The 57,671-nt window shown below is 67.8% G+C and carries 46 protein-coding genes and 2 pseudogenes (1 of these 48 running past the window's edge); 33 read left to right on the top strand and 15 right to left on the bottom strand.

Annotated features, from left to right (window positions below; genetic code table 11):
* The 5 genes in view from GC106_RS44005 to GC106_RS43985 are tightly spaced (at most 6 nt apart) and all read left to right on the top strand, a layout consistent with a single transcriptional unit that may run on beyond the window.
* Positions 1-980, top strand: partial view of an MFS transporter gene (locus GC106_RS44005; protein ID WP_173142157.1) — the 3' portion only. Its footprint begins 277 nt before the window's first position; the window shows 980 of its 1,257 coding nt (coding positions 278-1,257); the start codon falls outside the window, past its left edge; the stop codon is at positions 978-980.
* Between the two features lies 1 nt (position 981).
* A complete protein-coding gene (locus GC106_RS44000; protein ID WP_173142156.1) occupies positions 982-1,854 on the top strand; it encodes an LLM class flavin-dependent oxidoreductase in 873 nt (290 codons plus the stop codon).
* Positions 1,851-2,072, top strand: a complete 222-nt coding sequence (locus GC106_RS43995; protein ID WP_173142155.1) for an acyl carrier protein — start codon at positions 1,851-1,853, stop codon at positions 2,070-2,072. The genes GC106_RS44000 and GC106_RS43995 overlap by 4 nt, the downstream gene beginning before the upstream one ends.
* 6 nt (positions 2,073-2,078) lie before the next feature.
* Positions 2,079-8,687 carry a condensation domain-containing protein gene (locus GC106_RS43990; protein ID WP_173142154.1) on the top strand — a complete coding sequence of 2,203 codons (6,609 nt, stop codon included), beginning with the start codon at positions 2,079-2,081 and terminating at the stop codon, positions 8,685-8,687.
* Between the two features lie 2 nt (positions 8,688-8,689).
* Positions 8,690-10,219 (top strand): AMP-binding protein, encoded by a 1,530-nt coding sequence (locus tag GC106_RS43985; RefSeq protein ID WP_217281712.1) that lies wholly within the window; start codon positions 8,690-8,692, stop codon positions 10,217-10,219.
* Between the two features lie 41 nt (positions 10,220-10,260).
* On the opposite strand, the gene GC106_RS43980 is transcribed toward GC106_RS43985, so the two are convergent.
* Entirely contained in the window at positions 10,261-11,496 is a 1,236-nt protein-coding gene (locus tag GC106_RS43980) for an MFS transporter (RefSeq protein ID WP_173142152.1), read from the bottom strand.
* A 144-nt stretch (positions 11,497-11,640) separates the two neighbouring features.
* Here GC106_RS43980 and GC106_RS43975 point away from each other — a divergent pair, with 144 nt between their 5' ends.
* The 6 genes from GC106_RS43975 to GC106_RS43950 all read left to right on the top strand — a co-directional run bounded on the left by GC106_RS43975 (position 11,641) and on the right by GC106_RS43950 (position 16,376).
* Positions 11,641-12,561 (top strand): phytanoyl-CoA dioxygenase family protein, encoded by a 921-nt coding sequence (locus tag GC106_RS43975; RefSeq protein WP_173142151.1) that lies wholly within the window; start codon positions 11,641-11,643, stop codon positions 12,559-12,561.
* Between the two features lie 20 nt (positions 12,562-12,581).
* The gene (locus tag GC106_RS43970; protein WP_173142150.1) at positions 12,582-13,385 is read left to right on the top strand and encodes a homoserine O-acetyltransferase/O-succinyltransferase family protein; all 804 of its coding nucleotides are present in this window, start codon (positions 12,582-12,584) and stop codon (positions 13,383-13,385) included.
* Positions 13,378-14,007: a GNAT family protein gene (locus tag GC106_RS43965; RefSeq protein ID WP_173142149.1), complete on the top strand. Its 630-nt coding sequence runs from the start codon at positions 13,378-13,380 to the stop codon at positions 14,005-14,007. The genes GC106_RS43970 and GC106_RS43965 overlap by 8 nt, the downstream gene beginning before the upstream one ends.
* Positions 13,991-14,713, top strand: coding sequence for an iron-containing redox enzyme family protein (locus GC106_RS43960; protein ID WP_173142148.1), 723 nt, complete (start codon positions 13,991-13,993; stop codon positions 14,711-14,713). The genes GC106_RS43965 and GC106_RS43960 overlap by 17 nt, the downstream gene beginning before the upstream one ends.
* Positions 14,714-14,727: 14 nt before the next feature.
* Positions 14,728-15,924: an O-succinylhomoserine sulfhydrylase gene (locus tag GC106_RS43955; RefSeq protein ID WP_173142147.1), complete on the top strand. Its 1,197-nt coding sequence runs from the start codon at positions 14,728-14,730 to the stop codon at positions 15,922-15,924.
* Between the two features lie 101 nt (positions 15,925-16,025).
* Positions 16,026-16,376: a hypothetical protein gene (locus GC106_RS43950; protein ID WP_173142146.1), complete on the top strand. Its 351-nt coding sequence runs from the start codon at positions 16,026-16,028 to the stop codon at positions 16,374-16,376.
* 292 nt (positions 16,377-16,668) lie between these two features.
* Here the strand turns inward: GC106_RS43950 and GC106_RS43945 are convergent, their stop codons facing one another.
* Together GC106_RS43945 and GC106_RS49875 are read right to left on the bottom strand one after the other, a co-directional pair.
* Positions 16,669-18,153, bottom strand: a complete 1,485-nt coding sequence (locus GC106_RS43945) for an RICIN domain-containing protein (protein ID WP_173142145.1) — start codon at positions 18,151-18,153, stop codon at positions 16,669-16,671.
* Positions 18,154-18,396: 243 nt separating this feature from the next.
* Positions 18,397-18,510: pseudogene (locus GC106_RS49875) on the bottom strand (hypothetical protein); the annotation flags it as partial.
* A gap of 602 nt (positions 18,511-19,112) precedes the next feature.
* Here GC106_RS49875 and GC106_RS49870 point away from each other — a divergent pair.
* Positions 19,113-19,472 (top strand): annotated as a pseudogene (locus tag GC106_RS49870) (hypothetical protein); the annotation flags it as partial.
* Positions 19,469-20,602 carry a cytochrome P450 gene (locus GC106_RS43930; protein WP_173142144.1) on the top strand — a complete coding sequence of 378 codons (1,134 nt, stop codon included), beginning with the start codon at positions 19,469-19,471 and terminating at the stop codon, positions 20,600-20,602. The pseudogene GC106_RS49870 and the gene GC106_RS43930, both read left to right, overlap by 4 nt.
* 63 nt (positions 20,603-20,665) lie before the next feature.
* On the opposite strand, the gene GC106_RS43925 is transcribed toward GC106_RS43930, so the two are convergent.
* Both GC106_RS43925 and GC106_RS43920 read right to left on the bottom strand, forming a co-directional pair.
* Positions 20,666-21,373 carry an NAD-dependent epimerase/dehydratase family protein gene (locus tag GC106_RS43925; protein ID WP_173142143.1) on the bottom strand — a complete coding sequence of 236 codons (708 nt, stop codon included), beginning with the start codon at positions 21,371-21,373 and terminating at the stop codon, positions 20,666-20,668.
* Positions 21,374-21,622: 249 nt separating this feature from the next.
* On the bottom strand, positions 21,623-22,051 hold the full coding sequence (locus GC106_RS43920; protein ID WP_173142142.1) for an enediyne antibiotic chromoprotein: 429 nt from the start codon (positions 22,049-22,051) through the stop codon (positions 21,623-21,625).
* Positions 22,052-22,707: 656 nt separating this feature from the next.
* Between GC106_RS43920 and GC106_RS43915 the strand changes: the two genes are divergently transcribed.
* The 4 genes from GC106_RS43915 to GC106_RS49610 all read left to right on the top strand — a co-directional run bounded on the left by GC106_RS43915 (position 22,708) and on the right by GC106_RS49610 (position 28,625).
* Positions 22,708-24,870, top strand: a complete 2,163-nt coding sequence (locus GC106_RS43915; RefSeq protein WP_173142141.1) for a BTAD domain-containing putative transcriptional regulator — start codon at positions 22,708-22,710, stop codon at positions 24,868-24,870.
* A gap of 130 nt (positions 24,871-25,000) precedes the next feature.
* Positions 25,001-26,056 (top strand): ParB N-terminal domain-containing protein, encoded by a 1,056-nt coding sequence (locus GC106_RS43910; protein ID WP_173142140.1) that lies wholly within the window; start codon positions 25,001-25,003, stop codon positions 26,054-26,056.
* Between the two features lie 80 nt (positions 26,057-26,136).
* The gene (locus GC106_RS43905; protein ID WP_173142139.1) at positions 26,137-27,432 is read left to right on the top strand and encodes a hypothetical protein; all 1,296 of its coding nucleotides are present in this window, start codon (positions 26,137-26,139) and stop codon (positions 27,430-27,432) included.
* Entirely contained in the window at positions 27,429-28,625 is a 1,197-nt protein-coding gene (locus tag GC106_RS49610) for a cytochrome P450 (protein ID WP_173142138.1), read from the top strand. The genes GC106_RS43905 and GC106_RS49610 overlap by 4 nt, the downstream gene beginning before the upstream one ends.
* A 78-nt stretch (positions 28,626-28,703) precedes the next feature.
* On the opposite strand, the gene GC106_RS43895 is transcribed toward GC106_RS49610, so the two are convergent.
* Together GC106_RS43895 and GC106_RS43890 are read right to left on the bottom strand one after the other, a co-directional pair.
* Positions 28,704-29,870, bottom strand: a complete 1,167-nt coding sequence (locus GC106_RS43895; protein ID WP_173142137.1) for an FAD-dependent monooxygenase — start codon at positions 29,868-29,870, stop codon at positions 28,704-28,706.
* Entirely contained in the window at positions 29,870-30,871 is a 1,002-nt protein-coding gene (locus tag GC106_RS43890) for a UbiA family prenyltransferase (RefSeq protein WP_173142136.1), read from the bottom strand. Before GC106_RS43890 ends, GC106_RS43895 begins: the two co-directional genes overlap by 1 nt.
* Positions 30,872-31,071: 200 nt before the next feature.
* On the opposite strand from GC106_RS43890, the gene GC106_RS43885 reads away from it, so the two are divergent.
* Positions 31,072-31,932: a phytanoyl-CoA dioxygenase family protein gene (locus tag GC106_RS43885; protein WP_173142135.1), complete on the top strand. Its 861-nt coding sequence runs from the start codon at positions 31,072-31,074 to the stop codon at positions 31,930-31,932.
* A gap of 91 nt (positions 31,933-32,023) precedes the next feature.
* On the opposite strand, the gene GC106_RS43880 is transcribed toward GC106_RS43885, so the two are convergent.
* A complete protein-coding gene (locus GC106_RS43880; RefSeq protein WP_173142134.1) occupies positions 32,024-33,187 on the bottom strand; it encodes a cytochrome P450 in 1,164 nt (387 codons plus the stop codon).
* A 372-nt stretch (positions 33,188-33,559) separates the two neighbouring features.
* Here GC106_RS43880 and GC106_RS43875 point away from each other — a divergent pair, with 372 nt between their 5' ends.
* Genes GC106_RS43875 through GC106_RS43860 form a run of 4 tightly spaced genes read left to right on the top strand, consistent with a single transcriptional unit; the run spans position 33,560 to position 38,469 of the window.
* The gene (locus tag GC106_RS43875) at positions 33,560-34,570 is read left to right on the top strand and encodes an ACP S-malonyltransferase (RefSeq protein WP_173142133.1); all 1,011 of its coding nucleotides are present in this window, start codon (positions 33,560-33,562) and stop codon (positions 34,568-34,570) included.
* The gene (locus GC106_RS43870) at positions 34,536-35,609 is read left to right on the top strand and encodes an acyl-CoA synthetase family protein (protein WP_173142132.1); all 1,074 of its coding nucleotides are present in this window, start codon (positions 34,536-34,538) and stop codon (positions 35,607-35,609) included. Before GC106_RS43875 ends, GC106_RS43870 begins: the two co-directional genes overlap by 35 nt.
* The gene (locus GC106_RS43865; RefSeq protein WP_173142131.1) at positions 35,609-37,621 is read left to right on the top strand and encodes a 1-deoxy-D-xylulose-5-phosphate synthase; all 2,013 of its coding nucleotides are present in this window, start codon (positions 35,609-35,611) and stop codon (positions 37,619-37,621) included. The genes GC106_RS43870 and GC106_RS43865 overlap by 1 nt, the downstream gene beginning before the upstream one ends.
* The gene (locus tag GC106_RS43860; RefSeq protein WP_173142130.1) at positions 37,618-38,469 is read left to right on the top strand and encodes an ABC transporter permease; all 852 of its coding nucleotides are present in this window, start codon (positions 37,618-37,620) and stop codon (positions 38,467-38,469) included. Before GC106_RS43865 ends, GC106_RS43860 begins: the two co-directional genes overlap by 4 nt.
* 17 nt (positions 38,470-38,486) lie before the next feature.
* On the opposite strand, the gene GC106_RS43855 is transcribed toward GC106_RS43860, so the two are convergent.
* Positions 38,487-39,557: a beta-ketoacyl synthase N-terminal-like domain-containing protein gene (locus GC106_RS43855; protein WP_173142129.1), complete on the bottom strand. Its 1,071-nt coding sequence runs from the start codon at positions 39,555-39,557 to the stop codon at positions 38,487-38,489.
* A 10-nt stretch (positions 39,558-39,567) separates the two neighbouring features.
* Positions 39,568-40,776, bottom strand: coding sequence for a beta-ketoacyl-[acyl-carrier-protein] synthase family protein (locus GC106_RS43850; protein ID WP_173142128.1), 1,209 nt, complete (start codon positions 40,774-40,776; stop codon positions 39,568-39,570).
* A 184-nt stretch (positions 40,777-40,960) separates the two neighbouring features.
* Here GC106_RS43850 and GC106_RS43845 point away from each other — a divergent pair, with 184 nt between their 5' ends.
* Genes GC106_RS43845 through GC106_RS43805 form a run of 8 tightly spaced genes read left to right on the top strand, consistent with a single transcriptional unit; the run spans position 40,961 to position 48,075 of the window.
* The gene (locus tag GC106_RS43845; protein ID WP_173142127.1) at positions 40,961-41,230 is read left to right on the top strand and encodes an acyl carrier protein; all 270 of its coding nucleotides are present in this window, start codon (positions 40,961-40,963) and stop codon (positions 41,228-41,230) included.
* Positions 41,227-42,375, top strand: coding sequence for a beta-ketoacyl synthase N-terminal-like domain-containing protein (locus tag GC106_RS43840; protein WP_246368186.1), 1,149 nt, complete (start codon positions 41,227-41,229; stop codon positions 42,373-42,375). Before GC106_RS43845 ends, GC106_RS43840 begins: the two co-directional genes overlap by 4 nt.
* A gap of 1 nt (position 42,376) precedes the next feature.
* Positions 42,377-43,348 carry a beta-ketoacyl synthase N-terminal-like domain-containing protein gene (locus GC106_RS43835; protein ID WP_173142126.1) on the top strand — a complete coding sequence of 324 codons (972 nt, stop codon included), beginning with the start codon at positions 42,377-42,379 and terminating at the stop codon, positions 43,346-43,348.
* Positions 43,345-44,547: a phosphopantetheine-binding protein gene (locus GC106_RS43830; protein WP_217281708.1), complete on the top strand. Its 1,203-nt coding sequence runs from the start codon at positions 43,345-43,347 to the stop codon at positions 44,545-44,547. The genes GC106_RS43835 and GC106_RS43830 overlap by 4 nt, the downstream gene beginning before the upstream one ends.
* On the top strand, positions 44,544-45,395 hold the full coding sequence (locus GC106_RS43820) for a 3-hydroxyacyl-ACP dehydratase FabZ family protein (RefSeq protein WP_173142125.1): 852 nt from the start codon (positions 44,544-44,546) through the stop codon (positions 45,393-45,395). Before GC106_RS43830 ends, GC106_RS43820 begins: the two co-directional genes overlap by 4 nt.
* Before the next feature lie 9 nt (positions 45,396-45,404).
* A complete protein-coding gene (gene fabG / locus GC106_RS43815) occupies positions 45,405-46,151 on the top strand; it encodes a 3-oxoacyl-[acyl-carrier-protein] reductase (protein WP_173142124.1) in 747 nt (248 codons plus the stop codon).
* Positions 46,148-46,867, top strand: a complete 720-nt coding sequence (locus GC106_RS43810) for a 2-hydroxychromene-2-carboxylate isomerase (protein ID WP_173142123.1) — start codon at positions 46,148-46,150, stop codon at positions 46,865-46,867. Before fabG ends, GC106_RS43810 begins: the two co-directional genes overlap by 4 nt.
* A 53-nt stretch (positions 46,868-46,920) precedes the next feature.
* Positions 46,921-48,075, top strand: coding sequence for a macrolide family glycosyltransferase (locus GC106_RS43805; protein ID WP_173142122.1), 1,155 nt, complete (start codon positions 46,921-46,923; stop codon positions 48,073-48,075).
* Here the strand turns inward: GC106_RS43805 and GC106_RS43800 are convergent.
* Genes GC106_RS43800 through GC106_RS49605 form a run of 4 tightly spaced genes read right to left on the bottom strand, consistent with a single transcriptional unit; the run spans position 48,072 to position 53,399 of the window.
* On the bottom strand, positions 48,072-49,340 hold the full coding sequence (locus GC106_RS43800; RefSeq protein ID WP_173142121.1) for a cytochrome P450: 1,269 nt from the start codon (positions 49,338-49,340) through the stop codon (positions 48,072-48,074). The genes GC106_RS43805 and GC106_RS43800 overlap by 4 nt on opposite strands.
* A 29-nt stretch (positions 49,341-49,369) precedes the next feature.
* Entirely contained in the window at positions 49,370-50,386 is a 1,017-nt protein-coding gene (locus GC106_RS43795) for a polyprenyl synthetase family protein (RefSeq protein WP_173142120.1), read from the bottom strand.
* A 23-nt stretch (positions 50,387-50,409) separates the two neighbouring features.
* The gene (locus GC106_RS43790; RefSeq protein ID WP_173142119.1) at positions 50,410-51,759 is read right to left on the bottom strand and encodes a cytochrome P450; all 1,350 of its coding nucleotides are present in this window, start codon (positions 51,757-51,759) and stop codon (positions 50,410-50,412) included.
* Positions 51,720-53,399: a prenyltransferase/squalene oxidase repeat-containing protein gene (locus tag GC106_RS49605; RefSeq protein ID WP_173142118.1), complete on the bottom strand. Its 1,680-nt coding sequence runs from the start codon at positions 53,397-53,399 to the stop codon at positions 51,720-51,722. The genes GC106_RS43790 and GC106_RS49605 overlap by 40 nt, the downstream gene beginning before the upstream one ends.
* A 173-nt stretch (positions 53,400-53,572) precedes the next feature.
* Between GC106_RS49605 and GC106_RS43780 the strand changes: the two genes are divergently transcribed.
* Positions 53,573-53,734, top strand: coding sequence for a hypothetical protein (locus GC106_RS43780; RefSeq protein WP_173142117.1), 162 nt, complete (start codon positions 53,573-53,575; stop codon positions 53,732-53,734).
* A gap of 49 nt (positions 53,735-53,783) precedes the next feature.
* Here GC106_RS43780 and GC106_RS43775 read toward each other — a convergent pair whose 3' ends face one another.
* Positions 53,784-55,391, bottom strand: coding sequence for a helix-turn-helix domain-containing protein (locus tag GC106_RS43775; RefSeq protein WP_173142116.1), 1,608 nt, complete (start codon positions 55,389-55,391; stop codon positions 53,784-53,786).
* 960 nt (positions 55,392-56,351) lie between these two features.
* Here GC106_RS43775 and GC106_RS43770 point away from each other — a divergent pair.
* Both GC106_RS43770 and GC106_RS43765 read left to right on the top strand, forming a co-directional pair.
* Positions 56,352-57,278: a class I SAM-dependent methyltransferase gene (locus GC106_RS43770; RefSeq protein ID WP_173142115.1), complete on the top strand. Its 927-nt coding sequence runs from the start codon at positions 56,352-56,354 to the stop codon at positions 57,276-57,278.
* An 85-nt stretch (positions 57,279-57,363) separates the two neighbouring features.
* Positions 57,364-57,671: flavodoxin-dependent (E)-4-hydroxy-3-methylbut-2-enyl-diphosphate synthase (locus GC106_RS43765; RefSeq protein ID WP_173142114.1), on the top strand; the 308-nt coding region annotated here is incomplete at its 3' end.

Below are 57,671 nucleotides of genomic sequence, written 5' to 3'. Positions count from 1 at the left end.
TCGGCCTGGTGCAGGGCATCGCCGTGCTGTCCTTCCTCTTCGTGCGTGACTTCTGGCCGATCGTGATCGTGACCTGCGTGATGCTGGCCGCCGAGCGGGCCATTCCCGGCATTCGCACCGCGGTGATCACGGGCATGGTCAGCCGCGCGGAACGACTGGCCAGCGTGTCCACCACGCGGGTGATGACGCAGGCAGGGATCGTGGCCGGCGCGGGTTTCGGTGCGATCGTGCTCGCGGTGGACAGCAGGATCGGCTACCTCTCGATGATCCTTTTCTACGGCATCTCGAACATTGTTTTCGTCGTGCTGCTCCGGCGGGTACCGCACGTCGAGTCGTTGCGGGACCGCAAGGTCAAGCGCCGCGTGCTGGTCCTGCGCGATCGTCCGTTCCTGGTGCTCACGGCGTTCAACGGCATGCTGGCGTTGTGCTTCGGCATGCTCAGCTCCGGCACTCCACTGTGGATCGCCAGCCACACGCAGGCGCCGACGTGGGTGATGGGCGTGCTGGTGGGCTTCAACTCGGTGATGATCGTGCTGTTCCAGAACCGGGTCACCAGGCGCGGCGAGACCGTGCACGGCGCCGGGCGGCTTGGCTTGTGGTCAGGAATCCTGCTCGCTGTGGCGTGCCTGGCGTTCGCCGCGACCTACAACGGCAGTGGCACGACGGTTCTGGTGGTCCTGCTGATCGCGGCGACCATTCACGTGGCGGGGGAGTTGCTGTTCATGGGCAGCGGGCTCGGGCTGTCGGTCGGCCTGACTCCGGACGGCGCCCACGGCGAGTACCAGGGCGTGTTCAACACCGGCCAGGCGGCCGCGTTGATGCTCGCGCCCGGCGTGATGGCGGGTCTGCTCGTCGAACTGGGGGCGACCGGCTGGTTCGTGCTCGGGGCGGTGTTCCTCGTCGCCGGAGTCGGGACCGTGCTCACCGGGAACTGGGCGTTGCGCCGGCAGGCCAGCCGGGCCGCGGCGGTCGAGGAGTGACATGACCACGCGATTGGGGGTGTTGGTCCTGCCGGAACACCCGGGACGAACCGGTCTCGAAGTCTGGCAGCGGGTGGAGGCCATGGGCTTCGCGCACGCGTGGACTTTGGACCATCTGTCGTGGCGGACGTTACGAGACCGCCCGTGGTTCGACGCGATGACAACGCTGGCGGCGGCGGCCGTCGTGACGAGCCGAATCGGTATCGGAACGCTTGTCACCTCACCGAACTTCCGTTCCGCGGTGGTCACGGCCAAGCAGGCGATGACCCTGGACCACTTGAGCGAAGGGCGGTTCACGCTGGGCGCCGGGGCGGGCGGGCCACCGCCGGACAGCACCGCGCTCGGTGGGCCCGAACTGTCCCTCCCGGAACGAACCAACCGGTTCGAGGAGTTCGTGACGCTGCTGGACCGGCTGCTGCGGCACCCGGTGACGACCTTCCAGGGCCGGTACAACTCGGCGGACGACGTCCGGATGATCCCGGGATGTGTGCAGCAGCCGAGGATTCCGCTGGCCATCGCCGGTGCCGGGCGGCGGGCGATGAGCCTGGCGGCTCAGTTCGGCCAGATGTGGGTGACCACGGGCCGGCCGGACGCTTTCGAGGCGGAGACCGTGGCGTTCGACCGCCTTCGCGGGCAGATGGAGCGCCTGCGCGGCGGCGGCTTGCGAAAACTGGTCAACCTCAGCCGGATCGTCGCGGATCCGTACAGCTCGCCGCAGCGGCTGACCGACCTCGTCGGACGCTGTGCCGCGCTCGGGTTCACCGACGTCGTCCTGGCTCATCCCCGCGCCGAAGGCGTTTACGCGGGCGACCCGCGGGCTTTCGAGCGTGCCGTGCTTCCCTTGCTCCCTTCTCACAAGGTGCCTCAGCCATGACCACACACATGTCCGATCTGGACACGCGGATCGCGAACCACGCCCACGGACCGATCGACGACACGACCACGTTGCGGGAGGCCGGCCTGGACTCGCTGGCCTTGGTGCGGCTGGCCGTCGAGGTCGCCGCCGACGAGGACACCGAGATCGACGCCGCCCGGATGGCCGGCTTGCGCACGGTCGGCGACCTGAAGTCCTGGCTGAGCGAGATGAGGTGACCCGCGATGCTCCCGATCACCGAGTCCCAGCAGGGGCTGCTGCTCGTCGACCGGCTCGTGCCAGAGCACCGGATCTACAACGAGGTCGTCCGGTTCGACGTGCCCCCTGACCTGCCTGTGGACGACGTCCGCCGGGCGCTGGCCGTCCTGGTGACGATCCAGCCGGCGATGCGCCAGGTGTTCGCCCGCCTGCCCGAGACCCACGCGGTGCTGGCGCCGCCACCCGCCGAGGTCCCGGTCCGGATCGGCGCCGGCGTCGAGGAACTGTGCCGGGACGCCTTCGACCTGCACACCGGTCCGGCCTACCGGTTCGGCTACACCAACGACGGCGACAGCGCCGGAATCCTGCTCTGCTGCCACCACATCGTCAGCGACGGCGTCTCGCTCAGCCCGATGGCCAAGGACCTGCGCGCCATCCTGGCCGGTGACCTGACGGACATCGACGCGGTCCGCATCGCCCGCGAGACGGCGCTGGCTCGTGAACTCAAGGCGCAGAACCGGGTCAAGGACACCGCGGCTGAGCGGACGACAGCATGGGCGGCGCACCTGCGTGACGTACCGCCTCTGGAACTGGCGCCGCGACCGAACCGGCCGGTCGAGACGGACTTCGTCGCCGTCCGCCAGTCCTGGACGCTGACCGCGGCGGAGACCACGCTGTTGCAGGAGACGTGCCGGCGATTCGAGGTCACGCCCTTCGTGCTGCTGACGGCTGTCTACGGCGCGGTTCTGGCCAGGCACAGCGGAGCGTCCCGTGTGCTGATCGGCAGCCCGTTCGTGTCCCGGCGGACGGTCGGCGCGTACGACCTGGTCGGCTTCTTCGTCAACACCCTGCCCGTCACGGTTGACGTCGAGTGGGACCGGACGGTCGGCGAGCATGTCGGCAAGACCGTGCGCGAGGCCGTCGAGCACTGCCGGGCCAACGTCGACCTGAGCTTCAACCGGCTGGTCGCCGAGGCCGGGCGGGACCGGGTGGGCAACCGCAATCCGCTGTTCTCCGCGATGCTGGCGATGCAGGACACGGTCGACGACCCCGGGGTGCGGGAGTTGGGCAACGGCACGGTGAAGTTCGACGTGCGGCTCGGCGTGACGCTCGTCGGCGGCAGGTGGCGGCTCGACCTCGACCATGATCAGCAGCTGATCACCCCGGCCGCCGCAAACGCCCTGATGACGTCGTTGCGCACCGCGGTCCAGCAAGCCACGGCCGAGGGCGAGCGGACGCTGGCGGACCTCTTCGAGGACGCCGCACCGATCGCCGGTCCGCAACGCCTCCCGGCGAAGGCGACCCTCACCGACTGGGTCGACGAAGCGCCGCTTGACGCTGTCGCTGTCGAGGAACCCGGATGTGAGCTGACCTATCGGCAACTGAGCGATGCTGCCTGGCAGGCGGCCGCCGGCCTGGCCCGGTATGGCGTCGCCACGGGTGACGTCGTCGGACTGGCCACGGACACGTTGTCCGACACCGCGGTCGCCATGCTGGCGATCCTGCGCTGTGGTGCGACGTTCCTGCCACTCGACCGGACACTCCCGGCCGCGCGCCTGACCACCCTCGTGGGCCTGGCGCGCTGCCGGATCGCCGCCGGGCAGGGAATCGACTTGCCAGGCGTGCGCGTGATCGGTCTGCACGGCCTGCTGGCCGCGGGCCGCGGCGCGACCGCACCCGGCGGCGATCCCCGCTCGGCGCCGTACCTGATGTTCACGTCGGGCTCGACCGGGGTCCCCAAAGGGGTGCTGATGGGACACGGCCCGTTGCTGAACCGGACCGCGTGGCAGATCGACGCGTTCGACCTGCGCCCCGGCACCCGGTTCCTGCAGTACGCGCCGCTCGGCTTCGACGTGTCCTTCAACGAGATCATGCCGACCCTGGCCGCGGGCGGCACGTTGGTGGCACGGGAGCCGGCCGACCGGCGGGACTTCCCGGCCATTGTGGACCGTGTCGCCAGTGCCCGGCTGACCAACGTCTACCTGCCTGTGGCCGCGCTGCGCCCGTTCGTCCACGCCGCCGGGGCCACACAGTTCCCGGCACTGCGGAAGGTGTGCGTGTCGGGCGAGCAGTTGCTGATCGACGACGAGATCCGCGCCTTCTTCGCCCGGCACCCGCAATGCACCCTGATCAACTCGTACGGCCCGACCGAGACCAACGGAGCGATCGCCCACCAGCTGAGCGGAAACCCGTTCGACTGGCCGGACCACGTGCCCATCGGCAGGCCGTTGCCCGGCGTGCTGGCCTACGTGGTCGACCAGACCGGCCATCTCGCGCCACCCGGCGTGCCTGGCGAGTTGTTCCTCGGCGGATGCTGCCCGGCGGACGGGTACACGGGTGACGCCGAGCGCACCGCGGCGAGCTTCCTGCCCGACCGGTTCGCGGGCAGCGGCCGGATGTACCGGACCGGCGACCAGGTCGTCCAGGCCGGCGACGGGACGTTGACGTACTTGGGCAGGCTGGACACCCAGATCAAGATCCGGGGCCACCGGGTCGAGCTCGGTGAGATCGAGTCGATCGTGCCGGGCGTCGCGGTGGCCCACAACGGCGGGCTGGTGCTGTTCGTCGGCACCGGCACCGAAGTCGATCTCACGCTGCTGCGCGAACGGCTGCCCGGCTACATGGTGCCCAGCCGGGTCCACCAGATCGACGAGATCCCGATGTCCCGCACCGGCAAGGTCGACCGTGCCGCGCTGGGGGCACTGGCGGGTGAGCTCGAACCCGCGGGCATCACGGGCCGTGCCGCGCGTACCGCGCAGGAACAGGTGTTGTGTGACATGTTCGCCGAGGTGCTCGGCCGTGCCGAGGTCGGCGTCGAGGAGAGCTTCTTCGCCCTGGGCGGGCATTCGTTGCTGGCCACCCGGCTGATCAGCCGGATCCGTGCGGTCATGGGCGTGGAGCTGCCGATCCGGACGCTCTTCGACAACCCGACCGTCGCCGGGCTGGCACCCCACCTGGATCCACAGCGTCGGCGCCCCATGCTGCGCCGGACCGCCCGGCCGGACGCCATTCCCGTGTCCTACGCCCAGCGACGGCTCTGGTTCCTCGACAAGCTCGACGGCCGGTCGGCCACATACAACCTGCACGTCGCGCTCCGGCTGTCAGGCCGGCTCGACGTGCCCGCACTGCGTGCGGCGCTCAACGACGTGGTCGCCCGCCACGAGGCATTGCGGACGGTGTTCACCGAGGTCGACGGCCAGCCACGGCAAACGGTCCTCAGTTCGTTCGGCGTCCCCCTGGTCACCGAAGCCCCGGGCTTGGCGCAAGCAGGTGACTACGAGTTCGACCTGTCCGCCGAACTGCCGATCCGCGCGTGGCTGCACAGCGTCGCCGACACGGAGTCAGTGCTGGTGATCGTCATCCACCACATCGCGGGCGACGGCTGGTCGATGGCACCTCTGCGGCAGGACTTGTTCGACGCCTATGCCGCCCGGACCGCCGGAAATCCTCCAGAGTGGACAGAGCTGCCCGTGCAGTACGCGGACTACACCCTATGGCAGCGAGAACTCCTCGGCGCCGAGGACGACCCGGAGAGCCTGATCAGCCGGCAGTTCGACTACTGGCGGGAGGCGCTCGACGGGATACCGGACGAGATCGACCTGCCCAGGGACCGTCCACGGCCAGCGGTGGCGTCGCATCGTGGCGACCGGGTGCGGTTCGAACTGGACGCGGACCTGCGTCACGACGTGGCCCGGCTGGCCGCACAGACCGGGACGACCGTGTTCATGGTGATGCAGGCGGCCTTGGCGGCGCTCATCCACAGAGCAGGCGGCGGTACGGACATCCCGATCGGCACGCCGGTCGCCGGACGCACCGACGAGGCGCTGGACGGGCTGGTCGGGTTTTTCGTCAACACCCTGGTGCTGCGGACGGATGTGTCGGGCGACCCGACTTTCCGTGACCTGCTCACCCGGGTCCGGGACACCGATCTGGCCGCGTACGCCCGGCAGGACGTCCCGTTCGAGCGGCTGGTCGAAGGGATCAACCCGCCGCGCAGGCTCGGGCGGCATCCGCTGTTCCAGGTCATGTTGTCGGTCACCAGCACGGCTGCCTCGTACCCGGAGGTCCCTGGGCTGTCCGTCACCGCGGAGCCGTTCGACCGTCCGGTCGCGAAGTTCGACCTGTCGATGTATCTGACCGAACGCGGGCCGGACGGAATCACCGGCATGATCGACTACGCGACCGACCTGTTCGACCGGTCCACCATCCGCCGGATCGCCGCCGGATTCACCCGTCTGCTCCGGCACGTGACCGGCAGCCCGGACACACCTGTCAGTGACGCCGACCTGCTCGGCGACACACGCCGCCACCAGATCGTGGTGGAGTGGAACGACACCGTCACGACCGTCGCGACGGAGACGTTGCCGGAGTTGATCGCAGCGCAAACGCGCCGCACACCAGACGCGGCTGCGGTGCGTCACGGCACGGACTCGCTGTCCTATGCGGAATTGGACGAGCGGTCCACCCGGCTGGCCAAAGCGTTGGTCCGGCGTGGGGCAGGGCCGGAGCGGTTCGTCGGCGTGATGATGCCGCCCTCGGTGGACCTGGTGGTCGCGTTGATCGCCGTGCTCAAAGCCGGTGGGGCGTACATCCCGATCGACCCCGGTTACCCGGCCGAGCGGATCGAGTACATGCTCGCCGACGCCCGGCCCGTGCTCGTGCTGACCGATACGGACCTGACCGGCGACGCCACGCTTCCCGCGCTGAGCATGAACAACGCGGCGTACGTCATCTACACCTCGGGGTCGACCGGGCGACCGAAAGGCGTGGTAGTCGAACACCGGTCGCTGGCCGACTACCTCGCCTTCGCCGGAACCGCTTACCCCGGGTTGCGCGGCGATGTGCTCGTGCACTCCTCGGTTTCGTTCGACCTCACGGTGACCGGCATGTTCGTGCCGTTGACCGTCGGCGGGACCGTGGTGCTGGCGGCACTGGACGAGTCAAGCCCGCCCTGCACGGCCATGAAGGCCACACCCAGCCACCTGCCGCTGCTCGACGCCCGGTCCTCGCCCTCCGCCGAGCTGATCCTCGGGGGAGAGGCGCTGGTGGGGGAGGCGTTGGCCGGATGGCGGGCCGCGCATCCGGACGTGACCGTGATCAACGCCTACGGCCCGACCGAGACGACCGTGAACTGCACCCAGCATCGGATCGGACCCGGCACGCCTGTCCCGCCAGGTCCCGTGCCGATCGGCAAACCCATGGCCAACACCAGGGTCTACGTGCTGGACGCGCGGCTGCGGCCGGTTGACGTCGGTTGCCCCGGCGAACTGTACGTCGGGGGTGCGGGGCTGGCCCGGGGATATCTCAACCAGCCGGCGCTCACCGCGCAACGGTTCGTGGCCGACCCGTTCCAGCCCGGCGCGCGGATGTACCGGACCGGTGACGTCGTGCGGTGGACCGAAGCCGGTGACCTGGTGTTCCTTGGCCGCGCGGACGACCAGGTGAAGCTGCGGGGCTTCCGGATCGAGCCCCGGGAAGTCGAAGCGGTACTGCGCGCTCATCCCGATGTCCACCAGGCGGTGGTGGTGGTCCGTGACGACCGGTTGGTGGGGTACGTCGTCGCCCGTGACGTGTCCCCGGTGTCGCTGCGTGCGTTCGCCCGCCAACGCCTTCCCGAGCACATGGTGCCCGTATCGGTGATGGTGCTGGAGACGCTGCCGTTGACGCGGAACGGCAAGCTCGATCGCAACGCCCTGCCCGCTCCCGAGTACTCCAGCACAGCAGGCCGCCCGGCACGCACACCGGACGAGGCTGTCCTCTGCGGACTGTACGCCGAGGTCCTCGGCCGCGACACCGTCGGCATCGACGACAACTTCTTCGAACTGGGCGGCCATTCCTTGCTCGCCACCACACTGGTGAGCCGAGTCCGCGCGCTCTTCGGCACCGAACTGCCGCTGCGCGCGGTGTTCGAAACCCCGACCGTCGCGGAACTGGTGGAACGCCTGGACAAGGGAAGCAACCGCAACGCCTACGCGACGTTGCTGCCACTGCGTGCCACCGGCACTCGGCCACCGTTGTTCTGCATGCACGCGGCGAGCGGATTCAGCTGGCCGTACGCGGTGTTGCTGACGCACCTCGACATGCCGGTGTACGGCGTGCAGGCGACGGCCGGACCACGTCCGTCGTCACTGGACGAGATGGCCGAGGACTACGTCCAGCACATCACCAGCGTCCAGCCTGAGGGCCCCTACTACCTGCTGGGCTGGTCGTTCGGCGGGATCGTCGCCCACACGGTCGCCACCGTGCTGGAACGCCGTGGCCACCAGGTCGGCTTGCTGGTGATGCTGGATTCGCACCCGGTGCGGTCGGCAACGCCGGACCTGGCAGGTCTGCTCAAGCACGTCGATCCGGCGAACCTGACGGCTGCCGAGATGGAACTGTTGCTGGACAACGTGATGCACCACCACGACATCGCCGCCGACCTCCGGCTCGGCCGGGTTTCCGCCGACGTGCTCGTGCTCGTGGCGGGTGGAAGCCGGCTGACCGCGGAGCAATGGCGGCCGTACGTCGACGGTGACGTCGACTTCGTACCAACTGGGATCCGGCACCACGACATGCTGCGGCCGGACACCATGCCGCGGATCGGCCCGATCCTGGCCGAGCGGCTGGCGAAAGCCATTTCACGAGAGGGATGACCATGACACACCCCTATGAGTGGTTCCGCGCGTCCGCGGAGAAGTACCCGTCACGGATCGCGCTGGACGTCGCGGGAATCGAGCTCACCTACGCCGAACTGCAAGCCGCGGTCGAATGGATGTCAGCGCGAATGCACAAGGTGCTGGGTGCGCCGCCCCGCCGGGTCGGCCTGCTCACATCGCGCAGTCCCGTCACCTACATCGCCTACCTTGCGGCATTGCGGCTCGGCGGCGCACCCGTGCCCCTCAACCCGGCCGCGCCTGGCCTGCGGAACGCCGATATCGCCGGCGAGGCCGCGTTGGACATCACCATCCTCGACCACAGTTCCGGGGACGACGTGGCCGAGTACCGAGCCAACGCGTGCGGCCGGTTCCTGGACATGACGGGCGACACCTGGCGGGATCCCGTGGCCGGCATCCCGCCGCAGGCTCAGCGGCACGACGATGACATCGCGTACATCAACTTCACCAGCGGCAGCACGGGCAAACCGAAAGGCGTGCCGACGACGGACCTGAACATGTACGCGTTCGTCGAGCACATCGTCGAACGCTACCGGTTCACGTCGGAGTCCCGTGTCTCCCATGCGTTCGAGCTGTTCTTCGACGGCTCGATCATCGAGATGTTCGGTGCGTGGGGCGCAGGCGGACGGCTCTGTGTGTTGCAACGCGCGGACGTCTTCACGCCGGTGAAGTTCGTCAACGCCAAGCGACTCACGCACTGGGCGTCAGCGCCCTCGGTCATTTCGTTCGCCCGGCGGCTGCGGGCGCTTCCGCCCGGCAGCATGCCGACGCTGCGGCGAACGTCCTTCGGTGGCGAAGCGCTGCCCATCGAGGCCGCCGAGGCATGGGCCAAGGCCGCGCCGAACTCGATTGTCACCAACGCGTACGGCCCGACCGAGACGACCGTGGTCGTCACCGGCTACGCGGTCCCGCGCGACTGTGCGGACTGGATCGAAACCAGCAACGGCACAGTGCCCATCGGGGACCTCTACCCCCACGTGGACTGGATCCTGCTCGACAGCGACATGCAGCCGACAGACGACGGCGAGCTGTGCATACGCGGCCCGCAGCGCTTCCCGGGCTATCTGGACCCCGCGCAGAACGCCGGGAGGTTCGTCGTCGACGGCCGCGTCCACGACGGCACCGAGTCGCTCACCCCGGAGCACTACTACCGGACCGGGGACCGATGCCGCAAGGAAGACGGCGAGCTCGTCCACCTCGGCCGGATCGACGACCAGGTCAAGATCCGCGGTTACCGGATCGAACTGAGCGAGATCGAATCCGTGCTGCGCAGACACCCCGCGGTCGCGGAGATGGTGGTGATCGCCGTACCCGCGGCCGACGGCGAAGTCGACCTGCACGGCCTGTACACCGGCGACAAGGTCACCGACGCCGAGTTCATGGACCTGCTGCGGCGGTTGCCCGGGTACATGCACCCACGCGGCTTCCAGCACCGCGACTCGATCCCGTTGAGCTCGGTGGGCAAGGTCGACCGCAAGCGGCTGATCCGGGAGTTCACCCCGGTGGCGTGAGCCGGGCGGTGGCCGGGAAACACCCGGCCACCGCCTCTACGTCACTGGCGAACCGCTTCTTCCTCCACGACCGTCTTCTTGCTGTCCGGGCTCGGTTGCGCGGCGACGATGACGACCGCGCCGAGCGTGATGGCCGCACTGGCCAGAATGGTGAGCAGGTAGCTGTGCTGGACGTCGGCCAGGATGGCACCGACCTGGCTGCCGGTGGCCACGGCCAGCATGTGCACTGTCCACAGCAGACCGACGGCGGTGCCGAGCGTGCCGGGCGGCATGACACGCGTCAGCCAGACCGTGGTGGCGACGACCGTGGCCAGGTAGCTCACGCCGAACACCGCGCCGAACCCGATGACCATGAAGGTGGACGGGAAGAACGGCAGCATGACCATGGCGCCCGCCCGCAGCAGGTACCCGGCCGTCAACGTGCCGCGGATCCTGCCGCGGTCGCACAGCCGGCCGGCGATCAGGCCGCCGATGATCTCCAGGACGCCGAGCACCGCGACCGACAGCGAACTGATTCCCGGTGAGACGCCGTGGTCATGCATGTGCGGGAACAGGTGCACATCGATGAACGCCATCGTGACGCCGCACGCGATGAAGGCCGCGATCAGGGCGCGAGCCCGCGCGTTCGTCAGCGTGGCCCGTACGCCCTCGCGCATGGTGGACCGGGGCCTGGTCACTCGTTCCTGACGCGTGTGGGTCTTCACCAGGATCAGCGACAACGGCACCAGGACGACAAGGAAGACGATCCCCGCGCCGAACAGGATCTGGTCCCATGACAACACCGTGTTCAGACGCGTCCACAGTGGAACGAGAACGATGAAGCCGACCGCGACGCCGTTGGTGAGCACCGCGTAGACCAAGCCGGTGTCGCGGCCCTCGAAGAGCTGGTCGGCGAGCACGCCCAGCGGCACGAACGACACCATGGTGAAGCCGATCGCGCCCAGGATCCCGAACGCGGCGATGAAGACCCAGATGTGCGTCGCTGTCGCGCACAGGATGAGCACGGCGCCGAGAGCGCCCGCGCCGATCGCGATCACCGGCACGGCGCCGATCCGGTCGGCCAGGTGCCCGATCGGCGCCGAGATCAGGCCGTTCACCACGAAGAACACCGTGAACGCGATGGCCAGGGTGCCGCGGTTGACCTCGAAACCGTCGGCGATCGGCAGGAACAGCACCTGGACCGCGGTCTTGAGCGACGAACCGGCCAGTGAGATCACAAAACTGACGACGACCGCGAAGATCATGAACGCGGTGACGCGGCTGGTTGTTCTTGTCATCGTGCCCACTTCCGTCGGGTCGGACAGTCCACGGATACCACCATCCGGCACGCCGGTTAACCGCCAGTTGTACGCCGTTGACGTAACCGGCCGCTAACCACCCGGTCCTAGTGTCCGTGCCCAACAGCGAGGAAAGAGAACGCCATGACCAATACCGAAACCCGAGTGAGCAGTGGACTCACGGACGCACAGATCAGCGAGTTCAACGAGCGCGGCTACCTGGGCCCGTTCGATCTGCTGGACGCCGACCAGATCGCCTCGTTACGGCCGACATTCGACACCATCCTCTCCGGCAGGCTGCGATCGCCCATCTACGACCGCACCACCCACCGCGACTGGCATCTGCATTTCAAGAACCTGCTGACCATCCCGTACCGCAACGAGGTGCTCAGCCGGGTCAAACCGTTGCTGGGAGAGAACCTGCTGGTGTGGCGGACGTCGATCTTCCACAAGGCGGCCAGGGACGGCGCCCTCGACTGGCACCAGTCCAGCCTGTTCGCCGGCGAGGAGTACGGCCTGTTCAAGCCCGCACTCGAGCCGCCGCCCGAGTACCAGCTCTACACGGACTTGTTCAACCTGTCGGTGTGGGTGGCACTCGACGACGTGACAGCCGAGAACGGCGCGATGCAGATCGCGGTGGGCACCCACGTGAAGCAATATCCGGTGAAGCGGATCCCGTTCAGCGAATCGGTGTTCGGCAAGGTCTTCTACGACAACCTCGTGCGCGCCGGCGACACCGAGCGGCTCGCGGAACTGTCCGACCGCTACGCGTGCGAAACGATTTTCGATCCGGTGGCCGAGGGCGTCGACGTCGACACGATCGAAATGAAGGCGGGCCAGTTCATCATCTTCACCGATCGCGTCATGCACGGTTCGTTGCCCAACACCACCGAGGACGCGCGGCGGCTGGCGATGAACTTCCGGATCACCATTCCTGAAGTGACCGTCTACCCGCACCGCAACCACGGCGATTTCATCGACGGCAACGACCACGACATTTCCCGGCACGCCTGCGTGATGCTGAGCGGTTCGGACCGGCACGGCAAGAACATCTACCTCAACTGACTCGGTGCTGGGGGTTCATCATGGCGAGCAGGAACCGGGTCGGCATCGTGGACCTGATGGCGGTCTCCGCGCGCGGACTGGCGGGAAGGCAGTTCAGCACGTGGATCTCGGCCGCTGATCCGGACACCGAGACCCAGGTGGTCGACTCCGACTGGACCGAGATCGAGTCGTTCGACGCACTGGTGGTCACCGGCGCGGAACCCAGCACGGCCGATCTGCGGCAGGATCCGTGTCACGCGGTGGTCGGCAGGATCCTGGAGTCCACATCGGCTCCGGTGGTGTTCTCGTGCCTGTCGGCGCACTCGGCGCTCAACCACCTCTACGCGTTGCCCCGGCGGCGACTACCGGCCAAACGGATCGGCGTGTTCGAGCACGCGGTGGCCCCTGGGCCGCTGACGGCCGGTCTGTCCGATGTGGTCCACGTGCCGCACTCACGTTGGAACACCGTGGACCTGATGGGCGTCACAGCGCAGATGGTCACTGTGGACGGTGATTGGGCGTACGCGGCCGCCGACCGCTACATGTTCGTCCAAGGGCATCCGGAGTACTTCCCGGACACGCTGTTCCGTGAGTACCGGCGAGATGTCCGCCGGTATCTCAGCCGGGAGTCGGACGACTTCCCGACCATTCCGTCAGGGTACTTCACCGTCGAGACGCTGGCCGAGCTGGCGGACTTCTCGGTGCGGGCGCGGCGGCGCCGCAGCCCTGACACCTTCGCCGCCTTCCCTGATGTCCGCAGGGCAACCGGGGACGGCTGGGCCGGCCCCGCCGTCAAGGTCGCGGCCAACTGGCTGGCCGCAGTACGGGGGGCTGTCAATGTCTGACGTGGTCATCGCGAGGTCCAGCACCGGCGTCCGGAAGTGGCGCTGGCACACGGAACTCGGCTCGTACGGCGAAGACGTCACCACGATGGTGACCCGGAGCGCCGAGGACGAGGGCATCCTCGGCTTCCACGAGCCGCTCACCACGGCCGAGAAGGCCACCTTCTGCGGCGACCTGGAGCACAAGCTGCTCAGCGGATCGGACTGCCTGCTGCTCGGTTCCGACGATGACGGTGTTGTGGGAATGTGCATCGTCAGCCTCACGGCCATGCCCAACTGCAGGCACATCGCGGACGTGAGCAAGGCGTACCTGGAACCGCGGGTTCGGCGGACCACGGCGATCAGCGAGATCGCCTGGGCGGTCTGCGGCCTCACCCGTGAACTCGGCGTGGAGACGCTGAAGATCGACGTCCGCGAGGACAGCCCCGCACACCGGGTGTGGCGACGGTTCGGCTTCACCACGTACGGGATTCTCGACGACTACAGCCGGGTCGACGGTGTCAGCCACCGCGGGCACTTCATGAGCCACTCGGTCGAGCGGCTCGCAGAGTTCATCGATGAGCGCCTGCGGCGTGCGGGCGTGGTTATGGAACAACGGAGGTTGGACGATGTTGCTTTCGCGTGACGAGTTTCGCGACGAACTGGAGAAGACGTTACACGCGCAGCTGACCATCTCGCACCCGATCTTTACGGTGCTGCTGGACGAGAAGAACCCGAACCTGCCGTTCCTGCAACAGGTGGCGCTGCAGGGTTACCAACTGACGAAGCACTTCCTCGAGTACATCGAGACGTTGTTCTTCCACTGCCCGCTTCCCCGGCACAAGCGCAGGCTGCTGCACAACATGTACGAGGAGGAGACCGGCCGGATCTCCCAGACGAAGAACCACGTCAAGCTGATGCAGGACTTCCTGCACGCGATCGGGATCGACGACGAGACCCGGGACGCCGCCGTGGCGCTGCCTGCGACCCAGGAGCTCATCGACTACCGGATGGACGCGGTGAAGGACCCGGCGCGCTACCACGTCGGCGCGGCCGCGGTGACCATCGCCAGCGAGGGGCAGAACCTGGAGACGCTGGGATCGGAGTCCCGCGACGAGATCTTCCAGCGCGTCTACGGCCTGCAGCCGAGGGATCTGCTGTTCTTCTCGGTGCACCAGGTCGAGGACGTCCACCACGTACAACAAGGTCTGGACCTGGTGGCGGACATGTGCACGACCGAGCAGATGCAGCAGGAAGCGCTGTACGCGGTGTCGCACACGTGCGAGCTGTTCTACCAGATGTACGAGGGTGTGTACCAGGAATACCTGGCGGGCCGGCTGATCCCGGCCTGACGAGGAGCGACGTGATGCGACCAGAACTCGGTCAGGCGACGCACGCGGTGCGGACCGGCCAGCACCAGTTCGTCGACGACCAGCACAGCGAGGCGCTTGCGCTGACGTCGAGCTACACCTTCGACGACGCCTTCGACGCGGCGGAGAAGTTCGCGCAACGGCGGCCCGGCAACGTCTACGTCCGGTTCACCAACCCGACTGTGCGCGCGTTCGAGGAGCGCATCGCGTCCATGGAAGGCGCCAGGGACGCCGTGGCGACGGGTTCCGGCATGGGCGCGTACATCGCGGTGTCCCTGGCGTTGCTGGAGCAGGGCGACCACGTCCTGCTCGCTGAAGGCGTCTTCGGCACCACGACGACGTTGTACCGCGGCTACATGCGGAAATTCGGAGTGTCCACAACGGTCGTGGACGTGCGGGACAACGAGGCATGGTCGGCGGCTGTCCGGCCCACCACGAAGATGATCCTGGTGGAGTCGCCGACCAATCCGTTGATGCGGGTGGCCGACATCGGGTTCCTCAGCCGGCTGGCCCGGGAACACGACCTGTTCCTGGTCGTGGACAACACGTTGTGCACGCCGGTCTTCCAGCTCCCGCACACGATGGGAGCCGACCTGGTGATCCACTCGGCCGGCAAGTACATCGACGGCCAGGGCAGGTGCGGCGGTGGCGTGGTGACCGGCGACGAGGACCTGATCGCGGAGGTCCGCGGCGTACTGCGGACAGTGGGGCCGAGCCTGAGCCCGTTCAACGCGTGGATCTTCCTGAAAGGACTGGAAACCCTGCCGATCCGGATGCGGGCGCACGACGAGCGCGCGGCGGAGATCTACGCGTGGCTGTCCCAAAGGGACGATCTGGACGCCGTGCACTTCACCGGCAGCCCGGACCACCCGCAGGTGGAACTCGTGGCCAGGCAACAGACCGGGCACGGTGGACTGGTGAGCTTCGAGATCGCCGGCGGGCGACGGGAGGCGTGGACGTTCGTCGACAACCTGCGCCTGGTGTCGAACACGACGAACATCGGCGACACCAAGTCGATGATCACACACCCGGGCACCACGACACACGGCCGCCTGCCGGACGAGGCGAAACTCGCCGCGGGCATCAAACCCAACCTGGTCCGGCTCTCGGTCGGCCTGGAGGACCCCGCGGACCTGCTCGCCGACCTGCACCAGGCGTTGGCGAAGTCGCAGATCCGGAAACTCGCCGGCTGACCACAAGGGCTTTCAGGCACAGCTGAAGAAGTTGACACTGGAATCAGGGCACGGACACGGTGTGTGTCGACATCGATCCGATTCGACACGAGGTGAGTTCCTTGGCAATGGGGGGCAACCGGGTGCGAGCCGTCCTCACCACCATCGCAGTCGCAGCAGGCGTCGCCGTCAGCATGCAGGCCGCGGCACACGCGGACAGCGGGCAGTACGCCTACGTCAACCGGTCCGGCGGCGTCGGTGGGAACCTCTATGCCTGGTACCGGGACCTGCCGCCGGCGTTCCACGACAACCTGACCCGGTTCACCAACCGGACCGACCGCGACATGTGCGTCGCCTACTGGGACCGCGGCACCCTCTACAGCATGCAGACAGTCCCACCGGGACAGGCCCAGAACACCGTCGACTCCTACCTGCCGGACGCGATCGTGGACTGCCGGTACTTCCTGGCGTAACCCCCTCCCGGTGTGCCCGTTCGCCGAACGGGCACACCGGCACCACCGGACGTTCGGCGAACGGCGACCCGAGGACTGTCGCCGGTTCCGGCTCGGCCGGCGAACGCGGTGGGCATACCGGTGATCCCCTACACACTCGTCGACCAGAGGGTGAGGCTGCGATGACCGATCTGCCCGCCGTCGGACCAGTGGAGGTGCTTGTGTACCACGACTTTTCACCACCGGTGAGCCGGTCGGCTACGGCATGACGTTCTTCGTGGACGACCCCTGACCTGGGCGACGCCGTGAAGTGTCACTCCGCAGACGCCGTAACAGCCGTCCGCGACCACTGCTGGTTGGTACCCGAGTTGCAGGGGTACTGCTTGAGGATCACGCCGTCCGCGGTCGATGCGGCCGGTACGTCGACGCATTTGCCGCTGTGGCGGGCCTGGAGCTGGAAGTAGCTGCCGTTGGTGATCACCTGGAATTGCTGGTTGGTGCCGGTGCCGCAGGTGTACTGGACAAGCTCGGCGCCGTCGGCGGTGGAAGCGTTCACCACGTCTAGGCACTTTCCGCTGTGGCGGCTGATGATGCGCCAGTAGCCGCGGCCGGAGTCCTGGAACTGCCACTGCTGCCACGCGTTGCCACCGTAGGTGTACTGGCCGACGCGCGCACCGTTCTCGGTGTTCGGTTGTTGGACGTCCATGGCCTTGCCGCTGTGGCGTACGTCGATGCGGTAGACGGTTTCCGTTCCGGTGTTGTCACCCCAGGCGTATCGGAGCCGGTCGGCGCCGGAGGCGTTGCGGATGGTCAGGTTGAGATCGGTACCGCTGCCGCTCAGGGCGTACATCGAGTAGTGGTCGTAGCCGAGGTTTCCGGTCGGCTTGCCGCCGAGGGCGGGCCAGTACGTGCCGCCCATCCGGTTGTCCCGCATGACCTGGGCCATGGCGCGGATGTGGCGCACGAAGTTGTCAGAGCTGCCAGCGTCGCCGTAGTTGAGGCCCGTGGACATCGGCGCGCCGAACTCGGTCGCGACCGCGCGGGAGGCGCAGTTGCCCAGGCGAGTCTGGATGTGGCTCCGGAAGGCGTCGTACGTCATCGGACTGTAGAAGAAGGCATAGTGGTGGAACGACAGCAGCGTCGAGTTGAAGCGGCTGTCGTTGCAGATGTCCCGCAGGTCCTGGCTGTAGCCGGTGCCGCCGATGAGTACCCGGCCGGGTACCGCGGAGGTGTGGTAGCTCAGCCAGTTCGCTGCGACGTTGCGCCAGTCCGCGGATGTGTAGCCGTGCGGCTCGTTCATCGGTTCGAAGTAGACGTTGGGGTTCGAGCCGTACGTGTTGGTCACGCTGGACCACATCGTGTTCCACGCGGCGAGGTTGGTGATCCGGCCGCCGGAAGCGGCGCCGTCCTCCCAGTAGGCGAGAATGACCTTGAACCCACGGCCGGTGGCGGCGTCGATGGCCCCGCGGTAGGCGTTCCACCAGGTCGTATGGGCGACAGTGTGGGTGTTGATCGGCAGCCGGACGGTGTTGACGCCCATGGTGGCGGCCATGTCGTCGTAGAGGGCGTTGGCTTTGGTCCGTACTGTCGCGTTGCTGTCGGACAGGCTCAGGCCCTGCACGACGAGCGGGCTGGTGCTGAAGTTGTCACCCAGCACCGCCCAGTTCATGCCTCGGAACTGGCTGGTGGCCGCAGTGGCCGGCGAGGCGGAGACGACGAGGACCGCCGTCGCGGTGAGTGCCGTCACCGCAGCGGCTATCAGCGACCGGGTACGACCGATCGCCCTGATGATTGCCATGAGGTGTCCTATCACTAGATCTGCTTCTCTGGCTTGTGGGGCGCCCTTGCCGCGGGCATCCCACAGCGCCACAAGGGGTGTCACGAATCGCCGGAGGGACCCGCGATCGAGACCCCGGTCCTGACCGGCACGCCGAGGTTGGGTGAGCCGTCCGAGTGCCAGTCGATCTTCTGGGCCCGCGTGGTGCGGGTGGGTGCCGCAGCGCTGGCTGGCAGAGGAGTTCGCGTGGTACACGACCCAGGTTTCGGCATTGTCGGGTGACCGGACGAAGGAGGCGTGCCCCGGGCCGTAGACGCCGTTGGCGTCACTGCGCTGGAAGATCGGCGTGGACTTCTTCACCCACGAACTGGCCGGCATCGGGCCGCCGCCGGTCCAGGTCACCGGCGGACAGCAGCGCTGTTCTTGCGGGCTTCATGTCGTTCTCCTCAACGGTATGGGTGAAGAGCCAGGGCTCGACGTGTTGAGGTGAGGTCGTGAACCTCTGTGCCACAGGAGTTCCCACTGGGGACAGGAAGCGGGCAGGGTAAACGGGCATGACTGGGCCTCCTTCACGACGATGTGACAGAGCCGGGTCGCGTGCAGAGCCGATCGCCTACGGCGCAGGGTGTGATGTTCGCGTTAACATCAGTCGGACAACTGTAGCCTCGGCGCATCGGCATGTCCAGCGAAGCGAATGTCCCGGCCGACGTGATCGATCGGTCGGTTTGTCGCCGGGAGTTCTTTGCAGGCAACCATGTTCGCTCTTGAGCGATGAGGCGGCATCCTGTTAGCGTTAACGCCGATTGGTGGCGCCGGTCACGGGAGGTCACCGTGAACAGACCGTTGAGAACCAGACACTGGCCGGCCAGACTCGGCATCGCGGCGCATCGACAAGGTGATGGACGTCGTGTCGGCCTCGACGGCGAACAACGCCGAGATCAAGCAGTGGGACCTGGAACGGCGGCGGCAACCAGAAGTGGGAGTTGCGGGACGCCTGCAGCGGCTACGTCCGCATCCTCAACCAGAACAGCGGCAAGTGCCTGGACGTGCTGGAGAGCTCCACCGCCGACATCCAGCAGTACACGTGCGCGGCAACAATCACCAGTGGAGCCGTGCCCAGATCTGACCGTCGCAAGGACGACCAGGAACCTGTCCGGAGTCCATCGCAAGCACGTGGTTTCGCCCGCACTGGGCGCTGGTTTCTTCCGTCCCGTCAGCGGGGTCGAACGCCTCGGGGAGGAAAGCCGGTGTGGGAGGCGAAAGATCCGGCCGGGCACGGCGACCCGATAGTCGACAATGTACAACTGCGCGTTTTCCGGAGACGTACCATGCAGGCGTGACTGATGCACTTCCGATCGCGCGGGTCAACCCCTTCGATCCTCCGGGTGAGTTGCGGAACAAGCCACCGGTCAGCAGGTTGCGCTACGCGGACGGCTCGTTGGGCTGGATCGTGACCACGCGGGCAGAGGGCCGGAAAGTGCTGACAGATCCACGCTTCAGCGTGCGCGCTGAGCTGGTGCGGTCGCCGATCTACGCCACCACGCCGCAGCTGCCGCCGGGGTCGTTCAACTTCATGGACGCACCGGAGCACACGCGCTACCGCAAGCTTCTGGCCGGCCAGTTCACCCTGCGGCGGATGCGAGCCCTGGAACCGCGGATCGCACAGATCACGGCGGAGCTGCTGGACGCCATGACTCCGCCCACGGATCTGGTGCAGGCCTTCGCCTTGCCGCTGGCGGCGCGCGTCATCTGCGAGCTCATCGGCGTGCCCTACGCCGACCATGAGTTCTTCGAGCAGAAGTCACACGACATGGTCGAACCACATATCGACGACCAAACCCGTGAAGCTGCCGGAGAGGCGTTGTTCGGATACCTGTACCAGCTCGTTCAGGACATGCGAGCCAATCCTGGGGAGACCGTCATCGGTGGTCTGCTCGCCGACAGCGACCTGAACGACATCGAGGTCACCGGTGTGGCGATAACGTTGCTGTTCGGTGGCCACGAGACGATCGCGAACATGGTGGCGCTCGGCACATTCGCCCTTCTGCGGCACCCCGCCCAGTTGGCGAAGCTGAACCAGGACGTCGACAACGCGGTCGAGGAACTGCTGCGATACCTCAGTATCGTCCAGTACGAGGTGAATCGCACCGCGATCGAGGACGTCGAAGTGGGGGGCGAGGTGATCAGGAAGGGTGAGTCAGTGCTGGTGTCGATCCCGGCTGCCAATCGGGACGGGTTCGAACGGCCGGACGACCTTGACCTCGGCAGGTCCGCGTCCGGTCATCTGGCGTTCGGCCACGGCGTCCACCAGTGTCTGGGGCAGCATCTGGCCCGCATCGAGATGCGCATCGGTTTCTCCGCTCTGTTCAGCAGGTTCCCCACGCTCAAACTCGCGGTCGATCCGAGCGAAGTCCCGGTGAACGTGCAGCGCAGCGTGTACAGTGTGGACAGTCTGCTCGTCACGTGGTGATCAGCCGTGGCTCGTGGCGAGCATCGATCCGGTGTGGACCGACGAGGTGACGCTGCCGGAATCTCATGGAGTCCACGTGTCGCAAGCGTGGAGTAGCCGGTCGAGCAAGTGCTCCGGATAACGCGGCTCGTCGGTCCGCGCGACGATGTCCGGAGCGAATCCACGCAGCTTGTCGGTGGACACCAGGGTCCGTACCACCGGGCCTGGTACGAACAGCCGCTCGGCATGGGTCTCGAGCCTGTGTTCGAGAGCCTCCACGATCCACTCGATCGAGTTCGCCCTTCCAGAGGCCACGTGCACGATCTCCTGCCGGACATCTCGGCGTAGCAACGCGTCGACGCAGTCGATCAGGTCGGCGACGTCGATCAGATCCCGGTGTGCGCCGGTGTGCACAACCACTGCGCCGGAACGGATCTGCTCGATCAACGCAGGCAGTAGCTGGTGTGCCGGCTGACCCGGCCCGATCACGTGGCTGATCCGCAAGATCAACCAATCCACATCGGACTCCATGACCAACTGCTCAAGACCGCGTTTGTGTCTCCCGTATGGGCTCACCGGGCGTACAGATGTGTTCTCGGACACCGGATCTGTCGTTGAGCCGTACATCGCGTGCGAAGCTGTGGAGAGGAACACGACAGTCTTCCCGAACATGCTGCACTTCCGCAGCACATCTCGCACCAGCTCCCGCTCCCGGGCGAACTCGGCCAGTGACCGGGCTGACGTGCTCGACACGCCCGCGGCGATGACGACGACGTCCGGGTGCCGGTCCACGATCCCGCAGATGCCCGGCCAGGAAACCGTTTCCGACGATTTCCATCACGCTTCCCTGGCGCCGGCCGACACACCGTCCGGGGAGGTGGCTCTGACAGCCGGCTCGAACATGCGGCCGGACAAGGTGCCCGGGCACAGTGCCGATCTGTTCGCGTCGCGAGTCATCTGGTGGCCATCCCTCCCCACATCAGCAAACGCCATGCGCTCGAGCCGGTGAGGGGACCGGTTCGAGCGCATGGCGCCTACTTGTCAGCTACCGAAACTGATCGGCACAGGCTCGGCGAAAACGGGCTCGCCTTCGACGTTGGCAGCCAAGACCGTGCAGCCGGGTGCGACAGCGCAGTCCACCTTGCCGGTCGGTTCCCCGGTCACCAGGTTCACGCCGTCGAACGACGAGTGAACCGTCAGCTTCGCGATGAAACCGCCGGCGGCGTCAGCGGGCTGTGTCACATGTCCCGCGAGGTCACAAGCGATCTTCTCCGGGTTGTGGCCGGGGTCGTTGCACTGCAGGACGGCGATGACCTGACCGGCTGGAAAGCCGCTGCCGTACACGGCGATCCGGTCTCCGTCGGTCAGTCCGCTCGTCGGGTCGACCGTGATGGCAGGCGCGGGAGCCGCCATCGCCGGTGACCCGCCGAAAACGGCGACGCCGGTGAGAATCGCGACTATCGCGAGCACCTTCCTGGTGATTCCAACCTTGCTAGACGTCAGCACTACCTTCTCGACCTCCCATGGAGAACAATGCGGTATGAGAAATGCTTGACGGGGCAGCGTGAATGCGAGTTCGAACGCACACGTGGACGGTCGATCGATGCCGCCCAGAGATGGACCTCGCCGATGCGGGCCCCGTCAGGGTGTCGGGCGCCCGAAGATCACATTAGCGCCGCGGCGCCGTCACGGCAACGGCTTCCGATCAATGTATTCGGTTGGTTGGAAGCTCACCGCTGTCTTCCTTTCTACTGTGGACGGCGTGTTGTCCGGCGGACCTTCCGGCGCCGCGTCGCATGGGTCCGGCTGAGCAGCGAAGCGTGGGAATCCAGCCGATCCTTCGACACCCGCCGCGTGCTGTCCAGGCAGAACCGGCGGCAGAAATTCTGCGGAAACCGTTCCGGTAGGCAAAAAAGTCCACAACGTTGCCTCCGGTGCGAAACCGGCGTTAGTGTCGTGACCGCAAGATCATCGGTCGTCGCCGGCTCCGATGAAGTTCGAGAACAACGAGTGGTGGGCCGGAATCCGCCAGCGCTGCGGCCAGGCACGGGAGGGTGCCGGAGTCCTGCAGCTCACATTGTGCGGTGTCAAAGGCGGCAACAAAGTACAATACTGGGGGGCTACTCATGGGCTACAAGCGGCTTTCGGTAGGCCAGGGCACAGGCGTGAGCCCGGCGATGTTCGGCGAGGCCTTACGCGCGCAACGCATCAGTATCGGGATGACGCAGCAGAAGCTGGCCCGCCTCGCCGGGGTGAGCGTCCGAACGTTGCGCTACATCGAACAGTGCCAGATCGCTCGGCCACGGCCGGAGTCGGTGCGACGGCTGGCCGAAGCGGCCGACCTGGATCCGGCACTGGTGCCGTACCCCCACCTCGCCGGTTTCGCGCACAAAAGTGCGACGGCACCGGAAATCGGGGTGCTCGGCCCGCTTCTCGCACGAGTCGCCGACGAGCCGGTCGACATCGGGTCATCCAAACAGCGCTGCCTGCTCGGGCTGTTGGCGCTGCAGGCCGGCGGGGTGGTCAGCCGCGACGAGATCATCGACGTGCTGTGGGAGAACTCGCCGCCGGCCACGTGCACCGGCCTGGTGCACTCGTACGCGTCGAGATTGCGCAGAGAGCTCGGGATGCGCACGCAGGACGGTGTGAACGCCGACTGGGACATCGTCGCCACCCGCGACGGTTACCAGTTGCTCGTGGGGCCGAACCAGCTCGACTCCCTGCGGTTCGGCGGATTCGTCGACCAGGCCCGCGCTTCGGCCGCCGCCGACAAGGAACTGGCCTTCCTGCTGCTGGGGCGGGCGCTGGACTGCTGGCGCGGCCCGCTGCTGGCCGACACCGCACCGCGGCTGCGCCAACACCCGGCTGGTGTCGCGTTGAGCCAGCGCAGGCTCAGCGCCGCGCTGACGTACGCGGACATCGCCGGGGATCTCGGCAGGCACGACGAGGTCATCGATCACCTGCTCGAACTGTCGTACCACGAACCGCTGCACGAAGGACTGCACGCCCGGCTGATGGTGGCGTTGGTGAGATCCGGCCAGAAGGCCAACGCGCTGCGGGTCTTCGAGGGCATCCGCCGCAGTCTCACCGAGGAACTCGGGGTCGCTCCTGGAGCGGAACTGCAGGCGGTGCACTTGGGCATCCTGCGGGAGGACACCGCTGCCGAGCACCCGGCCACCGGTCGCCGCCGAGCGGTGTCGAGATCGCGTCCGCCCGCTCAAGTACCTGCCCGGGTGTCGGGTTTCGTCGGCCGGAGCCGGGATGCGCGCCAGATAGCCACGTTGCTCACCGACGACTCCACGCCGGTGGTCGCGATCGTCGGCATGCCGGGTGTCGGTAAGACCTCGCTGGCGTTACAGGTGGCTCACCAGACACGGGAACAGTTCACCGACGGACAGCTGTACGCGAATCTGCGCGGACATTCCCGGCAAGCACGCCGGGAACCCGTGGACCTGCTCGGCGAGTTCCTGCGCAGCCTCGGCGTGCCAGCCGATCAGGTGCCGGACTCGGCCGAGGAGGCTTCAGCGCTGTGGCGGACGATGGTGCGGGACCGCACCATGCTCATCGTGCTCGACGACGTGGCCGACACCGATCAGGTGCGGCCGCTCGTGCCCGGCAACGACACGTCCGTGCTGCTGCTGACAAGCCGTAACAGGTTGCCAGGGCTCGTCGCGAGCAACGGTGCTCGAACGGTCAGCCTTGAAGTGCTGGGGCGCGACGAGTGCCGCACACTGCTGACCCGCCTCGTCGGCGCGGCCAGAAGCGCGGCCGAACCCGAGGCGCTGGACGAACTCGTCGAACTGTGCGGACACGTGCCGTTGGCGTTGTCAGTCGCCGGCGCCCAGCTCGCCGAACAGCCAGGGCTCCGGCTGTCGGACTACGTCGAAGGGCTCCGTGCGGGCGATTTGCTCGACATGCTCCGCATCCAAGGAGACAACCACTTGTCGGTCCGTACCGCCCTCGACCTGTCGTACCGACGGTTGGACCCGCGGTCACAGGGGCTGTTGCGCGCGTTGGGTTCGGTCCCGGCGGACGGCGTGACGCGCACTGAGGCGGCCGCGTTGATCGGTACGCACCAACGCGATGCTGACATGCTGCTCGACACCTTGGCGCGGGCACACATGATCCAGCAGGTCCTGCCCGGCCGGTACCGGCTGCATCACCTGGTGCACCGCTACGCCGTGGAATGCGGGCGGTCGGTGCCGGGAAACGTGGACGAGGTCGTGCGCCTGCCGGCGCTCGACGGCTACAGGTCAGGGCCGGTGTCCGCGGGGATGGTGGGCGCCTGAGCCCGGCCGCGTCGGCAATCAACGTGCAGAGCTGTTGCAGGGAAAGACTTCCGGCGCCGCGTACGGTGGCGACGGCAGCCGGGGCGGACGGCCCGCTGACGGGGCGGAATGGTTCTTTGGGGGATCGTGCATGAGTGGAGACAGCCGCCAGTTCACCGCTGTGTCCGAGGGGAAGAGGCGAACGGACCGGCAGGCCGACGGAAGGCCACACCGCTGGCTGGACTGGCAGTTGAGCCAGTGCGAGACAGGCCGGTCACGGATAGACTCGCTGCTGCCCGCGCACTCGCCACGGGTGGAAGGCGTGGTGGACAAGCACGTCAAGGCGTTGGCCGAGTCCCCTTCGCCGTTGCCGCCGATCATCGTGCACCGGCCGACCATGCGTGTCGTGGACGGCATGCACCGGATGCGGGCCGCGGTGCTGCGTGGTCACGACGAGATCGACGTGTACTGGTACGACGGTGACGAGATCGACGCGTTCGCTGTCGCCGTGCGCCACAACACGACCCACGGCCTACCGCTCTCGCTCGCCGACCGGAGGATCGCCGCGGCCCGGATCATCGAGTCGCATCCGAACTGGTCCGATCGGATGATCGCGACGATCGTCAACCTGGCCGCGACCACCGTGCGCGGCATCCGGGCCCGCTCGGCGGTCGCCGCGGACGAGTCCGAGGCCCGGATAGGGATCGACGGCAGGCTCAGACGACTGGACACTGCGGACCGCCGCCGGATGGCGGCGCGGTTGCTGAAGGAGCGCCCAGGCTCTTCGCTCCGGGAGATCGCCGGTGAGGCCGGGCTCGCCCCGTCGACCGTGCTGGACGTCCGGCGGCGGATTCGCGACGGCCTGGATCCGGTGCCACTGAACCAGAACCGGGCCGAACCCGTCGACGACCCGGTCGTGGACGACGAACCGGAGCCGCCGCCGCACCTGGTGGACGAGCTCGGCGTGCTGCGGAGCCTGCGCAGGGATCCAGCGCTGCGGTTCACGGATACCGGGCGAACCCTGTTGCGCTGGCTGGAATTCGGGCCAGTGGACGCGGACGCGCGGACGAGTGTGGCTCACCGGCTTCCACCGCACTGCCTGGATGTGCTGACCGTCCTTGCCTCGCGCCGGGCGGCGGTCTGGCAGGACCTGGCCGATCAGCTCAAGAAACGCAGCACGATGTCGGCCGAGCGCCGATCGGGCTGACCCACCGCGCCGTTCGAGTCCGCTTCCGCCGCGGTCGAACGGGCGCGGACAGGGTGATCTCAGCGACAGGAGGCGCGCAGATGACGACCGAACGACTGGCCGGGCCGATTGAGAACGTGCTGATCGCGAGTCACGTGGCATTCGCGGGCGGCACACAGAGCGTGGTCGGCGGCGAGCTGGACCGGCCGGTGCCGGTGCCGGCCGTCCTCACCGGCCTGCGAGAGGTGTGCAGGCTGCAGCCGATGTTGCGGGCGCGGCTCGCCGGTGCCACGCCGGAGTGGCGGTTCGTGTTCGACCGGTCCTTCGACGACGTGGAAGTGACCGTCCACGACCGCGCCGGGCGGACGATCGAGGAATTGCTCGCGACTGAGAACGACCGGTACCTCGACATCACCACAGGGCCGGTGTGGCGTGCGCTGGTACTCACCGAGGAGTCCGAAGTGGTCGCCGTGGTGGCGACCTTCGCGCACGCCATCGTGGACGGGATGTCGGTGCTGGCGTTCATGCGGCAGCTGGCTGACGGGATCAACGGCCGGACCGCGACCAGGCAGCCGCTGCCTGTCCGCCCGCCGATGGAGGACATGGTTCCGGACCACTCCGCTGCCGGCGGCGGGGTGGAGATGAGCCAACCGGCGGGCGCATGGGCATTCGACGAGGCGGCCGAGCCCGGCCGGCGGCGAACGGTGATCCTCGTCGACTATCTCGATGCCGACGACCTGACGGCCGTCCGCGCGCTCTGCAGGGCAGCTCAGGTGAAGATGGACGCCTTCTTCGTGGCAGTGGTTCAGCAGGCGCTGGCCACCACGATCCCGGACGCGTTGCTGCTGCCCGCGTTGTGCGCGTTCGACGTCCGTGGCGCGCTCGAACCCCCGGTGTCCGCCGAGGAGATCGGCGTGTACATGAAGGACTTCCCGGTGTTCGATCCGGCGTGGGTGTCCAGGGAGCTGACCCTGTGGGAGCGCGCGGCCAGCGTCTCGGCCCAGTTGTCCAAGCGGCGTGCGGAAGGTTTGTCCGCGCTGACGCATTACCCGGTCGCCCAGTTGTGCGCGGAGATCCAGCTGGCAGCTGAGTATCCGTCGACATCGTTCTGGCACAGCTTCTCGGTGTCGAACATGGGCCGCCAGCCGGGCGCCGCACCGCAGGACGGTGCCCGGTTCAGCTCGGTGCACCTCAACTCGACGGATCGGATAGGCAACGTCGGTATCCAGGTCGTCGTCCATGAGGTCGACGGCGCGCTGTGCCTCGCGTTGTCCTATGCCGACCCCCTTGTCCCGGCACGGCGGATCTCCGCCGTGCGCGAGGAGATCCTCCGGATTCTGCGATCGGAAGCACACAATCGCGCGACCCAGGCGGTGGCGACGAAGGGAACAGTGTGACAAGTACGACGGACACGTCAACTCTGAAGCAGCCGCGAGACTTCCCGTTCGGAGGTGTGGTCGGTGTCGGCGTCGATCCGCTCTACCGGTGGTTGCTGGAGAACGAGCCGGTTTCCCGGATCCGGCTGAAATACGGCGACGACGCCTGGCTCGTGACACGCCACGCGGACGTGCAGACGGTGCTCAGGTCGCCGTCCTTCTCCCGTGCGATGGCCAGGGAGAAGGACGTACCCAGGGGCACCGCCGAGGACTTCAGCACCGGCATGGTCAGCATGGACCCGCCCGATCACACCAAGCTCCGTGGCCTGGTGTCCGGGCCGTTCACCCGTAGTTCGGTGCTGCGCCTGCAGGAGCGCGTGGTGGAGATCGCGGACGAGCTCGTCGAGCAGATCGCGAAGCGGAACGAACCGTTCGACGTCGCGGAGATGTTCTCGATCCCGCTGACCCTCACACTCATCTGTGAGGTGCTCGGTGTGCCGTACGAGGACCGCGCTCAGTTCCGGCGGTGGGCCGAGGACGGCATGGCCGACGATGCGGACGAGGAAGCCGCGTTGAAACTGTGGCAGTACCACAACGAGCTCCTGCTGCGCCGCCGCGCGGAGCCGGTGAACGACTTGTTGAGCGTCATCGCCACCGACGGCCACGCACAGGGGATCGACGACACCGAGCTCGCGATGCTCGCGATGACGGTTCTGGTGGCCGGTTACCTCTCGGCGGGGACTCAGCTGCCAACGATGATCTACGTGCTGCTCACCAGGCCCGAGCTGCGGCAGCAGCTGCTGGACCACCCGGAGATCATGCCGACCGCGGTCGACGAGCTGATCCGCTGGATCCCGCTGGAAGTCCACGGCGCACCGCCGCGCTACGCGGTCGAGGACGTCGAACTCAGCGGCACCTTGGTGCGGGCCGGCGACGCGCTCATCGCGTCGACGACAGCCGCCAACCGTGACCCGCGTGTGTTCACCGACCCCGAGCGGATCGACCTCACCAGGGCACACAATCCGCACCTGGGTTTCGGCGCGGGAGCGCACTACTGCCTCGGCGCACAGCTGGCCAAGGCGGAGCTGGAGATCGGGCTGCGGTCGCTGCTCAGCCGATTCCCGGAACTGCGGCTGGCGGTACCGGAGGAGGGGATCGGCTGGAAGCACAACTACCTCACGCGCGGTGTGCAGAAGTTGCCTGTGACGTGGTAGCGGTTGTGCGCTGGGCAGAGGCGGCGGGTGCCAACCCGCCGCCTTTTCGTTGTCGCGTGGATCGCTCGGACGCGGCTGTCAGGACATGGCCGGCGGCCGCCAGCCCATCATCCGGTCGAGCGTCCGCACGGTCAGGGCCGGGGCCAGACCGGCCAGCCGGAATCCGGCGTCGCGGACCGCGACCGCCGGGGGGAACGAGATCTTGCCCATCGCGCCGAGCCGCCGCGACAGTCTCGCCAGCGCGATGCTCCTCGGCCGGCGCGTCCGCGAGTACGAACCCAGGGCGTCGATCAGCGAGCCCGACGCCACGGCGTGCGTCAGGCAGACCGCGTCTTCCAAAGCCAGGCACGCCGATCCGAGGTTGGGGGTCATGGCGTGCGCGGCGTCGCCGAGCAACGCCACCCGGCCGGAGTGCAGGGACGGCAGGGGAGCGGCGAGCTCTTCGATGTCGTCGTGCACGATGATTTGGGCGGCCGCGGCGGCGATGAGTTCGGGCACCGGCGAGTGCCACGCGCCGAAGTACCGGGTCAACGCGCTCGCCTGATTCCCGCTGACCTCGCTGTCGTGACTGCCAGGGCCGCGGACTACCAATGCGGAACAGTGCACCAAGCCGCCCGCCAACGGCAGGATGGAGAACCTCTTGCCACGGCCCCAAGTCTCCCCCGCGGGCGGGATGTCGCTGGCGGGCAGGACGAACCGCCAGCTCGTGTACCCGGCGTAGGCCAGTCCGGGGTGGTGCGGGAACAACGCCTGCCGTAGCACTGAGTGAATCCCGTCAGCGGCCACCACGAGATCTGCGGTGAAGCCGCCGTCCGCGGTGTGGATCTCGGCCGGGGCGTCCGGACCACCGGGGTGCGCGGTCAGCACCCGTGCGCCGGTCCGGACTGTGCCGGTGGGAAGCAGACCGACCAGGGCGTCGATCAGCTCCGCCCGGTGCACCGCGGTGACCGGTTGTCCGTAACGCGCCTTGATGAAGTCGAGGTTCGTCCGGGAAATCCACGAGCCACGGGGATTTCTGATACCCCCGTGCGCCTGCTCGATCCCGGCGGCCCGGACCAGGTCGCCCGCGCCGAGCGCGTCCAGTGCGTGCAGGCCATTGGGCGTCAGTCCGATTCCACCGCCGACCGGTCGCAGTTTCCGGGCCTGCTCGAGGACTGTCACCTGCCAGCCCGCACGCGACAGCCCCACTGCGGCGGCCAGTCCGCCGATTCCGGCACCGGCCACCACGGCGTGTCGTCCGCTCATCAGCTGGCTCCTTCGACTAGGTCGTTCCTGCGGACTACTCGGCCGGGCTCGTACCGGCCGCGCATCATCAGCTGGGCTGACCGGGTGATCACCAATGACGGAACGAAGAAGACGAGAGCGAGCGGCAGGCCCGCGGTGGCGGCGATGAGCACACATGGCGGCCACAGGCGCTCGATGACGATCAGCTCGTGTGCCCGCAAGCCGGCCAGCCGGGGCGTCGGCCGTGGTGCACGGGCGAGGATGGCGACTGAGATGACAGCGAGCGTTGCGGCGACGGCCATGCCGGTGCCGTAGATGCCCCAGTGCACCGCGCGGCTGCCGGCCAGTTCCCAACCGATCGGAACGCTGACCGCCAACGCCACCCAGCAGACATCCAGCGCGGCCACCAGCCGGATAGTGGCCAGGTCGCCGTGCCGCACGGGGAAAGTGGCGTACCCGCCGCGCCGGTCACTGTCCATGTCGCACAGTGCACCCACCAGGTTCGACGAGGAGTCGTGCAGCCAGAACATCAGCGCGACAGGCAGTAGGTCGACGGGTACGGTGCCGCTCACCGACATCGCGCCGAGCAGGAGCGAGAAAGCCGTCGGGCCGCCTCGTGCGATGTTGCCGAGGATTCCCCTTGCCTTGAACCACTTGCTGTACGAGAAACCGAGCCCGCCGGCCAGCACCACGAGCACGATGTTCATCGGGTTGAGCGCGATGGCGACTGCGGCGCCCAGCACAATGGTCAGAACCATCCCGATGAAGGCCTCGCGGGCACTCATCCGCCCGGACGGTATCGACCGGTGCTGCTTGCCGATGGCATCCAGGTCGCGGTCGAAGTAGTCACCGCCGTACAGCGAGGCCAGCCAACCGAGCGTCGGTACCAGCCACACACCCACCAGCTGCCAGACCGCCGGGTCGTCCTCGGCGAGCAGCGCGCCCGCGACGCCGACGATTCCGACGTAGAAACTCGAGTCGAGACGGCACGTTTCGATGTGGGCCATGACTTTGCCGCTCACCGCGGTTCTCCGTGAGGACACGCCGCGCGGCCCGGTCGTCGTCATTCCGGGTAGCTCTCCGTTCAACCGGTCCACAATGCACGGCAATGCTGGCAGTGTTACTCGTTCGCGGTCAACACATTCGAATGCGACTGTTGTCGCCGTCGCGAATGCCGCGCTAGCCTCCGGCGCGGTGTTTTCTTTGAGGGAAGGGGTTCTCCGTGGCAGGTGGTTCGAAGGCCGTGCCGAGGTTCGCTCGGCCGTACGACACCTCGGCAGTGGACGAGGCGATCAGAGAACGGGGCGCGGCGGTCCTGCGGCAGGCATTCTCCCCGGCGATGTGCGACCGGTTCGTCGCGGAGGTCAACGACTACATCGAGCGCAATCCCGAGCGCCGCAAACACGCGGCCGAGTCGATTCTCGGCGGATTTCAGGGGCCGCAGAGCGTGACGTTGCACGGGCTGGTCGGACGGATCCCGTCCGCCGCCGAAATGGTGGTCCAGCCTGATGTCTTCGGGGCAGCCCGGCGTGCACTGGCCAACAAGACGAGCAACGTGCTGCTGACCATCTGCGAGTACATGGAGCGGCGGCCCGGTCAGCCGGTGCAGGGACTGCACCGCGACACGTCGGCCTGGTACCACTTGCCGATCGGTGCGGACGCGGTCGCGATCACCGTGATGGGCGCCATGAGTGACTTCACCGAGCGCAACGGGGCCACGTGGGTCGTGCTGGACAGCCACGGCAGTGACGCGGAGCCGTCATGGGACGACGCCGTGCAGGCCACAATGGACAAAGGTGACGCGCTGGTGTTCCGGTCGGACCTGGTGCACGCGGGCGGGGCGAACGAGACCGAGGACCAGCCGCGGCGACTGTTCTCGTTGGGATACCAGGTCGGCTGGCTGCGGCAGGTGGAGAACACATCGTTGAGCGTGCCGCCCGCGGTGGCGGCCGGGCTGCCCCCGGAGGTTCAGGACCTGCTCGGCTACTCGCCGGAGATGGTGCTCGGCCTCTATGAGGGCGGACATCCGCGGGACGCCTTGGCGCGGATCGCCACTCAGGCAGAGCCGGCGCCGGTCGGCTGACCGGTCACCGGCGAAGCCGGTCGACCCGCACGCGAGTGGACACCCGGGCGTACCCCGGGTGTCCACTCGCGTGCGGATCGACCAGGTCTGGTCACCAGGTCACCGGGATGACTGCCGGCCCGTCCTCGAAATGGTGGCCGGTCCACGGGATCTCTTCCACGGGCGTGGCCAGGGCCAGGGTGGGACACTGCGCGGCGAGTTCCTGGATGGCCGCCCGGAGTTCGATGCGCGCCAGACCGGCGCCCAGACAATGGTGCCTGCCGTAGCCGAACGCCAGGTGTGCATTGGCCCGGCGGGCGAGTTCGAAGTCGTGCGGTTCGGCGAACTGGCACGGGTCGTGGTTCGCCGCCTCGAGGCTGACCAGCACCATGTCCTTCGCCTCGATGGTCTTGCCGGCGACCTCGACATGCTCGCACGCCCAGCGCGGCAACGCCTCGTTGCCGGGACCGCTCTGCCTGCGCAGCATCTCCTCCGCCGTCCGGTCCAGTTGTTCTACTGTGGACAAGCCGGCCAGGCCGTGTGCGCGGATCAGGTCGACGATCCCCACCGACAACGCGTTCGCCGTGGTGATGTAGCCGGTGATCAGCACAGTGATGCCGGTGAGAACGACCTCGTCTGCGGAGATCTCGCGTTCGCCATGGATGATCGCGCTCAGCAGGCCGTCATCCGGTTCGCGGTGGCGCTTGTCGACCGCGGCCGTCATGAACTCCCACAACTCCTGCGCCGAAGCGACGTACCGGGCGACCGCCTCAGGGTCGTCCGGCGGCACCACAAGGGCCACCGACGACTCGACCCAGGTGTGGAACCGTTCTTCGTCCTCGATCTCTATGCCGAGCAACTCACAGATCACCGTACGAGGCAACGGCCGGGCGAGCGCCGCGACGAGGTCGACGCCATGGCCCTTGGCGAGCATCTCGCTGACCAGCCGGCGCGCGATCTCGATCACCCGGGGCTGGAAGTCGTTGACCCTCCGAGCGGTGAGCAAAGTGGACACCAGTCGCCGGAACCGTTGGTGGCTCGCGCCTTCACCGAGCGGTGAGTGGGCGTCGGCGTCGGCGCTGCCCGGTGCGGTGACACCGATCCGGGAATCCGCCAGTACTGCCTTGGCCGCGGCATAGCCGGTGATCAGCCACGCCTCACCGCCGTCCGGCAGTGACACCTTCGCGACGGGCTCCTTCTCGGTGAGTTCCGCGTAGGCAGGCGGTGGCCGGAACCGGTCGGGACGATCCAGCGGCAGGTTCGTGCTTTCGGGCATTCCGCGCTCCGGGAGTTCGGATCTGACCAGCGCGGCGGCAGATGTCACGCCGCGGATACGAGTGCTGTCGACGTTATGGTCGGCTGCGGCCGCTGTCAAATGTGCGGCAATCTCCTTCGCACACCGGTGCCTGCCGGTTCGTGGATTGCCGATGTTGCAGCATCAGCGGTGAACCGGGGCACGCGTCCAAGCCGCACACCGGCGGTATGCCGTGATCACCACCCGGCTACGAATCCCCGCGGTGGATGAAGGACAACTGCAGTGGCCGTGCACTTCGTGTTTGTAGGGTCGTTCTCGACGCCGGCGCGGCCGGCCGATCAATGAACCTTTCTGAGCACCGTGACGCACCAGCACTGTTGATGGGGAGGCGCTTTGTCAGTCGGCTACATCTTCGGGGGCGGCACGGCGTTGGTTCCCTTCGGCAGGGAGCTCTACGACCGGTATGAGTCGATGCGGCAGCTGTGCGAGCAGGTGGAGCACTGGACGGGCCTGGGCGTGCGTGACGCGCTCACCGAGGACCTGACACCGTACCTCAACACTGAAGACGTCGAGACCCAGCACAAGTACCGGAAGCTGGGGACGATGCGGCAGGCGTACTTCTCGATCGGACTCACCGACGTGCTCGCTGCGCGCGGCATCCGCCCGCATGTGCTGGCCGGATCCAGTCTCGGTGGGATGATCAGTGCGTGCGTCGGCGGCGCGATCAGCAGACCGGAGTTGTTCCGGCTGCTGGACTTCCTCGAGGAGATCCCGCTCGCCCCGGTGGGCGAGCCGTTGCGGGGCATCGCCTTCGCCTGGATCCCGCACGACTCGGACCTGGACTGGTACTGCGGGCCTGGCCGTCTGGACGTGCACCTCGCGGCCGACTACGGCGACGTGCGCGAGGGCAATGCCAGGATGGTGCTGCTCTCGGGCTATCGCACCGCATTGCAGCAGCTGGCGGCCGAGGCACCTGAGGAACAGGTTGTGGTGTTAGGTGTGTTGTACGGCGGGCACAGTCCGTTGCAGCAGTTCGTCCACGATGAACTGAAGCCGTACGTCGAACGGATGGAGATCCGGGCTCCGGACATCCCGGTGTTCTCGTCGCTGCGCGAGGCCCGCCTGATCAGCGCCGAGGACGTTCGCCAGGACATCCTGCTGAACACCGTTGTGACAACCCGGATGCAGCACGCCATCGCCGGGCTCTGGTCCTACGGCGTCGAAGTCGCCGCCACGATCGGCCAGGCGCTTCCTGTCTCCCTGTTCGAGTTCCCGTTCCCGAACCTCGAAGTCGCCACCGTCGATGACATCGAACAGTTCACGTACTCGCTGTACGACCTGGGCATCGACCTGAACGCGGAAAAGGGCCATGTCCAGGCATTCCCTCATGGAGCGGTGCGATGAATGGCTGTCGGCCGACCTGGACGACTGGACCAGGCGGACAGTTCGGCGGCACTTCGACCCGGTCGGCGGCAGCCCGTACTGGCTCGGCAGACTCGCCGGGCTCGGCTTCGATCCCGGCGACATCACCCGCTACGAACAACTGGTCGAATTCGGGCCGGCACCGGTGGACGACCTGCGGTCACTCGACCCGGCCGACCTCGTGCCGCGGTCGGTCCCCCGGCCGCTGACCGGCCGGGTGTGGGACAGCGGCGGCACCACGGGCACCCCCTGCCGGTTGTTCTACACACCGGCCATGCTGGCCCACCGCGGGATCTGGCGGACCTGGTCGTTCATCACCGAGGGATTCCGCGAGAACAGCTGCTGGCTGCAGGCCACCCCGACAGGTCCGCACCTGATCGGCAACGGCACCTGGGAGGTCACCGAGCTGTTCGGTGGCCGGTCGTACGCGATCGACATGGACCCCAGGTGGGTGAAACGGTTGTTGCGCGACGGCCGGGTGCGTGAGGCGGCGCAGTACACCGACCACCTGGTCGACCAGATCGCCACGGTCCTGCACACCCAACCGATCGACTACGTCAACACCACACCCGCGCTGTTCGGTGCTCTGGCGCAACGGGAACCGAAGCTCGTGGCGGAGTTGAGCGGCGTGCGGCTGAGCGGAACGCAGCTGACGCCGGCGATGCGCCGCCGATTCGTCGACGCCCTCGACGGCGGAATCTGTGGCGCCAGTTACGGCAACACGTTCGGCAATGCCGCATCCCTGCCACCGGAGAACGACGGCGGACTTTTGCCTTACGTCCCGAATTTCCCCCAGGTCACCATGCGGGTGGCCGATCGCTCGGACTGGCTGCGGACCGTTCCGTACGGCGCGACCGGCCAGGTCGTGCTGACGGTGCTGCACGAAGACCTGTTCCTGCCCAACATCCTGGAGCGCGATCAGGCGGTTCGCTACGACCCCGGGGGACGCTGGCCTTCGGATGGCGTCGCCAACGTCCGTCCGTTGGAGGTCGTGCGCTCGGCTCCCGAAGGGGTCTACTGATGACATCCACCGAAGACCGCGAAGCGCGGGAGTTGCACGTCGAGGTCGACGAGCAGACCTGCATCAGCTCGGGCATCTGCGCGCAACGGGCCGGCCGGTTCTTCCGGCTGGCGGACGGGATCAGCGAGCCGACCACACGGGAAGTGGCGCATCCTGACGACATCGACGAGATCCGGGATGCCGCCGGCGCCTGCCCGACCGGGTCCATCCGGGTGATCACGACGGCCGAGCCGGACGTGTCATTGCTCGGCTCGATCCGGGAGCCGCGTGATCTGTTGCCGCTCACCGCCGGACAACTGTCGCAACTGGCCGCCGAGATCCGGGCGCGGCTGGTCGGCACGGTGGCGCGAATCGGCGGGCACCTCGGCTCGAACCTCGGCGTGGTGGAGCTGACCATCGCACTGCATCGGGTGTTCCGCTCTCCCGAAGACCATATCGTCTTCGACACGGGTCATCAGATCTACGTGCACAAGTTGCTGACCGGCAGACAGGCGGACTTCGGCACCCTGCGGCAGGAGGGCGGGCTGTCCGGATACGCCAGCCGGACTGAGTCGCCGCACGACCTGGTCGAGAATTCACACGCGTCGACCGCCTTGGCGTACGCCGACGGACTGGCGAAGGCCGCCCAGCTGCAAGGCCGTGCGGACACAGCCGTCGTCGCGGTCATCGGGGACGGCGCACTGACCGGGGGGATGGCCTGGGAAGGGCTCAACAGCATCGCGGCCGCTGCCGAGCGTCCCGTCATCATCGTGCTGAATGACAACGGATGGTCGTACCTGCCGACCGCGGGTGGTCTGGCCAGGCACCTGGCAGGGCTGACCGCGTCCGGTGGGGGTGACCGGAACCTGTTCGAGAGCCTGGGGTTCGAGTACTACGGGCCGGTCGACGGTCACGACGTCGAGCTGCTCGAACGGACATTCCGTGCGGCGCGCGCAGTTCGGCGCCCCGTGGTGGTCCATTGCGTGACCCGGAAGGGTTCCGGATACCACCCCGCCGAAGGGGACGAGGTCGAGCGGTTCCACGCGCCGGGGTTGTTCGACCCGGCCACCGGCGTCAAGATGCCGTCCGCCGGGACCAGCTGGACACAGGTGTTCGGCGACGAACTCGTCGCCATCGGGGCCGACCGCTCCGACGTGGTCGCGGTCACCGCCGCGATGGTCCACCCGACCGGTCTGGCCGGCTTCGCCCAGGCGTTCCCGGATCGGACCTTCGACGTGGGAATCGCCGAGCAGCACGCGATCGGCTCGGCAGCCGGGCTCGCGATGGGCGGGCAGCACCCCGTGGTGGCCGTCTACGCGACATTCCTCAATCGTGCCTTCGACCAGCTGCTGATGGACGTGGCACTGCACCGGCTCGGTGTCACCGTGGTGCTCGACCGAGCCGGGATCACCGGTGACGACGGAGCCAGCCACAACGGCGTGTGGGATCTGTCAATCCTGCAGGTGGTGCCCGGGTTGCGGATCGCCGCCCCGCGTGACGGCGCCAGACTGCGTTCGTCGCTGCGCGAGGCGGTGACCATCTCGGACGCGCCGACTGTGGTGCGGTACCCGAAAGGCCGGCTGCCGGCGGATCTGCCCGCGATCACCACGATAGGCGGGCTGGACGTGCTGACGCGCGGAGACGCACAGGACGTCTTGGTTGTCGCTGTCGGTGTGATGGCCCACGTCTGTGTGGAGGCGGCCAGAATGCTCTCCACGAGGGGTATCGGCGCGACGGTGGTGGATCCGCGCTGGGTGAAGCCGCTCGACGAGGCTGTCGCCGGACTGGCTCGGACACATGGCCTGGTCGCGGTGGTCGAGGACGGTGTCCGGGTGGGCGGTGTCGGTGACGCGGTCACCGGCCTGCTCCGGGATTCCGGTGTGGACACACGGGTGCGGGTGCACGGGACCGCGCGGGACTTCACAGGACATGGCAAGCGACCGGCGATCCTCGCCGCAATGGGCCTCACCGCGTCGGCACTGGCTGACGACATCGAGGCCGTCCTGCGCCGCGATCGGCGGGTGGTGCGGTGAAGCCGGCACTGGCAGCGGTGCGCAACGGGGTGACCCGTGGCCGGATCGAGCTGGCGCAGTCGTTGAGCAGTCCCGGCGACGTGGCGACCAACTTCTTCTTCACCCTGCTCCTGCTGACCGTCATGCTCCTCCTGCGTGACGTCAGCATGCCCGGCACGCACGCGTCGCTCGGCAGCACCATGCTGGCGAGCACGATCGGGCTGAACATCGTCCTCGGTGGGCTGGTGAACCTCACGCAGGTGCTCATCGTGGAGAGGCAGGACGGCACGTTGCTGCGGGCCAAGGCGATCCCGCACGGTGTGACCGGTTACCTCACCGGGAAGGTCATCTCGGTCTGCGGACTGACCCTGATCAGAGTCGTCCTGCTGATGGTCGCCGGCGTCCTGCTGTTCGACGGCGTCTCGATCGGCGGTACCGCGTTCTGGGCGACGGTCGGCTGGCTGCTGCCGCTCGGGCTGATCGCGATGATGTCGTTCGGCATGGTCCTCGGGTCGCTGCCGGCGGACTCCCGCGGTCTCGGGCTGATGCTGCTGCCGATCATGGGGTTGACGACGTTGTCCGGGATCTTCTACCCGGTCACGTGGTTCCCGGAGTGGATGCAATGGGTGGCACAGGTGTTCCCGATCTACTGGGTCGGCCTCGGCATGCGTTCGGCGTTGCTGCCCGACGCCATGGCGGCCGTGGAGATAGCGGGATCATGGCGGCAGCTGGCGTGCGCGGGCGTTCTCGGTGCGTGGGCGGTTGCCGGTTTGGCCGTCGCGCGGGTCGCTCTGCGCCGCGCGGCACAGAGCGAGTCCGGATCGAGCGTGGCGGCCGGGCGTGCGCGCGCGATGCGGCGGATGCGCTGACTCGCGGCTCGCCGGGCTCACAGCCGCAGCAGTGCGCAGCCGGCGGTGCCGCTCGGATCGACGCTCGTGATCAGGGCCAGCGTGCCCTTCGCCGCCGTCCGTCCGGCCACGAGTGCGGCGGCGAGTTGGAAGCTCGCTGAGGCCGCCGAGGTGTCGCCGAGCAACGGCCGGCAATGCAGCCACTGCGGGTCATGCAGGATGTCCTGCAACGCCGCCAGTTCGTCGTCGTTGCCGGACGGCGCCACGATGGCGACGTCCTCAGGTCGTGCTTCGGCTTGCCGCAACGCGTTCTGGACGCACTGGGTGACGGCGGGTCCGCATCCGGCGGGTTCGTGGAAAGCATGGAACCGCGTGCACACCAGAGTCGCCTGAGCGGTGCGGCCGGAGTCGGCTGCGTCATCCCGATGCTCGAGAACGAACACGGCCGCGCCCTCACCCAGCGGCGCACGGAACCCGGCGTGCCAGGACAACCAGGCGCGTTGGGGCGTGTATTCCTCCACGGACCCGACGAGCACGCGGTCGCAGCGGCCGCTGCGGAACAGTCTGGCCGCGTAGCTCAACGACAGCAAGCCCGTCGCGTTCTCCCCGGCGATCGTGGTGTTCGGGCCGCGGACATGGTGCCATATCGCGCTTTCCGCCGCCGCCTTGTTCATCACGGTGTTGGGGAACCGCGCCGGGTCCACGTCGTACGGCCGGTCACCGGTGAGCGAGTCCCTGCTGAAGTCGATGACGCTCTGCACACTGCCGGAACCGGTTCCCAGCGTGAGACCGACCCGGTCCGGTGCCGCCATGAGCCCGGGGCCGCACTGCTCGACCACCATGCCGACCGTCTTGACGGCGATGGCCGTCACCCGGTCCATCGACCTCGTTCCCCTGCGGCCCAGCGATGTCCGCGGGCTGAAGTCCGGGATCACGCCGGCCGTCCGCACGTCGGCCGGCACCTGCTCGTCCTCGATCTCCGTCAGGGCGACGCTTCCGAAGCGCAGGCCGTCGGCGAAGGCATCCGCCCCCACTCCGAAGGGGGACAGTGCCGCCCACGCCGAGATGACCAGATCCCCGGACCGGTCGTACGCGAACCCGTTCACCATGTCGTCTTCCTCACTCGCATCGGCCGAGGATCACCACGCAGTTGTTGCCACCGAAGGCGAGCGCGTTGTTCTGCACGACATCCACACTGGCGGTGCGGGCGACATTCGGCACGCAGTCCACATCGCACTCCGGGTCGGTGTGGCGGTGGTTGATCGTCGGCGGGATGAAGCCCTTCGTGATCGCCAGCGCCCCTGCCGCGACCGAGAGAGCGCTGGCGGCGCCCATGGTGTGCCCCAGCATGCTTTTGATCGACACCACCGGGGGTGGGCGGTCGAACACCTCGCGGATGGCGTTGGCCTCGGTGAGGTCGTTGGCGCGCGTGCCCGTTCCGTGTGCCGAGACGAAGTCGACGTCCTCCGGTCTGACACCGGCGTCGGTTTGCGCGAGCCGCATGCACTCCGCGAGCGTCGCCTTGTCCGGCGCGACCGGGCTGAGTGCGTCGCAGTTGAGACCGTAGCCCAGCACCTCCGCGTAGACGCGCGCGTTGCGGGCACGAGCCGCCGACAGACTCTCCAGCACGAGGATGGCGGCTCCCTCACCGGGCAGAATGCCTTCGCGGTCGCGGTCGAACGGGCGGCAGGTGTCCGGCGCGACCGCGCCCAACCGGTAGAAACCGGTGAACGTCTTGCGGCACATCGCATCGACGCCACCACACAGCGCGAGATCCACATCGCCTGCGCGGATCGCGTCCACACCACTGCCGATGGCGTAGTTGCCCGCGGCGCACGCGGTGCCGATCGTCATGGCCTCCGTGTCGGCGAGACCGAGTTCGTGCACGATTCCCGCCGCGAGGCGGCCCGCCGACACCCGTCCGGCCAGTCGCCGGTCCATGTGTTCAGGCCCGCGACGCACCTGTTGCGCGGCAAGGGTGTCCAAGTCCTGCGATTCGCCGTCGGTGGTTCCGACACTGACAAGTGTCCGTCGCCGCAGAGCGCTGTCCGGCAGCCCGGCGTCCTCGACCGCGAGGCGCGCGGCCGCGGCCGACAGCTGGGCAGCCCTGCCCAAGGTGGCCGGGTCGGCCCGGCGCAACCACTCGGCGGCGGTGAAGTCGGTGATCTCGGTTCCGGTGCCGTGCCCGAAACCGGTGGTGTCGAAGGAGGTTATCGGCTTGGCGCCGTTGCGCCCGGTGCGCAGACCGGTCGCGTACGCATCGGCTCCCAAGCCGATGCTGGAAAGCACACCCAGGCCGGAGATCACGACTCGTCGTGGCGCGTTCATCAGCCGGATTGTGCCGCACCCGGAACGGTGTTCGACCGCGCGGACGACCGGTAGTCCGGGTGCAGTGCCCGGAAACCGCCGTACAGCTCGTGTGCAGCGGCCGGTCCTAGGCTCGGCCGGGACGGACAGGTGCCGGGCACGTGATCCGTCTTCTCCTGGAGTACAGCGCAGATTGGAGCACGACATGACGTCTCCGGACACCTCGGCCGGCCTGACCGGTGAACGCCGGCAGCAGATCAAGGCCATCGTGTGCGACATCCTGGAGATCGACGAGGACGCGGTCACCGAGACGTCGCTGTTCAAAGAGGACCACGATGCCGATTCGTTGCGGGCCATCGAGATCCTCGCCGCACTGGAACGCACCGAGAAGATCACCATCGACCAGGCGGAGCTGGCCACCATGGTCAACCTGGCGGGGGTCTACAAGGTCGTGGAACAGGCAGCGGGTCGTTGAGCTTCGCACTGGCGGGGATGGGCGCGGTCGCCAGCATCGGCGGGAACGTCGCCGAGATCTTCGACTCGCTCGTCAGCGGCCACAGCGGGCTGGCCGAGCTGCGCGGCTTCGACCGGTCCAAGTTCCGCGCCCGCCGGTTGTACGAGATCGACGACCGGCCGGCCGCCGGCAAGGACGTGCCGCTGCGGGCGACCGCGTGGCTGGAGCAAGCCATCGCGGCCGCGCTGGCCGACGCCGGGCTGGGGGAGGACCTCAGCGAGATCCCGGTCGTGGTCGGCACCACACTGCGCGAACTGCGTTCGGTCGAGCTGATGTACCGGGATGGGACAGCGTTCGACGTGCGCGACCTGAACTTCGGCCGGATGCTGCGCAGCCGGTTCGCGGCGGTGCACACCGAGACGGTCGCCAACGCGTGTTCAGCCTCGCTGTACGCCCTCGCGCTCGGTACGGACCTGCTCGCCCTGAACGAAGCGGACACCGTCGTGGTGGCCGGAGTGGACTCGATCACCGAGAGCACCCACGGGCTGCTGGACCGGTGCTACCCGAAGGAGCCGGACACGGTGCGTCCGTTCGACCGCAACCGCCGCGGCATGCTGCAGGGCGAAGGTGCCGCGGCCGTCGTGGTGCGGCGTGAGCAGGACGGTCCAGGCCCGTCCGGCCGGCTGCATGCCTGGATCCTCGGCGCCGCCGCGAACTGCGACGCCCACCACCCGTCCGCGCCGAACGCGCGTACCATCGCCGACGCCACGCGACAGGCTCACCGGCTGGCCGGCGTTCGACCGGCCGACATCGACCTGGTCATGTTGCACGGCACCGGAACCCCGCTCAACGACGAGGCCGAGGCGGCGGCGACGGCCGAGGTCTTCGATCTGCCCACGAGCCGGTCCCCGCTGATGACGGCGATCAAGTCGATGACCGGGCACACAGCCGGCGCATCCGGGTTGCACAGTCTGATCGCCGCGGTCGAGTCGATGCGCACCGGCATCGTGCCGCCGATCGTCGGGCTGGATGACCCGGTGCCCGCGGTCGCCGGCTTCCGGCTGGCCCGCCGAGTCGCCGTGCACGCCGATCCGGTGGTCGCACAGGTCAACTCATTCGGGTTCGGTGGCCTGAACGCGGTCGCGATCGTCGAGAAGGTGGCGTGAGATGACCCGTGCATCCGCGCAGGTGGTCGTCACCGGGGCGGGAATCGCCGTACGCGGCCGGGCCACCCCGGCCGACTTGCTCGATCGCGGCCCCGTGGACACCGCCGCACCGGACCCGGCCGACACCCTGACTGGCCGGGGATTGCGCTACAAGGACCGTGCGACCCGGCTCGGTATGGTCGCCGCGCGCGCCGCACTCGCCGACGCCGGTGTGCTCGACGTCGTCACGCCGTCCACTCCGGACGATTCGTTCGGAGTGGTGACGAGCTCCAACTACGGCAACCTCGACACCGTCTGCCAGACCGTCCGCACGATCGACGAGGAAACCTATCTCGGGACCAGTCCGATGATGCTGCCGGCCACGTCGAGCAACGTCATCGCCTCGTGGCTGGCCATCACCCACGGCTTGCGTGGCGCCAACGTGACTGTCTGCAATGGCCGGACGTCCGGCCTGGACGCGGTGCGGCGGGCGTGTTTGCTGATCGCGGCGGGCAGGGTGTCGCGGGTCCTCGTCGTCGGCGTCGAGCCGGACCTGCCGGAGGTCCGGCACGTGGTCGGTGACGACGGTTCGGTGGCGTTGTTCGACGGCGCGGCGGCGATCCTGTTGGCGGGGGCGAGGTCGGCTGCCGCGAGTGGAACCAGGATCCACGCGGGAATCGGCCGATACGCCAAGCGCGCCGATGCGGCCGACGCGATCGCCGAAGCGTGTGCCGGGACCGGCCGCATCGGGCTACGGCTCTCCTCCCAGGAGACCACTGTGGACTCCGAGGTGCACGATCTGCCTGCCGTCCTGGGAGACGCCGCCGGTGCGCTGGGCGTCCTGCAAGTGGCTGCCGCGACGGCCTGGCTGGGTGGCGGGCGACGGGCCGGTGACGCGCTGGCGGTGTGCGGCGACGATGGGGCCACGGCCGCCATGGTGGTCACCGCCCCGGCTTCTTTCCCTGCTGGACCGCGATCAAGGGAGCTGACTTGACGACGCTGACCCCGGCCACTGTGCCCGCAATGGCCGAACCGAGCACGGTGGAGCTGCGACCACGCTACGAGGGCGCCAACATCTGCACGTGGATCGGCTTCAAACACGTCAACTACCTCATTGAGGAGGCGGTCTACAGCCACCTGCGGAACGCGGGGCTGCCGGCCGGGAAACTGTACGAGGACTACGGTCTGTGCACCGACGTAGTGCACATCGACACGAGAATCCTGCACGCCTTCCACATCGACGACGTGGTGCACGCCGAGGTACGGCCTGCCCGGGGCGCCGGTGGGGACGAGCTTCGTTTCGCGGTCGTGCTGCGCGTGCTCCGCGACACGATGGTCAAGGCCACGACGGCCGAAGTGGAGGTCAAACTGCGTACCGGCGGTGTGGCCGCACCCGCCGACCTCGCTCGCTTCACCGTCGACCGCTTGACCGCGACGTCGGGTGCCCAAGCCGCCGACGTGGTCGTCGACGCCGCGGCGGTGGCCGAGTCGCTCGTCGCCGGGCGCAACGCCTTCGTATGGCGGTGGCGGATCCCGTACTTCTACTGCCACTTCACCGAGTACCTGCAGATGTCCGGCTATCTCCGGCTGATGGAGGAGGTCGTCGACCTCTTCCTGGCCGACCGCGGTATCTCGATCAAACGGCTGCTCGACGAGCGGAACCTGATCCCGGTCGTGCCGAGGTCGCAGGTCACGGTGCTCGACGAGGCACGGATGGAGGAGGAGCTGTACACGGTCCTCACCGTCGAGGAGATCTTCAAGAACCTCACCTACACGGCGCGGATGGACACCTACGTGGTTCGCGATGGCGTACTCGTGCGCACGTCGACCGGCCGGATCACCCACGGCTACGCGATCATCGAGAACCGCCGTGACTGGCGGCTGGCCTCCTTCGACACGACCATGGTCGCCGCACTGTCGGGAAAGGCGGAACCGATGAGTGATCCGACCGTGCTCGACAAGGAGGAGCTGCGCCTGCTCATCGCGGACGTGCTCGACGTCGGCGCCTCCGCCGTCGGCGACGACGTGGACTTCTTCGCCGACCTGGACGCCGACTCGCTGATGGCGATGGAGATCACGGCCCGGTTGGAGAAGCGCTACGAGGTCAGGATCTCCGAGGGTGAGCGAATGCTGATCACCACCGTACGGGCCACCCATGACCTGCTCGCGCGCAAGATCGGCGGTTCTTCATGACAGCGGCCGTGGCACTGCCGGCCGAGGTGGAAGTGCTGTCGCGGTCGGCCCAAGGCGTGTCCTCGGCGTTCACGGTGGACCCGGACGACGAGGTGTTCGCCGGGCACTATCCCGGGTTTCCGGTGCTGCCGGGGGTGATGCTTCTCGAAGCGGCCGCTCGCACGGCCCGGCAATGGGAGCGGATGCCGCCGGGCGAACTCGTCGCGATGGACCGCGCCCGGTTCCTGCGTCCCGTCCGCCCGGGGGAGCGGGTGACCACCGATGTCGAGGTGATCCCCGACGGCGACGGGTCGTCGGTCAGGGCGACGGCGCGCACGGACGCCGGCCGGGTGGCGGAGTTCCGCATGAGATTCGGCAAGAGGCCCGTGGTCTCGCCTGCCGGGCACCTGCTCGACCGCATCATGCTCACCATCCCGCACCGCCGGTCCAGCTTGTTGCTCGATCGGGTGGACGACGTGCGACCAGGGCAGTCGCTGGTGGCGCGCAAGGTCGTCTCGGCTTCGGAACCGTGCTTCCACCGTGACGGCGTCCTGGACGGCGTCGGCACGGCCGAATATCCGCCCGCGCTCGTGGTGGAGTCATGTGCACAGGCGGCTGCTCTGCTCGCCGTGTGGGAACAACCGAATCCCGATGTACTAGCCGGGAAGGTCGAACTCGCGGGTGCGCTCAACGGCGTCACGTTCGGTGGCCGTGTCGTACCCGGCGATGTGCTCGTGCACGAGGTGTCCATGGTGCGTGCCCTCGACGACACCGCGATCGTCACCGGGCGCACTTCGGTGGACGGCACCCCGGTTCTGGAGATCGAGTCGTTCGTCCTCGCGCTCCGCGAGATCAGTGACTGCGGCTAGGAGGAGACGATGCCGCGGACATCGAGGAAGGTCGCTGTCGTCACCGGCGGATCACGGGGAATCGGCCGCGCGGTGGTGACGCGCCTGGCTGCCGACGGTTACGACGTCGCGTTCTGCTACCGCGCCGAGGGGGAATCGGCGAGTGCCGTGCAGAAGGAGGTTCGCGCACTCGGCCGTGAGTGTCTGGCCTGCCGGGTGGACGTGACCGACAGCGGCCAGGTGAAGGGGTTCGTCGAACGCGTGGAGGACGAACTCGGCGATATCGACGCCGCGGTCACGTCGGCGGGGATCACGCGGGACAACCCGATGGTGCTCATGTCCGATGAGGACTGGGATGCCGTGCTCCGTGCCAACCTGGACGGCGTGCGCCATCTGCTGCGCTCGGTCGTGTTCCCGATGATGAAGCGCCGGACGGGCGTGCTGGTCACCATCTCCTCGGTCGCCGGGATAACCGGGAACGCCGCGCAGACGAACTACGCGGCATCGAAGGCCGGCGTCATCGCGCTGACCAGGTCACTGGCCAAGGAGGTCGGGCGGTACGGGATCCGGGCCAACGCGGTCGCCCCCGGTTTCATCGAGACCGACATGACCGCCGGGCTGTCGCAGGCCGTCACCGACGACATGCTCGGACGTATCCCGCTCGCCAGGTTCGGCACACCGGACGAGGTCGCGTCCATGGTGTCGTTCCTGGTCTCCGGCCAGGCGGCGTACGTCACCGGCCAGGTGTTCCAGGTGGACGGCGGGATCGTGCTGTGAACGGGGTGCGCAGTGTCCGGCCCCGGTTCTACTTCTCGTTGCGCAGCCCGTATTCCTGGCTGGCGTGGCACGACCTGCTGCGCGACCACTGGGATCTGGCGGAGCAGCTGGACTGGCGACCGTTCTTCGAGCCGGACAGCCACAGTTCCGCGCTGCTCGCCGCGGCGGGAGGCAGGTTCCCCTATACACCGATGTCCAAGGCAAAGAGCCTGTACGTCCTGCAGGACGTCAAGCGGCTCGCGGCCGAGCGCGGACTGAGCTTCCGGTGGCCGGTCGACCGCAACCCGATCTGGGAGGTCCCGCACCTGGCCTACCTGGTCGCCGCCCGGCACGGTCGCGGCCAGGACTTCATCACCGCGGCGGCACGCGCGCGCTGGCATGAGGGCCGCAACGTCTGCGACCCCGCGGTGGTGGCGTCGTGGGGTGACGAACTGGGCATCGACGGCTCGGAACTCGCCGGTGCGGCCGACGATCCGTTGATGCGGGCACAAGGCGTGCAAGCCCTGCTCGAGATCCAGCGGGACGGTGTGTTCGGGGTGCCCTTCTTCACGCTACGGCACCAGAAGTTCTGGGGCGTCGACCGGCTGGTGGCGTTCACCGAGGCGGTCAAACGCCGCCGCGAGAGTTCCGTCGCGCCCGTTCCCGCCGGAGCTGAGCGTCTCGGGCTGCGCAAGGACGGTTCGGTGGACGACGGCCACGCGGGCGGCTGCGGGTGATCCGCCGAACACCCCCAACGAACCTCCGGTCGCAACCACTAGGAGTGAAGACAATGGCGCACATCGCGGTGGTGTCCGCACCGTACTCGGGGCACCTCAACCCTTCCCTCAGTCTGGCCGCGCAGCTGGTGCGCCGTGGCCATGAGGTGACGTTCCCCGCCCCGGAGCGGTTCACCGACCAGGTCCGCCGGGCGGGGGCGGATCCCGTCGAGTACCGGTCACCACTGGCGGAGATGGCGCTCGAGCACCACGACGACTTGTCGATCATGATGCCGTGCCTGCTCGGCGAGGCCAAGGCGGTGCACGCCGCGCTGCGGGGACACCTGGCGGACCGGTTGCCGGACTGCGTGCTGTTCGACGTGTTGGCGTGGGGCGGCCTGATGTTCGCGGCCGAGCACGGGATCACCGAGGTGCAGACATCGCCGATCTTCGCGTCGAACGAGGTGTTCTCGCTGGAGAGCCGCTACGGCACCGCGGCAGGTGACCCGGCCGCACTGCAAACGTTCCACGACGACCTGATGTCGTTCGTCACCGGATTGGGCATCCCTGACGTGGTACGCGGGATGTTCGAAGGCGTCGAGCGCAACATCGTCTTCATCCCGCGCGAGTTCCAGTACAGCGGTGAGACGTTCGACGACCGTCATGTGTTCGTCGGCCCGTGTTTCCTCGACGAGCCCGACACCTTCGAGGTACGCGACACGCGGGCACCGGTGATCGTGTCGATGGGCACCACACATACCCGCGGCACGGAATTCTTCCGGAGGTGCTTGTCCGCCGCGGCCATCCTGCCGTCCTCGGTGGTGATCATCACCGGAGACGGGGTCGATCGAGGCGAACTCGGGGAGATCCCGCGCGACGTCGAGGTCCATACCCGGGTCCCGTCGCAGCGGGCCGCGTTGGCGGGTGCCAGGGCGTTCGTCATGCACGGCGGGATGAACAGCGTGATGGAGGCACTCGACCAACGAGTGCCGATGGTTGTCATCCCCCAGCGGCCCGAACAGGCCGCCAACGCCGACCGGATCGTCGAACTCGGCCTCGGGGTCAAGCTGGGCACCAGCTGCACGGCGGACGAACTCGCCCGCGCTGTGCAGTCGGTGTGCGCCGATCCGGGGATCCACGCCCGGCTGGGCCGCATGCACCGTGCCCTGCGTGCGGCCGGCGGCCCGGACCGCGCCGCGCGGCAAGTCGAAGCATGGCTGAAAGCCTAGGGGCGCACGGGAAAACGCCACAGTCCCCGCATGGCGGCGCTCCGGCGCCGCTGGGCGGGCCCGGCGGGCCGCAGATCCGGCATCCGTTCCAGCAGCACCCGTAGCGCCACTTCGCCTTCCATCCGGGCGAGCGACGCACCGATGCAATAGTGCATCCCCCCGGAGAACGCCAGGTGTTCCGGTTCACCTGTCCGGGTGACGTCGAAGCGGTGCGGCGACGCGTAGACCTCCGGATCACGGTTGGCCGCACCCAGCAGCATGAGCACCGGCGTGTCCGGTTTGAACCGCACGCCGGCCAGCTCGAGGTCGTCGTGGCTGATGCGCATGTTCGACTGGACCGGCGGGTCGAACCGCAGCGCCTCCTCCACCACCCGCGGCATCAGCGCGAGGTCGTCCCGCACGATCGCCCGCTGGTTCGGGTGCTGGAACAGGGCCAGCACCCCGTTGCCGATCAGGTTGACCGCGGTCTCGAACCCGGCGAGCAGCAGCACCTGGCACGCCGAGATCAGCTCGGGGACAGTGACCGTGCCGTGTGCCTGCGCTCGCGACAGCACGCTGATCAGGTCGGTGCCGTCGGAATCGCGGCGTTCCCGCATGAGCCGCTCAAAGAGTTCGCTCAACTCGCGTGTCGCCGCCTTGATCTGATCGGCTTGTTCGCTGCTGCGCACCCCGTCGAGCAGCTGCCCGAACAAGGCGCCGAAGCTGGCGAAGCGTTCGGTGTCGACGTCCTCGCCGGACAGTCCCAGCAGGTCGGCGATCACCGCGATCGGCAGCGGTGCGGCGAAATCGGCGATCAGGTCGAACTCGTCTCGGCCGGCGACCTTGTCGAGCAACTCGTGGGCGAGCTTCTCCACACCGACCCGGTACTCCCTGACCTTCTTCGGCCGGAACGCGGGTGCGACGACCTGGCGCAGCCGGGTGTGGTCGGGCGGATCGGTCTCGGAGAACGAGTTCAGCAGTGGCCCGCCGGCCTCGTACTGCGACTTCTCGAATCCCAGCGAGGTGCCCTTGCTGGTGCGCATGCCGAACCGGGGATCACGCACGACCTGGTTGCACAGCGCATGGGAGGTGATGAGGTGGAACCCCAGCCTGCTGCGGTACAGCGGACCGGCTTGCCGGATCCGCTCGTAGACCGGGTACGGGTCGGCCAGGTGTTGTCCGGCCAGCACCTGGCTGTAGAGATCACCGGTGCGGGCCAGTGCCCAGATGACCGCACGCTGCGCGTGTATCCGTGTGGTGAGTCCGAGGTCCTTCAACAACGGCATCCGCTGCTCCTGTCAGCCCGGTGATCTGGTCAGTGGTCGCGGCTGATGGCCAGCTCGGCGAATTCCGTCAGCCGGTCGCGGCTCGGGGTGTGCGGCAGTTCGTGCAGCGCCTTGATCGCGGAGTCGGCGTACTCGCGGGCGGACGTCGCGGCCTGCTCGAGTGCCCCGGTCTCGGCGAAGATCTCCGTCATGACCGCCTTGCGCTCGGCCTCATCGCCTCCTTCGGACAGCATCGACCGGATCGCGCGCCGCTGCCTGCCCATGGCCGACTGGTACGCCAGCGCGACCGGGAACGTGATCCTGCCGTTGCGCACGTCGCTGGTGTCCGGCTTACCGGTGCTCACCGCGCTCGCGGTGTACGCCAGCACGTCGTCGTGGATCTGGAAGGCGGTGCCGAAGTCGACGGCGTAGGTGTTCAGTGAGTCCACCGAGGATGGATCGCCGCCCGCCAGGATCGCCCCGCAGCCACACGCGGCACGGAACAGCGCGGCCGTCTTGAGCCGGGCCATGGTCAGGTAGGAGTCGAGTTCGAAGTCCTGCCGGTCACGGATCTCCGCCTCCATGCTCTGGCCCCGGCACAGGTCGATGCCGCACTCCGCCACCACACGCAGCGCCCACACCACCCGGCTGTCCGTGGCGCCGGTGCGCTGGCACTCGGCGAGACCGGCGAACAGGTCGAAGATCAGCGCGTCGCCCGCGACAATCGCGTTGTCCACACCGTACTTGTGCTGCACTGATGGGCGGCCACGGCGGACGTTGTCGCCGTCGATGATGTCGTCGTGGATCAAACTGGCCACGTGCCCGGACTCCGCGCCCAACGCCGCCGGGTACACGACCCGGGGGTCGCCGCCGACCGCGAGCGCGGATTCGATCAGCAGGGTCGACCGGAACAGCTTCCCGGCGGGCACCAGCGCGTAGTGGCAGATGCTGCCGAGCAGTTCACCGTTCTCGGGCCACCGTTCGGCCAGCCCGGCGCTGATCGTCTCCCGATACGAGGCGCCGTCCGGTTCCGCTGTCGCCGCGCCGTGCGCTTCCACACTGTGCATTCGCGTCCTTCTTTCGGAGGGGATCACCTTCGGCTCACGACCACTTCCGCGCCGCGGGAAGGCGTGAGGACCGGGCCGGTGAGACGTGCGCTCTCCGGCTCGGGACGGGCGGCACGGATGTCGAGCTCGGCGACGATGCGGGGAACGACGCGACGCATCACCATCATCGCGAAACTCGCGCCGAGACAACGATGCGGGCCACCGCCGAACGGCAGGAACACCTCGTGTGCCGTCTCGCCGTCGAGGAATCGCTCCGGCCGGAACGCTTCCGGTGCCGAGAACTGGTCCGGTGACCGGTGGATCGCGGAGATGGACAACGCGATCATCGTGCCGCGGGGGACGTGGTAGCCGCCGACTCTGGTGTCCGTGGTCGCCACCCTGGCGATATCGCTGACCACCGGGCGCAGCCGGAGTGTCTCGTTGATCACCGCGTCGACGTATTCTGGTTCGTCCGTTGTGGACTCGGCGATCTCCGTTCGTAGCCGTGCGAGCACCCGGGGGTGCCGCACCAGCCGCTCGAAGATCCATGACATCGAGGTCGCTGTGGTCTCGTGACCCACTGCCAGCAGTGTCACCAGGTGGTCACGCAGTTCCTCGTCGCTCAATGGCGCGCCGTGCTCGTCGCGTACGTCCATCAGACCGGACAGCACGTCTTCTCCGGTTGTCCCCGCCGTATCGCGTCGTCTGCGATCGATCTCCTGGTGGATGATTCCGTCGACAGCCCGTTTGACCCTGGCGTACCGGCCGCCAGGGCTGCGCGGGCCGAGGTCGCGGCGCAACGGCGGGAACAACATGATCGCCGGATTCATGTGCAGCAGTTGGGGGACCAGCGTGCGCAAGCCGGCCAGCCTGGCGAGGTCGGTGATGCCGAAGACCGACCGCATCATGATTTCGAGGGTGATCTCCTGCATCCTCGGCAGCAGCCGGATCGGCCGGCCGACCGGCCACCACCGGGCGCAGTCGGCGGCGATCTGGCCGACGCTTCGCTGGTGCCCGCGCACGCTGGCGCCGCGGAAAGGCGGCAGCAGCACCCGGCGGCGCCGGATGTGTTCGCCACCGTCCAGCATGAGCAACGAGTTGCGGCCGACGACGAACTCGATGACGCTGTTGGCCTCGCCGGCCCGGAACACACTGCCGTCCGACGTGACGATGTCCCGGATGATGCCGATGTCCGAGACACACACGACCTGCCCGACCGGGAAGACACGCATGGTGAACACGTCGCCGTACTTGGCTCTGCACCGGTCTGCGAACGACAACGGGTTGGTGACCGACAAGATGGTCTGGGCCATGGCGGGCAACGCCGGGCCAGGCGGCAGTCCGGTGGCCACCATCATGCCGGTGTTCCCGGATGCCCCGCGCAGGTCAACCATCGCCCCAGTGCCCTGAGCGCGTAGGAGTGGGCGATCAGGTCATCGCTGTAGCAGAGATCCTCGAAGTAGAGCCCGACGGGGCTCGGTGTCCAAGTCCCGTCCGTGTTCTGCTTGCCGACCAACCACTTCACCGCGCGAACGATGGCGTCGTCCGACGCCGGAACCCCTGCTCGAAGCAGTGAGTAGAGCGCCCATGCCGTCTCCTCGACGGTGCCACCCTCCACTCCCACCTCGACGGTGAGCGGCCACGCGCCATCCGGCCGCTGGTTGGCCAGTAGCCACTCACGCGCCCGAACTGCGGCCGGATCGGACACGGCGCCGAGTTCCGCATAGGTCTCGAGGAGTTTCGCGGTTCCGTGCACCGAGTCGCGGAACCACAGCGAAGGGCTGGCGCCGTCGGGCTGCTGGACGCGCTCGAAGTACCGCAGTGCCTTGCCGATCGGCGTGCGCGGACCGTGTGGGCCGCCGTGCTGCTCCAGCGCCATGATCACGTGCGCCGTCACGCCGACGCACGGTTTGTCGTTCAACAGTGAGGAATTGCGGACCCATTCCGACCATGACCCGTCCCGGTTCTGCCGGGACCGCAGCCACCGCAGCCCGTCGGCGACTGCCGGGTGGCTCTCGGTCAGACCGAGGAGCTTCAACGTGCTGAGCACGACCGCGGTGTCCTCGGACTCCGGCCAGCCCGATGGCACGTTCCACGACCACCCGCCCGCTGGAATGTTGAGTGGCGTGAACGGTGTGGTCCACTGCGTGGACAACAGGAAGTCGCGTGTCGGCCGTAGTCTCGGCTCGTCGGCAGTGTCGCCGAACTCGGCCAGCGCCAGCACGGTGTAGCAGGTGACGGCGATCTCCAGATCCCGGTCGATCGGCCACGAACCGTCCTCGCGCTGGTTGTCCAGCAAGTACTTCAGTGACGCCTGTTGGATGTCCTCACCCACACCGGCGGAGTGCAGGCCGAGGAAGATCAGCGCGGACAACATCGCGCACTCCTCGACACCTCCGTTGGGGCCGAGGGCGGATCGCAGCCACGCCAGCGCTTTCGGCTCTGCCAGCCGCTGCAGCAGCCGTCGTGGAAAGCTGGAGGTACGCGCTCGTGCCTGCATGATGCCCAGCGCGAGGATCGCCGGCAGTGCGATGGACACCTTGTTGCGCAACCACGACGGCAGCAGGATGGCCTCGACCGCCTGTGGCGGCTGCTCACTGACGTCCTTGAGCCCCACCAGGGACCACGCGATCGGTGCGGCGGCCGGCCAGGTCTTCGGTCCCTTGTCCCGCATCCCCGGGATCACCGTGTAGCCGCCATTGCCCTCGATGAACTGCTTCCCGCGCTCGATCAGCTCGGCGGAGCCGTCCCGGTCGAGGCCGTAGAGCGCCGCGATCGCGAACGAGGTCATGCCCGGGCTGCTGGGCGGGTCGTCATCAGCCATGCTCCAGCCGCCGTCCGCGCGCTGGTTGCGCTTGAGCCACTCAAGCCCGCGCTCGATCCGGTCCCGGTGCGCCTTGTCGTCGGCGCGAGCGAGCGACAACAACCCCAGCGCGGTCGAAACCGTGGACGAGGACAGACGGTCTGTCCACGCGCCGTCCGCGCGTTGACGCGAGTACAGGTACGCGATCGCTTTCTTCGCGGCGTCAGCCACGCCGAGGTCGGTTGCTGGTGAACCAATAACCGGCTTGTTCACGTAGATCACTCCATGGTGTCACCGTCGTAGGGTGATTCGGATGCCTGCTCCGCGCTTCCGCCGCGCCGGACAATCGCCGTATTCCGCTGTGACACAGCGGTATCAGGTGACCATCGCGTCAGACATTACGGATGAGGCCGGGAGGCGGACTGGACGGCGGCCGCACGCTGCGCGCGGCCGTAGGTGCTGTCGGAACGTTCATGCTGACCTCGTCTTATCCGGCCCGGTCGGCTGCGCCGGACGGCAAAGTCGGCAATCTTGCCGCGGGCGGGTTGCCCGCACGCGACGAGTGACGGAAGGCAGACGGGGCCGGCTCGGCAACAGGTCAGTACAGCAGGACGATCAGATGGTCGTCCGATGACGGCCGTTGCCGCATGCGTCGTGATCTCCCGGTGGCAGCAGGTAATCACGGGGGATGGTGATCCGCTCGGTGTGCGCCTGCAGGAGCACAGCGGACAATGCCGCACCTTCGGCCCGCAGCCAGGCGGCGGGGTCCCGCCGCACCAGTTCGGTCACCGCCCAGCTGACGCCTGGCCGGTCGGGCAGAGTGCGAGGCACGTGCATTCCCGACAGCGCACGTCCGGCCAATTCGGACAGCACGTACCAGGCGGTCACGGCGCGGCGGAAGGCACTGCGCCGCGATTTCGACGAATCAGTCCGCCGGGAGGCCTCGTGCGCGTAGGCACGCAGCAGCGTCGGCAGGTGGTAGCGGACGGTACCGGATTCGTCCATGCCGCACACCTGCACCAGGTTCACCTCCACGAGCCCGTCCAGCAGCTCTTCGGCCTCGTCGAGTGACAGGTCCAGGACAGCGGCGGCGGCCCACGCGGGGAAGGTCGGTGCGTCGACGACGGCCATCAGCCGTAACGCCCGCTGGTGTGCGGCATCGAGTTCGCGGTAGTAGCTGTCGAAAGAGGCCCGCACACTGCGGTCACCGACGATCAGCCGATCCAGGCGGTTCGCCGGTTGCCGCAGTCGTTCGGCCTGACGGCGCAACGATGTGTACGGCCGATCAGCTGCCTTCGTGCCGGCGATCCACACCGCCAAAGGCAAGTGATCGCAGTGCTTCACCACGAGCGAGATGGCTTCGTCGTCCTCGGCCTTCACCGTGTGGCGGCTCGCCGCGACGAACAGTTCGATCGCGGACCGGTGATCCAGCGGCGGTACCCGGATCGTCTGAACGTCCGCAATGGCGCTGAGTCGTCGCCAGGAGACGGCGATGATCACATAGGCACCGTCAGCCGCGAGTAACGGACGAATCTGCGCCTCGTTGACAACGTTGTCAATGACGAAAAGTGCCTGCCGGTGGCGGAGGGCGGCGCGTAGTCGCAGCGCTCGATCCTCCAGAGCGGCCGATGCGTCCACCGTTTCGACGCCGAGTATGCGCGACAGCCGGTCGACCAGTAGCGCCGGATCGACGTCCGCAGCGTCCAAATAGTACTGTCCGTCCGGGAAACGGTCCCGGACATGGGCTGCGACGTGAGTCGCGATGGTCGTCTTGCCAGACCCGGGGCCGCCGGTCAGCACGACGAGTCTGGGAGCGGCTGTGGCGGTGGGCACGTCCCTGAGGGCTGCGGACACCTGATCGATCACGTGTGACCGTCCGGTCAGCGCGGGTGAAACCAGCCGCGGCCTCGTCGTGCCCGGCATCCCGCTGATCAGGGCATCGGTCTCGGCGGGCACCCGGACGGCCGTCGGCCGGCGGGCCAGCCGGTGGAACTCGCCGAGGTCGTCGCCGTCCAAGCCGAGGGCTTTCCCGAGCAGCGTGACCGAATTGCGTTGCGGTCTGGCGGTTTTGCCGCGCTCGAGGTCGCAGATGGTCCGCACGCCCAGGCCGGCGCGATCGGCCAGTTCCTCCTGGGTGAGGCCGGCTCGTACCCGGAGGGTGCGGATGAGACGAGCGAAGTCACCGTTCCGCCGATTCTCGGCGCCGCCTAAAAGAGGATCCATGTCAAGAACTCCGGCAAAGGATGTGAATTGGCCAGCATTGACTGACGGACGTGGTGCGCCTTGGCGCCCGCGTCCGGGCATGCCGAGCTCGTCAAGCCGAGAGCTCAGCTCCGGGCGGCTTGATTCGCCGTCACTGTCAGCTGCACATCCTGTGCCATCGTGGCGAAAACGAGAAATTGTCCATCGTGGCCCCCAGGTTCCATGTCCCATTCGGGACGACCGATCCCAGACCGTAACAAGGTTGTGCACCCCGTGCAACTACTTCGCCTAACCGCCGGTTGCGCGGCTCTGGACGTGGTCGTCCGCGCGGTTGTCGCAGGTCGGCGGCCTTGTGCGTCCTGCGTGGAAATGCTGACGGCGGCAAATGGCATTTGCTACGCGACTGAAAACTCTTCATCCCCCGGCGTTCCTTTCCCGAGGTTCAACTTGTCGATGTCCGGCACGTCCGTCAAGCTATTCAGGCACGACTGAATGCGCCCGGCCACACCTTGCGCTGCGAGCGAACACGACCACAGGAGATCGTGTCGACCGGGCGAGCTCGGCAGTCTGCGTACGGTCGGGGGGACTGCGACGTACTCGTCGGTTCGACGCAGGCGTTCGAGTGCGCCATCCGGCTGTTCGAACAGCATGTTGTAGCCGGGCAGTCTCCTGACCTCGACGAACCGGCGCCGGACTGCCGGGTCCCCCCGTGGTTTGCGTGCCCGCAGTCGAACAGATCAACTTCCTGCTAGCTTCGGTCGCGAACCGTCGTGGCCGTCGCGCCGACAGCGCGGTGGACATACCACGCCGCAGCGGACGTGGGATGTCGCGCCCGGTTGTGACACTCGGGCGGCCGTCACGGCGATGAGCGCGGCGCTGACGAGCCACAGGAAATCATCAACCACATGCGCAACAGGGCACCGAGCCGGTTGTGCTCGATCTCGCGACTGCCAATCGGCGGACCAACCGGGGTGTGACGACATGCTGACGACAACGAAATACCCATTGCGGAAGGAATTCCGGCTGCTCGGCAAGCTGTTGCAGGCCGAGCTCTCGACGGGGACGAAGCGCGCCCAACGGATTTGTGAGGTCTGGGACCTCCTGCTGCTCACCGAGCGGACCCGGTACCTGAACTTCGGGTACTGGGTGGACGGCTGTGAGATCGTCGACGACGCGTGCGAGGCGATGGTCGACTTGGTCGGGCGGGCCGCCGAACTGAAACCCGGCGACCGGGTCCTCGACGCCGGTTTCGGCTATGGCGAACAGGACGTCCGCTGGCTGGAGACGACCGGCGTGTCCGAGATCGTCGGTGTGAACATCACACCGCTGCACGTCCGCGAGGCGCGCCGTCTGGCACAGGCCAAAGGTGTGGCCGACCGGGTGAGGTTCCTGCAGGGATCGGCGACGGAGCTGACGTTCGGAGCGGAGACCTTCGACAAGGTGGTCTCCATCGAGGCGCTGGTCCAGTTCGCCCCACGGCAGAAGTTCCTCGAACACGCCCACCGGGTCCTGCGCCCCAACGGTATCTTCGCGGTGACCGACATCATTCCGCTCACGGCGCAGGAGAACCAGACACCGACGGCCGCCAAGCAGAAGTGGGAGAAGGACAGCTTCTTCAACGGCACGTCGAAGGAGAACTGGTACGCCGCGGACGAGTACAGCCGGAGGCTGACCGCGCTCGGCTTCACCGATGTGACGATCCGGTCGATCCGGGACGACGTCTGGGAGCCGTGGCGGCGTTACATGGTGAGCCGGATCGACGACCCGGCGTTCAAGGCCCGCATCAGCAGGATGATCTATCCGACGTACCGCAAGTACCTGCTTGACGAGGTCGGTCAGCGGGTGGCCGGCCAGCCGATGGCACAGGCCGACTACGTCCTCGTGGTCGCCAGAAAACCCGAGCGCTGATGGAAGGCCGCGGTACGGGCCACAGTGGGGTTCGAAGGGGTTCGCACGCAGTTGCCCGCCGCCCGGTGAGCGGGAGGCGATCGTGATGAGTGCGAACACCGTGCACCTGGGGTTGCCGTCGCTGCCGCCGCCGGTGCTGTCGGAGCGCCGTAAGACCCGTCAGTTGATGGTCGGGTCGGTGGGTGTGGGTAGCGAGTTCCCGGTGTCGGTCCAGTCGATGACCACCACGGTGACCGCGGATGTGAATGCGACGTTGCAGCAGATCGCGGAGTTGACCGCGTCGGGGTGTGACATTGTGCGGGTGGCGTGTCCGTCGCAGGATGACGCGGAGGCGTTGCCGGCGATCGCGCGGAAGTCGCAGATCCCGGTGATCGCGGATATTCATTTTCAGCC

The sequence above is a fragment of the Kibdelosporangium persicum genome, assembly GCF_013280595.1.
In the GTDB taxonomy this organism is placed as follows: Bacteria; Actinomycetota; Actinomycetes; order Mycobacteriales; family Pseudonocardiaceae; genus Kibdelosporangium; species Kibdelosporangium persicum.
The sequence above is the reverse complement of the archived record's forward strand: the minus strand, read 5'-3'. Positions and strand labels throughout refer to the sequence as shown.

Coding starts and splice junctions, on each gene's coding strand:
- GC106_RS44000 (WP_173142156.1), top strand. CDS start 982: ATGACCACGCGATTGGGGGTGTTGGTCCTGCCGGAACACCCGGGACGA.
- GC106_RS43995 (WP_173142155.1), top strand. CDS start 1,851: ATGACCACACACATGTCCGATCTGGACACGCGGATCGCGAACCACGCC.
- GC106_RS43990 (WP_173142154.1), top strand. CDS start 2,079: ATGCTCCCGATCACCGAGTCCCAGCAGGGGCTGCTGCTCGTCGACCGG.
- GC106_RS43985 (WP_217281712.1), top strand. CDS start 8,690: ATGACACACCCCTATGAGTGGTTCCGCGCGTCCGCGGAGAAGTACCCG.
- GC106_RS43980 (WP_173142152.1), bottom strand. CDS start 11,496: ATGACAAGAACAACCAGCCGCGTCACCGCGTTCATGATCTTCGCGGTC.
- GC106_RS43975 (WP_173142151.1), top strand. CDS start 11,641: ATGACCAATACCGAAACCCGAGTGAGCAGTGGACTCACGGACGCACAG.
- GC106_RS43970 (WP_173142150.1), top strand. CDS start 12,582: ATGGCGAGCAGGAACCGGGTCGGCATCGTGGACCTGATGGCGGTCTCC.
- GC106_RS43965 (WP_173142149.1), top strand. CDS start 13,378: ATGTCTGACGTGGTCATCGCGAGGTCCAGCACCGGCGTCCGGAAGTGG.
- GC106_RS43960 (WP_173142148.1), top strand. CDS start 13,991: ATGTTGCTTTCGCGTGACGAGTTTCGCGACGAACTGGAGAAGACGTTA.
- GC106_RS43955 (WP_173142147.1), top strand. CDS start 14,728: ATGCGACCAGAACTCGGTCAGGCGACGCACGCGGTGCGGACCGGCCAG.
- GC106_RS43945 (WP_173142145.1), bottom strand. CDS start 18,153: ATGGCAATCATCAGGGCGATCGGTCGTACCCGGTCGCTGATAGCCGCT.
- GC106_RS43915 (WP_173142141.1), top strand. CDS start 22,708: ATGGGCTACAAGCGGCTTTCGGTAGGCCAGGGCACAGGCGTGAGCCCG.
- GC106_RS43910 (WP_173142140.1), top strand. CDS start 25,001: ATGAGTGGAGACAGCCGCCAGTTCACCGCTGTGTCCGAGGGGAAGAGG.
- GC106_RS43905 (WP_173142139.1), top strand. CDS start 26,137: ATGACGACCGAACGACTGGCCGGGCCGATTGAGAACGTGCTGATCGCG.
- GC106_RS43895 (WP_173142137.1), bottom strand. CDS start 29,870: ATGAGCGGACGACACGCCGTGGTGGCCGGTGCCGGAATCGGCGGACTG.
- GC106_RS43880 (WP_173142134.1), bottom strand. CDS start 33,187: ATGCCCGAAAGCACGAACCTGCCGCTGGATCGTCCCGACCGGTTCCGG.
- GC106_RS43870 (WP_173142132.1), top strand. CDS start 34,536: ATGTCCAGGCATTCCCTCATGGAGCGGTGCGATGAATGGCTGTCGGCC.
- GC106_RS43865 (WP_173142131.1), top strand. CDS start 35,609: ATGACATCCACCGAAGACCGCGAAGCGCGGGAGTTGCACGTCGAGGTC.
- GC106_RS43855 (WP_173142129.1), bottom strand. CDS start 39,557: ATGGTGAACGGGTTCGCGTACGACCGGTCCGGGGATCTGGTCATCTCG.
- GC106_RS43850 (WP_173142128.1), bottom strand. CDS start 40,776: ATGAACGCGCCACGACGAGTCGTGATCTCCGGCCTGGGTGTGCTTTCC.
- GC106_RS43845 (WP_173142127.1), top strand. CDS start 40,961: ATGACGTCTCCGGACACCTCGGCCGGCCTGACCGGTGAACGCCGGCAG.
- GC106_RS43835 (WP_173142126.1), top strand. CDS start 42,377: ATGACCCGTGCATCCGCGCAGGTGGTCGTCACCGGGGCGGGAATCGCC.
- GC106_RS43820 (WP_173142125.1), top strand. CDS start 44,544: ATGACAGCGGCCGTGGCACTGCCGGCCGAGGTGGAAGTGCTGTCGCGG.
- fabG (WP_173142124.1), top strand. CDS start 45,405: ATGCCGCGGACATCGAGGAAGGTCGCTGTCGTCACCGGCGGATCACGG.
- GC106_RS43805 (WP_173142122.1), top strand. CDS start 46,921: ATGGCGCACATCGCGGTGGTGTCCGCACCGTACTCGGGGCACCTCAAC.
- GC106_RS43800 (WP_173142121.1), bottom strand. CDS start 49,340: ATGCCGTTGTTGAAGGACCTCGGACTCACCACACGGATACACGCGCAG.
- GC106_RS43795 (WP_173142120.1), bottom strand. CDS start 50,386: ATGCACAGTGTGGAAGCGCACGGCGCGGCGACAGCGGAACCGGACGGC.
- GC106_RS43790 (WP_173142119.1), bottom strand. CDS start 51,759: ATGGTTGACCTGCGCGGGGCATCCGGGAACACCGGCATGATGGTGGCC.
- GC106_RS43780 (WP_173142117.1), top strand. CDS start 53,573: ATGAGGCCGGGAGGCGGACTGGACGGCGGCCGCACGCTGCGCGCGGCC.
- GC106_RS43775 (WP_173142116.1), bottom strand. CDS start 55,391: ATGGATCCTCTTTTAGGCGGCGCCGAGAATCGGCGGAACGGTGACTTC.
- GC106_RS43770 (WP_173142115.1), top strand. CDS start 56,352: ATGCTGACGACAACGAAATACCCATTGCGGAAGGAATTCCGGCTGCTC.